General features: G+C 48.1%; 56 protein-coding genes and 1 tRNA gene (1 of these 57 running past the window's edge). 46 read left to right on the forward strand and 11 right to left on the reverse strand.

The features are described 5' to 3' along the window. Positions 1-212: hypothetical protein (locus AC3WT9_RS21180; RefSeq protein ID WP_492407942.1), on the forward strand; the 212-nt coding region annotated here is incomplete at its 5' end. On the opposite strand, the gene AC3WT9_RS21185 is transcribed toward AC3WT9_RS21180, so the two are convergent. Together AC3WT9_RS21185 and gyrA are read right to left on the reverse strand one after the other, a co-directional pair. Next, positions 202-1,302 carry an HD-GYP domain-containing protein gene (locus AC3WT9_RS21185; protein WP_341376977.1) on the reverse strand — a complete coding sequence of 367 codons (1,101 nt, stop codon included), beginning with the start codon at positions 1,300-1,302 and terminating at the stop codon, positions 202-204. The two genes, AC3WT9_RS21180 and AC3WT9_RS21185, sit on opposite strands and share 11 nt — an antisense overlap. Positions 1,303-1,538: 236 nt before the next feature. Then, entirely contained in the window at positions 1,539-4,091 is a 2,553-nt protein-coding gene (gene gyrA, locus AC3WT9_RS21190; RefSeq protein WP_341376976.1) for a DNA gyrase subunit A, read from the reverse strand. A 388-nt stretch (positions 4,092-4,479) separates the two neighbouring features. On the opposite strand from gyrA, the gene AC3WT9_RS21195 reads away from it, so the two are divergent. Beyond that, a complete protein-coding gene (locus AC3WT9_RS21195) occupies positions 4,480-5,334 on the forward strand; it encodes a YheC/YheD family protein (protein WP_341097489.1) in 855 nt (284 codons plus the stop codon). 132 nt (positions 5,335-5,466) lie between these two features. Here the strand turns inward: AC3WT9_RS21195 and gyrB are convergent, their stop codons facing one another. The 6 genes from gyrB to dnaA form a co-directional block, all read right to left on the reverse strand. Beyond that, the gene (gene gyrB, locus AC3WT9_RS21200) at positions 5,467-7,377 is read right to left on the reverse strand and encodes a DNA topoisomerase (ATP-hydrolyzing) subunit B (RefSeq protein ID WP_341097488.1); all 1,911 of its coding nucleotides are present in this window, start codon (positions 7,375-7,377) and stop codon (positions 5,467-5,469) included. A 45-nt stretch (positions 7,378-7,422) separates the two neighbouring features. Continuing rightward, entirely contained in the window at positions 7,423-7,671 is a 249-nt protein-coding gene (gene remB, locus AC3WT9_RS21205) for an extracellular matrix regulator RemB (RefSeq protein ID WP_076114400.1), read from the reverse strand. Positions 7,672-7,687: 16 nt separating this feature from the next. Then, positions 7,688-8,806 carry a DNA replication/repair protein RecF gene (gene recF / locus AC3WT9_RS21210; protein WP_341097486.1) on the reverse strand — a complete coding sequence of 373 codons (1,119 nt, stop codon included), beginning with the start codon at positions 8,804-8,806 and terminating at the stop codon, positions 7,688-7,690. 23 nt (positions 8,807-8,829) lie between these two features. Continuing rightward, the gene (gene yaaA / locus AC3WT9_RS21215; RefSeq protein ID WP_038584289.1) at positions 8,830-9,057 is read right to left on the reverse strand and encodes a S4 domain-containing protein YaaA; all 228 of its coding nucleotides are present in this window, start codon (positions 9,055-9,057) and stop codon (positions 8,830-8,832) included. Positions 9,058-9,106: 49 nt separating this feature from the next. Next, on the reverse strand, positions 9,107-10,249 hold the full coding sequence (dnaN, locus tag AC3WT9_RS21220) for a DNA polymerase III subunit beta (RefSeq protein WP_038584286.1): 1,143 nt from the start codon (positions 10,247-10,249) through the stop codon (positions 9,107-9,109). 196 nt (positions 10,250-10,445) lie between these two features. Next, positions 10,446-11,792 (reverse strand): chromosomal replication initiator protein DnaA, encoded by a 1,347-nt coding sequence (gene dnaA, locus AC3WT9_RS21225; protein WP_038584283.1) that lies wholly within the window; start codon positions 11,790-11,792, stop codon positions 10,446-10,448. A 675-nt stretch (positions 11,793-12,467) separates the two neighbouring features. On the opposite strand from dnaA, the gene rpmH reads away from it, so the two are divergent. From rpmH to AC3WT9_RS21285, 12 genes are all read left to right on the forward strand, one after another. Continuing rightward, on the forward strand, positions 12,468-12,602 hold the full coding sequence (gene rpmH / locus AC3WT9_RS21230; RefSeq protein WP_019914530.1) for a 50S ribosomal protein L34: 135 nt from the start codon (positions 12,468-12,470) through the stop codon (positions 12,600-12,602). A gap of 336 nt (positions 12,603-12,938) precedes the next feature. Beyond that, the gene (gene rnpA, locus AC3WT9_RS21235; protein WP_038598273.1) at positions 12,939-13,289 is read left to right on the forward strand and encodes a ribonuclease P protein component; all 351 of its coding nucleotides are present in this window, start codon (positions 12,939-12,941) and stop codon (positions 13,287-13,289) included. Between the two features lie 75 nt (positions 13,290-13,364). After that, the gene (locus tag AC3WT9_RS21240) at positions 13,365-14,252 is read left to right on the forward strand and encodes a YidC/Oxa1 family membrane protein insertase (RefSeq protein WP_492407943.1); all 888 of its coding nucleotides are present in this window, start codon (positions 13,365-13,367) and stop codon (positions 14,250-14,252) included. Continuing rightward, complete coding sequence (jag, locus tag AC3WT9_RS21245; RefSeq protein WP_038598268.1) at positions 14,249-14,983, forward strand: RNA-binding cell elongation regulator Jag/EloR; 735 nt, start codon at positions 14,249-14,251, stop codon at positions 14,981-14,983. The genes AC3WT9_RS21240 and jag overlap by 4 nt, the downstream gene beginning before the upstream one ends. Before the next feature lie 98 nt (positions 14,984-15,081). Beyond that, on the forward strand, positions 15,082-16,458 hold the full coding sequence (gene mnmE, locus AC3WT9_RS21250; RefSeq protein ID WP_341097481.1) for a tRNA uridine-5-carboxymethylaminomethyl(34) synthesis GTPase MnmE: 1,377 nt from the start codon (positions 15,082-15,084) through the stop codon (positions 16,456-16,458). Positions 16,459-16,552: 94 nt separating this feature from the next. Then, positions 16,553-18,439, forward strand: coding sequence for a tRNA uridine-5-carboxymethylaminomethyl(34) synthesis enzyme MnmG (mnmG, locus tag AC3WT9_RS21255; RefSeq protein WP_341097479.1), 1,887 nt, complete (start codon positions 16,553-16,555; stop codon positions 18,437-18,439). Between the two features lie 3 nt (positions 18,440-18,442). Beyond that, positions 18,443-19,165 carry a 16S rRNA (guanine(527)-N(7))-methyltransferase RsmG gene (rsmG, locus tag AC3WT9_RS21260; protein WP_341097478.1) on the forward strand — a complete coding sequence of 241 codons (723 nt, stop codon included), beginning with the start codon at positions 18,443-18,445 and terminating at the stop codon, positions 19,163-19,165. Positions 19,166-19,483: 318 nt separating this feature from the next. Further along, positions 19,484-20,299 carry a nucleoid occlusion protein gene (noc, locus tag AC3WT9_RS21265; protein ID WP_341097476.1) on the forward strand — a complete coding sequence of 272 codons (816 nt, stop codon included), beginning with the start codon at positions 19,484-19,486 and terminating at the stop codon, positions 20,297-20,299. A 212-nt stretch (positions 20,300-20,511) separates the two neighbouring features. Then, positions 20,512-21,273, forward strand: a complete 762-nt coding sequence (locus tag AC3WT9_RS21270; RefSeq protein ID WP_038598260.1) for a ParA family protein — start codon at positions 20,512-20,514, stop codon at positions 21,271-21,273. Further along, positions 21,266-22,108: a ParB/RepB/Spo0J family partition protein gene (locus AC3WT9_RS21275; protein WP_340895750.1), complete on the forward strand. Its 843-nt coding sequence runs from the start codon at positions 21,266-21,268 to the stop codon at positions 22,106-22,108. Before AC3WT9_RS21270 ends, AC3WT9_RS21275 begins: the two co-directional genes overlap by 8 nt. Positions 22,109-22,202: 94 nt before the next feature. Next, on the forward strand, positions 22,203-23,366 hold the full coding sequence (locus tag AC3WT9_RS21280) for an aminotransferase class V-fold PLP-dependent enzyme (protein ID WP_341097830.1): 1,164 nt from the start codon (positions 22,203-22,205) through the stop codon (positions 23,364-23,366). Between the two features lie 20 nt (positions 23,367-23,386). Continuing rightward, positions 23,387-23,887: a DUF4446 family protein gene (locus AC3WT9_RS21285; RefSeq protein WP_341097473.1), complete on the forward strand. Its 501-nt coding sequence runs from the start codon at positions 23,387-23,389 to the stop codon at positions 23,885-23,887. Here AC3WT9_RS21285 and yyaC read toward each other — a convergent pair. Further along, positions 23,859-24,467: a spore protease YyaC gene (gene yyaC, locus AC3WT9_RS21290; protein ID WP_341097472.1), complete on the reverse strand. Its 609-nt coding sequence runs from the start codon at positions 24,465-24,467 to the stop codon at positions 23,859-23,861. The genes AC3WT9_RS21285 and yyaC overlap by 29 nt on opposite strands. A 153-nt stretch (positions 24,468-24,620) precedes the next feature. Between yyaC and AC3WT9_RS21295 the strand changes: the two genes are divergently transcribed. The 4 genes from AC3WT9_RS21295 (at position 24,621) to AC3WT9_RS21310 (ending at position 26,266) form a co-directional block, all read left to right on the forward strand. After that, entirely contained in the window at positions 24,621-24,887 is a 267-nt protein-coding gene (locus tag AC3WT9_RS21295) for a putative Se/S carrier protein (protein ID WP_341097470.1), read from the forward strand. After that, positions 24,888-25,922 carry a mechanosensitive ion channel family protein gene (locus AC3WT9_RS21300; protein WP_445935374.1) on the forward strand — a complete coding sequence of 345 codons (1,035 nt, stop codon included), beginning with the start codon at positions 24,888-24,890 and terminating at the stop codon, positions 25,920-25,922. It abuts the gene before it with no gap. Further along, positions 25,922-26,128 carry a DUF951 domain-containing protein gene (locus AC3WT9_RS21305; RefSeq protein ID WP_341380303.1) on the forward strand — a complete coding sequence of 69 codons (207 nt, stop codon included), beginning with the start codon at positions 25,922-25,924 and terminating at the stop codon, positions 26,126-26,128. Before AC3WT9_RS21300 ends, AC3WT9_RS21305 begins: the two co-directional genes overlap by 1 nt. Before the next feature lie 47 nt (positions 26,129-26,175). Further along, positions 26,176-26,266: transfer RNA gene (locus AC3WT9_RS21310), tRNA-Ser, on the forward strand. A 350-nt stretch (positions 26,267-26,616) separates the two neighbouring features. Here the strand turns inward: AC3WT9_RS21310 and AC3WT9_RS21315 are convergent. Beyond that, positions 26,617-26,814: a YjzC family protein gene (locus AC3WT9_RS21315; RefSeq protein ID WP_341097468.1), complete on the reverse strand. Its 198-nt coding sequence runs from the start codon at positions 26,812-26,814 to the stop codon at positions 26,617-26,619. 215 nt (positions 26,815-27,029) lie between these two features. Between AC3WT9_RS21315 and rpsF the strand changes: the two genes are divergently transcribed. The 21 genes from rpsF to AC3WT9_RS21420 all read left to right on the forward strand — a co-directional run bounded on the left by rpsF (position 27,030) and on the right by AC3WT9_RS21420 (position 50,426). Then, positions 27,030-27,314 carry a 30S ribosomal protein S6 gene (gene rpsF, locus AC3WT9_RS21320; RefSeq protein WP_038598251.1) on the forward strand — a complete coding sequence of 95 codons (285 nt, stop codon included), beginning with the start codon at positions 27,030-27,032 and terminating at the stop codon, positions 27,312-27,314. 47 nt (positions 27,315-27,361) lie between these two features. Continuing rightward, the gene (ssb, locus tag AC3WT9_RS21325; RefSeq protein ID WP_341097467.1) at positions 27,362-27,868 is read left to right on the forward strand and encodes a single-stranded DNA-binding protein; all 507 of its coding nucleotides are present in this window, start codon (positions 27,362-27,364) and stop codon (positions 27,866-27,868) included. 21 nt (positions 27,869-27,889) lie between these two features. Beyond that, the gene (gene rpsR / locus AC3WT9_RS21330; protein WP_019914552.1) at positions 27,890-28,162 is read left to right on the forward strand and encodes a 30S ribosomal protein S18; all 273 of its coding nucleotides are present in this window, start codon (positions 27,890-27,892) and stop codon (positions 28,160-28,162) included. 231 nt (positions 28,163-28,393) lie between these two features. Next, on the forward strand, positions 28,394-28,768 hold the full coding sequence (locus tag AC3WT9_RS21335) for a VOC family protein (RefSeq protein WP_341380439.1): 375 nt from the start codon (positions 28,394-28,396) through the stop codon (positions 28,766-28,768). A 405-nt stretch (positions 28,769-29,173) separates the two neighbouring features. Next, positions 29,174-31,156: an endonuclease MutS2 gene (locus AC3WT9_RS21340; RefSeq protein ID WP_341380302.1), complete on the forward strand. Its 1,983-nt coding sequence runs from the start codon at positions 29,174-29,176 to the stop codon at positions 31,154-31,156. 270 nt (positions 31,157-31,426) lie between these two features. Then, on the forward strand, positions 31,427-33,142 hold the full coding sequence (gene opp4A / locus AC3WT9_RS21345) for an oligopeptide ABC transporter substrate-binding protein (protein ID WP_341097463.1): 1,716 nt from the start codon (positions 31,427-31,429) through the stop codon (positions 33,140-33,142). Positions 33,143-33,577: 435 nt separating this feature from the next. Next, positions 33,578-34,603 (forward strand): LCP family protein, encoded by a 1,026-nt coding sequence (locus AC3WT9_RS21350; RefSeq protein WP_445745008.1) that lies wholly within the window; start codon positions 33,578-33,580, stop codon positions 34,601-34,603. A 190-nt stretch (positions 34,604-34,793) separates the two neighbouring features. Beyond that, positions 34,794-35,219 carry a CBS domain-containing protein gene (locus AC3WT9_RS21355; RefSeq protein ID WP_020425709.1) on the forward strand — a complete coding sequence of 142 codons (426 nt, stop codon included), beginning with the start codon at positions 34,794-34,796 and terminating at the stop codon, positions 35,217-35,219. Between the two features lie 219 nt (positions 35,220-35,438). Then, positions 35,439-35,750, forward strand: a complete 312-nt coding sequence (locus AC3WT9_RS21360) for a MazG-like family protein (RefSeq protein ID WP_036706324.1) — start codon at positions 35,439-35,441, stop codon at positions 35,748-35,750. Positions 35,751-35,756: 6 nt separating this feature from the next. Continuing rightward, entirely contained in the window at positions 35,757-36,674 is a 918-nt protein-coding gene (locus AC3WT9_RS21365) for a DUF2232 domain-containing protein (RefSeq protein ID WP_341097460.1), read from the forward strand. An 11-nt stretch (positions 36,675-36,685) separates the two neighbouring features. Then, entirely contained in the window at positions 36,686-38,692 is a 2,007-nt protein-coding gene (locus AC3WT9_RS21370) for a DHH family phosphoesterase (RefSeq protein WP_341097459.1), read from the forward strand. Beyond that, positions 38,689-39,135 carry a 50S ribosomal protein L9 gene (gene rplI / locus AC3WT9_RS21375; protein WP_038598236.1) on the forward strand — a complete coding sequence of 149 codons (447 nt, stop codon included), beginning with the start codon at positions 38,689-38,691 and terminating at the stop codon, positions 39,133-39,135. The genes AC3WT9_RS21370 and rplI overlap by 4 nt, the downstream gene beginning before the upstream one ends. Position 39,136: 1 nt before the next feature. Next, positions 39,137-40,498, forward strand: a complete 1,362-nt coding sequence (gene dnaB, locus AC3WT9_RS21380) for a replicative DNA helicase (RefSeq protein ID WP_341097458.1) — start codon at positions 39,137-39,139, stop codon at positions 40,496-40,498. 213 nt (positions 40,499-40,711) lie between these two features. Then, entirely contained in the window at positions 40,712-41,998 is a 1,287-nt protein-coding gene (locus AC3WT9_RS21385) for an adenylosuccinate synthase (RefSeq protein ID WP_341097456.1), read from the forward strand. Between the two features lie 171 nt (positions 41,999-42,169). Continuing rightward, positions 42,170-42,814, forward strand: coding sequence for a hypothetical protein (locus tag AC3WT9_RS21390; protein WP_341097454.1), 645 nt, complete (start codon positions 42,170-42,172; stop codon positions 42,812-42,814). A 329-nt stretch (positions 42,815-43,143) separates the two neighbouring features. Further along, positions 43,144-44,697 carry a peptidoglycan DD-metalloendopeptidase family protein gene (locus tag AC3WT9_RS21395; protein ID WP_341380301.1) on the forward strand — a complete coding sequence of 518 codons (1,554 nt, stop codon included), beginning with the start codon at positions 43,144-43,146 and terminating at the stop codon, positions 44,695-44,697. 182 nt (positions 44,698-44,879) lie between these two features. Next, positions 44,880-45,611: a response regulator YycF gene (yycF, locus tag AC3WT9_RS21400; RefSeq protein ID WP_038598226.1), complete on the forward strand. Its 732-nt coding sequence runs from the start codon at positions 44,880-44,882 to the stop codon at positions 45,609-45,611. Then, on the forward strand, positions 45,611-47,443 hold the full coding sequence (gene walK / locus AC3WT9_RS21405) for a cell wall metabolism sensor histidine kinase WalK (protein WP_341380300.1): 1,833 nt from the start codon (positions 45,611-45,613) through the stop codon (positions 47,441-47,443). Before yycF ends, walK begins: the two co-directional genes overlap by 1 nt. Continuing rightward, the gene (locus tag AC3WT9_RS21410; protein ID WP_341380299.1) at positions 47,440-48,717 is read left to right on the forward strand and encodes a YycH family regulatory protein; all 1,278 of its coding nucleotides are present in this window, start codon (positions 47,440-47,442) and stop codon (positions 48,715-48,717) included. The genes walK and AC3WT9_RS21410 overlap by 4 nt, the downstream gene beginning before the upstream one ends. 140 nt (positions 48,718-48,857) lie before the next feature. Then, positions 48,858-49,601 carry a two-component system regulatory protein YycI gene (gene yycI, locus AC3WT9_RS21415; RefSeq protein WP_341380298.1) on the forward strand — a complete coding sequence of 248 codons (744 nt, stop codon included), beginning with the start codon at positions 48,858-48,860 and terminating at the stop codon, positions 49,599-49,601. Between the two features lie 18 nt (positions 49,602-49,619). Further along, on the forward strand, positions 49,620-50,426 hold the full coding sequence (locus AC3WT9_RS21420; protein WP_038598218.1) for an MBL fold metallo-hydrolase: 807 nt from the start codon (positions 49,620-49,622) through the stop codon (positions 50,424-50,426). Here the strand turns inward: AC3WT9_RS21420 and AC3WT9_RS21425 are convergent. Further along, entirely contained in the window at positions 50,395-50,601 is a 207-nt protein-coding gene (locus AC3WT9_RS21425; protein ID WP_038598216.1) for a hypothetical protein, read from the reverse strand. The two genes, AC3WT9_RS21420 and AC3WT9_RS21425, sit on opposite strands and share 32 nt — an antisense overlap. A 376-nt stretch (positions 50,602-50,977) precedes the next feature. Between AC3WT9_RS21425 and AC3WT9_RS21430 the strand changes: the two genes are divergently transcribed. The 7 genes from AC3WT9_RS21430 to cydC form a co-directional block, all read left to right on the forward strand. Then, the gene (locus AC3WT9_RS21430) at positions 50,978-52,225 is read left to right on the forward strand and encodes a S1C family serine protease (RefSeq protein WP_341097443.1); all 1,248 of its coding nucleotides are present in this window, start codon (positions 50,978-50,980) and stop codon (positions 52,223-52,225) included. Positions 52,226-52,613: 388 nt separating this feature from the next. Continuing rightward, positions 52,614-52,814 (forward strand): cold-shock protein, encoded by a 201-nt coding sequence (locus AC3WT9_RS21435; protein ID WP_019914582.1) that lies wholly within the window; start codon positions 52,614-52,616, stop codon positions 52,812-52,814. A gap of 201 nt (positions 52,815-53,015) precedes the next feature. Next, complete coding sequence (locus AC3WT9_RS21440; protein WP_038598212.1) at positions 53,016-53,246, forward strand: cold-shock protein; 231 nt, start codon at positions 53,016-53,018, stop codon at positions 53,244-53,246. Between the two features lie 224 nt (positions 53,247-53,470). Further along, positions 53,471-54,880 (forward strand): cytochrome ubiquinol oxidase subunit I, encoded by a 1,410-nt coding sequence (locus tag AC3WT9_RS21445; RefSeq protein WP_341097442.1) that lies wholly within the window; start codon positions 53,471-53,473, stop codon positions 54,878-54,880. Further along, on the forward strand, positions 54,867-55,883 hold the full coding sequence (gene cydB / locus AC3WT9_RS21450; RefSeq protein ID WP_341097441.1) for a cytochrome d ubiquinol oxidase subunit II: 1,017 nt from the start codon (positions 54,867-54,869) through the stop codon (positions 55,881-55,883). The genes AC3WT9_RS21445 and cydB overlap by 14 nt, the downstream gene beginning before the upstream one ends. After that, positions 55,883-57,646, forward strand: coding sequence for a thiol reductant ABC exporter subunit CydD (gene cydD, locus AC3WT9_RS21455; RefSeq protein WP_341380297.1), 1,764 nt, complete (start codon positions 55,883-55,885; stop codon positions 57,644-57,646). The genes cydB and cydD overlap by 1 nt, the downstream gene beginning before the upstream one ends. Beyond that, positions 57,643-57,671, forward strand: partial view of a thiol reductant ABC exporter subunit CydC gene (gene cydC, locus AC3WT9_RS21460; RefSeq protein WP_341380296.1) — the start only. Its footprint extends 1,771 nt past the window's final position; only the first 29 of its 1,800 coding nucleotides appear in the window; the start codon lies at positions 57,643-57,645; its stop codon lies off the right edge, out of view. The genes cydD and cydC overlap by 4 nt, the downstream gene beginning before the upstream one ends.

Below are 57,671 nucleotides of genomic sequence, written 5' to 3' on the forward strand. Positions count from 1 at the left end.
ATGCAAGCTCTTTTTTTAACTTCTTTTCCGAGCCAGGCGTTGATGTTTCGCGGCCAGAAATAGAATATATCATGTATAGGTCTGCATTGCAAGCATTATTTATAAAATTCTTTCTGGAGTATACAGCTTGTACCGCCCCCTACTGCAAAGGCACCAGCTTAAAGGGCGATAACAAAGCTTTCGTTGGACTCATCCCTTGGGTTAGGCAATGATCTCCTGAATGTATAGCTCACGTTCCATCATCAGGTTGACGATCTTTCCCTCCACCTGGATCATAGGGCGTGTAGGGTTGCTGCGGTCTGTAAAGATAATCTCTCCATGACGTCCGTCGCTTAATCGTATTCTTGTGCCATTGTAGAGATCTGTTGTTTTCTGAATAAAGGTTTGAACGATAACCGGATCCAGCTTACCGAAGCTTTCGGTCTGTAGCTGCTCCAATACCAGATAAGGCGATTGAGCCTTTCTGTATGCCTTCTCCAGGGTCATAGCATGAAAGATATCAGCCACAGCAACGATCTTGGCGTAGATATGAATCTGGCTGCCCTCCAGATGGAGCGGATAACCAGTACCGTCTATTTTTTCGTGATGCTGAAGTGCTGCAAGTCTAACCCCTTCGTTAATAGCTGTAACATTTCTCAGCAGCTGGTATCCATAAGTGGTATGCCTGCGGACTTCTTCTAATTCAGCTCCGTTCAGCGGAGTCGGCTTGTGCAGCAGTGCCCCATCTACTTTAACGTTACCGATATCATGCAGCAAACCGGCAAATGCGGCCTGCATCCAGTCTTTCTGCGGATATCCGCACCACTGGGCTATTTTATAACAGGTTAATGCCGACAGCACTGCATTGTGATAGTTATAATCTTCATCCTGCAGAATCCGTGGAGCAAACTTCAAGACATGATAATCTTTTAAATTGTCGATCAATGCTTCCAACTGACTCCGTAATTCAAAAATGGGTATCGAGGCAGCAGCAACAGAACGGTAGCTCTGCTTAATCAAAATCAGCATCTTCTCATATTCATCATGTAAAGAGGAATTGCTCTTGGCCAGCACTGACTCATTAATGAGTGTTCCTGCCTTGACTGGCAACGTCTTCGCGGCTGCTTTAACATTTTCAGCAGGTACAGCCTCTCCCTGGTTGCCTTCAATCTCCACCTGTTGAATTAAAAAAGCCTGCAGAATCTCAATGTCGCGTGGCAGTATTATTTTTCCCTTGGGAAATAATACTCCTCCTAAAGGGGTAACTACATCTTTGATAATTTTTGAACCTGGTTTAACTTCTGCTACGGATATATTTGGCATCCACTCAGCCCCTCTACTTCATGACACTTGCGCTCAGGAATGCTGCTCTATATAGAGACTGAACATTACCGGCTAACTGGTGTGCCGCCAGGCAGCACCGGAGTACTTGATTCTCTAATTATAGTATGGATAGTTGCAAGCGGCTAGATAGTGTATCGGCAATCCATAAAAATTATATTTAAAAGCAAAAAGAGCACGGGCTTCTTATAAGAAGCCTGTGCTCTCTTTATGGAGTGCTATTCGAGAATATCCTCGTCATTGCCGGCGTCCATTTCAGGCTCAGCGGCTTCAGCAGTTTCAGCAGTTTCATCTATTGCTGTAACCTGGCTCTCTTCGCCGTCCTCGAGTTCGGACAATTCGTCTTCCTCATTCTTATCGGCTCTGCAAAGGGTGGCTACTGCATCATCCTCACGGATATTAATCAGCTTAACGCCCTGCGCATAACGGCCCATGGTAGAAATCCCATCCATACTCGTACGAATCAAGGTTCCGCTCGTTGTAATGATCATCAGGTCTTCGTCTTTCTTAACAACCTTCAAGCCAACAACCGGTCCATTCTTATCCGTAAGATTAATGGTCTTGATTCCCTTACCGCCACGGGTTTGTGAACGATAGTCGCTGGCAGGTGTACGTTTGCCGTAACCCTTAGTCGTTACGATCAACACCTCAAGCTCCTTGTCCACGCAGTCCATTCCGATCACATGGTCATTGTCGTCCAAGTTAATCCCTTTGACCCCTGTTGCACTGCGGCCCATAGAACGTACATCGTTCTCGGAGAAGGTAATCGACATGCCGCGGGCAGTACCGATAATCAGATTCTGCTCTCCGTCTGTCAGCTTAACTTCGATCAAGGAGTCTTCCTCACGAAGATTAATGGCAATCAATCCGCCTTTGCGGATGTTGTTATAATCTTCAAGCGGCGTTTTCTTCACGATCCCTTCACGGGTAGCAAAGAACAGGTATTTGTCGCTATCCGCTTCCTCTACCTGAATGACTGCACTGATCTTCTCACCCTGTTCAATTTGAATCAGGTTGATAATCGGCGTCCCCCGTGCAGTACGTCCAAGCTCAGGAATCTCATAAGCCTTGATCCGGTACACTTTGCCCTTATCGGTAAAGAACATGAGGTAATTATGGGAATTACTCACGAAGAGATGCTCCACGAAATCCTCATCCTTGGTATCCATCCCGATCACACCGCGGCCTCCACGCTTCTGGCTGCGATACGTGCTGACCGGCAGACGTTTGATATAACCGGTATGCGTAATCGTAATGACAACCTCTTCACGCGGGATCAGATCCTCGTCAAGAATGCTTTCTTCGCCGACAGTGATTTCGGTGCGGCGGTCATCCGAAAATTTATCACGGATTTCCTGAAGCTCGCTGCTGATGATATCAAGCACGAGATGCTCATTGGCCAGAATTTCCTTATACTCGGCAATCTTGACTAGCAATTCATTATACTCGTTCTCAATTTTCTCCCGTTCTAATCCGGTCAGGCGCTGCATCCGCATATCGAGAATTGCTTGAGCCTGCTCAATACTGAGGCTGAATGTTTCCATCAAGCCTTCACGGGCGATATCCGTCGTACGGGAAGCCCTGATCAGTGCAATAACCTCATCCAGATGATCCAGTGCAACACGCAGACCTTCCAGAATATGCGCCCGTGCCTCAGCCTTCTTCAGATCAAAGATCGTCCGCCGGCGGATAACTTCGATTTGATGCTGTAAGTAGTGATACAGCACGTCGCGAAGATTCAGGATCTTCGGCTCGTTGCCTACAATAGCCAACATATTGATACCGAATGTAGATTGCATGGCAGTATGTTTGTACAAGTTATTGAGTACGACACTTGGATTGACATCACGCCGCATCTCAATTACAACGCGCATACCGTTACGGTCGGATTCATCACGAAGATCAGTTATTCCCTCGATCCGTTTCTCACGTACCAATTCTGCAATCTTTTCAACCAATCTCGCTTTGTTGACCTGATAAGGCAGTTCATGCACAATGATCCGCGCTTTACCATTGTTCTCCTCAATGGTTGCTTTAGCACGCATCGTAACTGATCCGCGTCCTGTACGGTAAGCTTGGCGAATACCTTCACGGCCCAAAATATAGCCCGCTGTAGGGAAATCCGGCCCTTGAATATATTCCATAAGCTCCATAGGTGTGATCTCTGGATTCCTGATCATCGCCTGTACGCCATCAATGACTTCACCCAGATTATGCGGAGGAATGTTGGTAGCCATCCCTACAGCGATCCCGGATACCCCGTTAACGAGCAGGTTAGGATAACGCGCAGGCAAAACTACAGGTTCATTCTCTTCACCGTCATAGTTAGGTGCGAAATCAACTGTTTCCTTGTTGAGATCGCGAAGCATTTCTCCGGCGATTTTGGACAGGCGTGCCTCGGTATACCGCATTGCTGCCGCCATATCTCCGTCAATGGAACCGAAGTTCCCATGACCGTCTACGAGCATGTAGCGCATGGAGAAATCCTGCGCCATCCGTACCATCGTCTCATAAACAGCGGAGTCCCCGTGAGGATGATACTTACCGATAACCTCACCGACGATTCTCGCTGACTTCTTGTGAGGTTTATCCGGAGACATTCCAAGTTCCGACATCGCAAACAAAATGCGTCGGTGAACAGGCTTGAGTCCGTCCCGCACATCTGGCAAAGCCCGGCTTACAATGATGCTCATTGCGTAATCCATAAAGGATTCGCGCATTTCCTCACCAATGTCCCGATCTTTGATTTGCGGGTTATTTTGTTCAGCCATGAGTTGCTGGACCTCCTTCAGTTAAAAACCGCTACCCTTTATTATATTACTTTCACAAAAGCAGCACAATTAAACACTATAGATTTATATCTTCTATATTCATTTCTTTTGGCACAGTCAGGGGTAAATGCCCTTTCCGCCAATGTCTTCGTTACATAGACTGTAAAGACAAGAAGATTGGTTATATGGCCCTGGTTTTGTCCAAAAAGACATAACCCCATATCCTAATATTATAACATTGTTTAGTTAGCTTGTCCTAAAATTTCAGCTTTCCAGATTCATCATTCAGATCAACCCACAAAACTTTAAGTTTATGCTTTCGGAGCAAGTTTTGTACGAGGAGAATTCAATGCTGTTACGCTCACAAAACTTTTAAAGGAGGAAGATAATGAGGATTCAACGGGTCTCCAGCAAATGGGCAAAAACTAAAGTTATCCTGCAAAACCGCCTACTGGCAATCTTCATCCCGGAAACACGAAAGTACAGTTTGGCCGCTCTTAACGAATTGCTCGGAACCTACGGGACGGTATATATAAAACCTGACCGCGGGACTTATGGGAATGGTGTGATGCGAGCCGAGCAGCGTATGGTGAATTTAAGTCCCAGCGGACAGCAGCCGGTCAACGGGGATTACGGTACTGGAAGCAGTGAAGCCGCGGTTGAACAAAAAATAATGTATATCTTGCGTCATGGTTTGGAGGCAGAAGCATTCTCCACAACGGAGGAACTGCATAATGCTTTGAAGCCCAAGATTAGAGGACGTTCCTACTTAATCCAACAGGGAATTGATTTGCTCCGGCATGCTGACCGCCCGTTTGATTTGCGCGTACTAACGCAAAAAAGACCGGATGGAGGGTGGGAAACAACCGGAATGCTGGGCAGAGTCGCCGCTCCGCAAAAGATTGTGACCAATTATCATAATGGGGGCAGTGTCTTTACCGTCAATGCGTTGTTTAAAGAACATATGAGCCCGGCAGAGATGGCATCCACTCTTCAGTCGTTAAAATCCCTGGGTGTAAAAATTGCCATGCAGCTTGAAACAGCCTACCCTGGGCTTAAAGAAATCGGGCTTGATATCGCCCTGGATCAGCATCATGATGTATGGCTGCTTGAAGTGAACACCCTTCCCTCCATCATTGCCTTTAAATTAATTCACGACAAATCTGTTTACCGCAAAATTCATCGTTATGCTGTGGCGTATGGACGGTTAAAGAGAAGAAAAACAGCCGTCTCCCGCCGGTAACCCCTCTCCTGAGCAAAAGACTACCTAACCAAAAGAACCTCCGGCTTCTATTCGCCAAGGAATAGGAAACTGGAGGTTCTTTGCTAAGAACATATGCTTCAGCCCTGTATGAGGACCGGTGTGCGCATATGATTAAATATCAAGGTTCCGAACAGATTGGGCATGTTCCTGAATGAACTCGCGACGCGGCTCAACGTTATCGCCCATCAGCGTATCGAAAATTCCGTCAGCCAAGATGGCATCATCAATCGTTACCTGCAGCATCATGCGGCTCTCAGGATCCATGGTGGTATCCCAAAGCTGAGTGGCGTTCATTTCTCCCAGACCTTTGTAGCGCTGAACATTTACCTTAACATTCTCACCAAAGGTAGCAATGATCTCATCGCGTTCTCTCTCACTTTGAGCATAGCGGATGACTTTGTTGCGCTCAATTTTGAACAGCGGCGGCTGGGCGATATAAATATAGCCAGCTTCGATAATCTTCCGCATGTAGCGGTAGAAGAAGGTCAACAGCAGAGTCCGGATATGGGCTCCGTCGACGTCCGCATCAGTCATAATAACAACCTTGTGATAACGCGCCTTGGACAGATCGAAGTCCTCGCTGATCCCGGTTCCCAGAGCAGTAATAATCGCCCGGATTTCGGCATTGGATAGGATACGGTCAAGCCGTGCTTTCTCTACGTTCAGGATTTTACCGCGCAATGGCAGAATCGCCTGGAAGTGACGGTCCCGGCCCTGCTTGGCTGATCCACCGGCAGAGTCACCTTCGACGATATACAGCTCACTGATCGAAGCGTCCTTGGATGAGCAGTCTGCCAGCTTACCCGGCAAGGCACTGACTTCAAGAGCGCTCTTGCGGCGGGTCAGTTCACGGGCTTTGCGGGCAGCCTCACGGGCACGTGAAGCCTGCAGTGACTTCTCCAGCACCCGCCGGGAAACTGCAGGGTTCTCTTCCAGGAATTCCTGCAGCTTCTCACCGAACAGGGATTCTACAATCCCGCGGACTTCACTGTTGCCGAGCTTGGTCTTCGTTTGCCCTTCGAATTGCGGCTCAGGAATTTTCACGGAAATAATCGCCGTCAATCCTTCACGAACGTCATCTCCGGTCAGATTGTTGCTGCTGTCCTTGATCACGCCGGTCTTGCGGGCATAATCATTGATGATCCGTGTCAATGCACTCTTAAAGCCAGATTCATGTGTTCCGCCTTCATGTGTATTGATATTGTTGGCAAAAGAGTAAATGTTCTCTGTGTACGAATCGTTATATTGCAGAGCTACTTCAACCGCAATCATATCCCGTGAGCCTTCCACGTAGATCGGATCTTCATGAAGCGCCTCTTTTTTCTCGTTCAAATATTTCACATATTCTACGATACCGCCATCGTATTTGAAGGTATTGGAAACCCCCGTCCGCTCATCCAGCAGTGAAAGCTCGATTCCCTTGTTAAGGAACGCCAGCTCGCGGATACGGGTAAGGAGCGTGTTGTATTCGAAGACTGTCGTTTCGGTGAAAATCTCCGAGTCTGGATGAAAGGTTGTAGTGGTACCCGTCTCGTCGGAATCTCCGATAATCTTGATATCATATTGCGGTGCACCGCGTCTGTATTCCTGCTGGTAGACGTGGCCGTCACGTTTGACGGTTACAACTACCTTCTCGGATAATGCGTTCACAACCGATATCCCTACACCGTGAAGACCGCCCGAAACCTTATATCCGCCACCGCCGAATTTACCACCTGCATGCAGGACAGTCATTACAACCTCAAGTGTCGATTTCTTCAGCTTCACGTTCTCACCGACAGGGATACCCCGTCCGTTATCAATAACGGTCACACTGTTATCTTCATGAATCATCACTTGAATCCGGTCGCAAAAACCTGCCAGCGCCTCATCGATACTGTTATCGACGACCTCCCAAACCAAATGATGCAGACCTTTAGCGCTAGTGGAGCCAATGTACATGCCGGGACGTTTCCGAACAGCTTCCAGCCCTTCCAGTACCTGAATCTGGCTCTCATCATATGTCGGTTGATTCATTGACATGCCTTCACCTACTTCTTTCTGATTATCTCTTGTAACCTGAAAAGATTATATTTCCAACAAGATTTTGGCTCTTTTTTTGAGAGTGGAGGAGGAAATAGGGGAGTAGTACACAGTATTTTTGGTCACGACAATGGACTTCGCTTCCTCTTCACCGATTCGTTCCAGTTTTTTATCCTGCTGGGAATGAACAATGAACTGCTTCGACACCTTCGAGGACTTCTCAATTGATATATCAAATATAGCAATCAGCTCTGAGGATCGAATAATCTTTTCTCCGCCCAAATGAATATACATTCTCTTCCTCCGCTCTTTATAACTCCACTTTTCCATCATGAACATGGTATAGGCTTGCGCCTTTTAATTTATCGGCACTTAAACTTTCCACACCGGTGGCAGTGATGAAGGTTTGTACCTTGCTTTGAAAGGTTTCTATAAGCTGAGTCTGGCGGTAAGGATCAAGCTCGGACAAAACATCATCAAGAAGCAGCACAGGGTACTCCCCGATTTCTTCATGGATCAGTTCGATTTCCGCCAGCTTGAGCGATAAAGCTGCCGTGCGCTGCTGCCCCTGAGAACCGTAGACCTGAGCTTCTCTTCCGTTGATAAAAAAGGACAGGTCATCCCGATGGGGACCCGTCAGCGTCATGCCGCGCCTAATTTCCTGATCTCTTGTTTGTGATAACTTTAACATAAATTTGTCTAATAAGACAGCTTCATCTTCCTCGTCCCGCTCGCCGAAAGAGGGGACGTACAGCAATTTCAGCTCTTCCCCGCCGTTCGTAATGCCCCGGTGAATGCTCTCTGCCCAGATTTGCAGCTTCTTTATGAATTGTTTCCTTTTTTTGACGATTTTAACACCATGCTCTATAAGTTGGGCATCCCATATGTCCAACAGCTCCTTGCCTGCTGCTTCTTTACCCCATAGCTGCTTCAGCAGATTGCCTCTTTGCAGAAGCACCTTCTGGTATTGCTGCAGATGGAAAAGATAACTTGGCTGCACCTGGCCAATCTCCATATCAAGAAACCGGCGCCGTATTCCAGGTGTCCCTTTGACGATCTCCAGATCTTCCGGAGCGAACATCACCACGTTGAGCGAGCCGACGAATTCACTGAGCCTGCGCTGTTCCAGCCCGTTGATTCTGGCTTTTTTGCCTTGGGCGGACAAGGTTAGCTCCAGCTTCAAATCGCCATATTTACGTTCCACCTCGGCAACAATTTGCGCGGATCCTCCGGGAGCATCAAAAGAAATGAGTTCCCGGTCCTTCGAGGTACGGTGGCTCTTGGTCATCGCCAGGACGAACAGAGCCTCCATGAGGTTTGTTTTGCCCTGGGCATTCTGACCGAGAATCAGGTTCACATCGCCCAGGTTCTCCAGACGCAGCAGCCCGTAGTTACGGTAATGCTGCAGACCGATATTTTTAACAAACACGAACCTCTGCCTCCTTGGGTGAACTACTCTTTTATTCCGCCGCCTTCAATCTCGAATGCGCCGTTGTCCTGAACCTCTATTGTATCACCCGGATAAAGCTTTCTGCCACGTCGTTCTTCTTTTTCCCCGTTAACCTTCACGTAGCCTTCCTGCAGCAGCGCCTTCGCCATGCCGCCTGTGGATACGCAATCCGAAAGCTTCAAGAACTGGTCCAGCTTAATATATCCACTGTGGATAAGTATTTTTTTCATGTTTTTTATCCTTTCCGCCACTTATCCACAGGTCCGTGAACAGCGGCGTTTAATTTGTTGTGCGGTACGGCAGAATGACATACAGACTGCGGCTGTCATCCAGCGGTCTAAGAATAATCGGACTCATCATACCGGTGAAGGCGATGACGAGCTGCTCGCTTTCGACAACTTTCAGGACATCGAGCATATATTTGGAGTTGAAGGAGATTTTGAGCGGCTCGCCTTTGAAATCAAGCACTTCCAGTTCTTCACGGACCTTCCCCAGCTCTGACGAGCTGGAAGAGATCTCAACGTCGCCGTTTTCCAGTGTCTGCATACGGACAATGTTTGTTTTTTCTTCACGGGACAGCAAATAAGCGCGGTCAATTGATTCGCTGAGTTTTTTTGTATCCAAAGTTAGTTCTGTTTTGTAGTTGGTCGGAATAATTCTAGAAGTATCCGGATAAATTCCATCCAAAATCCGCGAATAGAACAGCACCTTGTCGATTTTGAAGAGCACCTGATTATCGGCCACGACAATATCCACCAGCATATTCTGGTCCGGAATGATTTTGCTTAACTCATTCAGCGTTTTGCCGGCAATGACGATGTTGGCGAATTGGACATTCTCGGTCCCTTCCAGATGCGCAGCTCTTGTGGCCAGACGGTGGCGGTCGGTAGCTGTAAATTTAAATTCATTCTCACTCAGATTCCACAGAATCCCTGTCAGAATAGGCGTTGTCTCTTGGGTGGAGATGGAGAACGCTGTTTGTTTAATCATATTTTTCAGCAAATCACCTGGAATTGAGATCGTTTCGTTCTCCTCGATGCTGGGCAGTACCGGGAATTCCTCGGGGTCAAGACCGACGATCTGAATCTCCGTGGAACCGGAAGAGATATAGGTTTGAAAGCCCTCTTTGACTTCCATGTGAATTTCTTTGGAGGGAAGCTTCTTGATGATCTCGACGAAAAATTTGGCTGGAAGCACAACGCTTCCTGGCTGTTCCACTTTTACGATGGTATGGCTATCGTTCTCTGCAGGTATGAAGGACTGAATGGAAATGTCCGTATCACTTGCAGTCAGGGTAACGCCTTGATGGCTTACCTCCAGCTTAATGCCGGTCAGAATGGGGATCGTGGTTCTGCTGGAGATGGCCTTGGATACGTGCCCGATTGATTCGTTGAGTTCATTTTTAAGAATGCTGATTTTCATGATTTCACTCCTAGCTGAAAAATTGGGAAATAGGTGTACGTAAGTCCTCTTCGAAACCTGCTCTTAGAAGATGAATTATTATAGTTATTTAATAGTATTAGTAGTAGGGGCGCCGTTTATGTGGATAACCCCAGAAACAGCATAAAATTAAGCCTATCCACATGTGTATAGATTGTGCATAGGCTCTTTGTTCCTCTTAGGAAGGATTTTTAATTTTCTCCGCAAGATTATTTACCACTTTGTACAACTCCTGGTCTACCTTTAATTGCTGCGTAATCTTCTCATGGGCATGTATAACTGTCGTATGGTCACGTCCCCCGAAAGCTTCTCCGATTTTGGGAAGCGAATAATCCGTTAATTCACGGGAGAGATACATAGCGATTTGACGTGGAAAAGCTACGGCTTTGGTGCGTTTGCGCGCCTTGAAATCTTCCATGCGCAAATTGTAATATTCGCCGACCTTTTGCTGAATATCGTTCATGGTGATCATCTTCGGCCGGCTGGAAGGAATGATATCCTTCAGTGCTTCGGCTGCCAGATGAGTGGTCACGTCCTGGTTGGTAAGCGATGAATAGGCAACAACACGGATCAATGCGCCCTCAAGCTCGCGAATGTTCGTATCGATCTGGTTGGCGATGTACATCATGGCCTCATTGGGGATATCCAGGTTCTCCGCTTTGGCTTTCTTGCGCAAAATGGCAATCCGCGTCTCCAGATCAGGCGGTTGAATATCGGTTATGAGTCCCCATTCAAAACGGGAACGAAGCCGTTCTTCCAGAGTGGGAATTTCCTTTGGGGGACGGTCGCTGGAGATAATAATTTGCTTGCGTTCTTCATGAAGAGCGTTAAACGTATGGAAAAATTCCTCCTGCGTTGACTCTTTGCCGGCCAGGAATTGAATATCGTCAATCAGCAGAATGTCAACGTTGCGGTATTTGTTACGGAAGCTTTCACCGCGGTTGTCACGGATGGAGTTGATGAATTCATTCGTGAATTTCTCGGACGAGATGTAGATAACCTTATTGTTAGGGTTATGTTCCAGGACGTAGTGTCCGATGGCATGCATTAGATGAGTCTTCCCGAGACCCACCCCGCCGTACAAAAACAAGGGGTTATACGCTTTGGCAGGCGCTTCCGCTACAGCCAGAGAGGCTGCATGCGCAAACCGGTTGCCGGAGCCGATAACGAACGTATCGAAAGTGTATTTGGGATTAAGCAAATGAGTCTGCGCTTCTTCACGCGATACTGCGGGAGAAGGCGTCATTTGCTGGATTACAGGCTCTACGGGCTTGTTCTCCTCAATCACAAATTTGACGTCAACCTGTTGTCCGGTAACTTCATAAACCGTAGCTCCTACCAATTTGGTGTAGCGACTTTCCAGCCATTCTACGGCAAACGTTGTAGGTGCCGAGATGATAATGGCGTGCTGGCTAAGAGTTAATGCCTTCGTAGCCTTAAACCATGTATCGAAGCTCGGTTTGCTTAATTTGGTTTGAATAATCGATAATATTTGCTGCCATAATTCGGAAGTATGGCTGTCCACAGACTGTCACTCCTTTAAATCTTCCAAATGTGGCATCAGCCATGAAGTGGAAATGTCGAAGAAAATGGGTTAGTGCTGAATCTTATCCCCAATATGCAATATCAAGAGACAAAAAAATATGGATAAATTTGAATTGTTCACAACTTTATCCACAGCTTGTTGATAATATATAGAACAAACAAATCTATTCACATTCAAAAGTAATACCATCATAGCAAATGCCCCCTTATTTTTCAATGAGCGACGCCATTTTATCCACAAATTCAAGCACTTGTGTATAATTTTTAAGAACAACACTACATATTGTTGATAATTTGTTTACCGTTCGACAGTTTCCGTCATGACTTCGATTTTTTTATACACAGGTTGTGCGCATGTGTGATTAGTCGACTTCATTCTTTGCACACAGGTGGATAACTGTAAAACGCTGTGGATTAAATTTTTCGATCGGTGGATTGTGGATAAGCCGATTTAAATGTGGGGGAGTAAGGTTGGAGAGACAAGGTTGACTTTTTCGCACATTATGTGTTTAAATATATAAAGGTGTTTTCTGTGAGGATATGTCTTCAAATTATAATGACAATACTTGTAGATACTGTCCCTACTCAAAAGAGCGGCTTAGTCCGTTTCTGCTAATATGACAGTAATTAAGTTCCTGTAAGGGAGGTGCAATACATGAGACCGACGTTCAAACCGAATGTGAGCAAACGCAAGAAGGTGCATGGTTTCCGCAAAAGAATGAGCACGAAAAACGGCCGCAAAGTGCTGGCAGCCCGCCGCTTGAAAGGCAGAAAAGTTTTGAGTGCGTAAGTTAGGCCACTTAAGGACCACTGCGGTGGTCCTTTTTTAAATATAAGGGGGCTGGACAGGTGGATCATCTGATTCGCTTCCTTATATAGCCCGAGAAACGGATATCGGCCTTTATAATGAAGGAGGTTCCCTTTTTCACGAGTGCATGAATAATTGTTAAGCTCTGCAGAGGATGTTGGCTACACTTTGCGGGGCTTTTTAATGTATGCGGATGTAAATGAAGGAATAAGCCATATGTCCGGACTTAACCGTTTATGGCGGCAGCCGGATGACTATACTAATTTAGAAGAAAAATTCCGGAGCTCCTCGTGTCCGGTCTTTGAATAGGAGATTCCCGTGCACAAAAGATTACGATTACGAAACCGTGCTGACTTCAGTCGCGTATATCGCCATGGGAAGTCATTTGCGAATCATCAATTTGTAGTGTATTGGTTCAGCAGAAAAGAGGTGGAGCGGTTCCGGTTGGGTGTGTCGGTTAGCAAAAAGGTCGGAAACGCCGTCGTCCGAAACCGGATGAGACGACTGGTGAAGGAAATCATCCGCCATCATGAACCGGAAATTGCCGGCGGGCTGGACATGGTCTTCATCGTTCGTAAAGGAGCACTTTCTATGGATTACGCCGAGCTGGAGAAAAGTGCGCTTCATGTACTGCGCAAAGCCAAGCTGCTCAAGGCTTCACGCAAGTAAGGGGCTTGTTTATTTGTATTCATAATTATGGTATGATTTACGGTGCAATGGAATGTTTATGAGAGGGGTTTTGAAGTGTCTCTATTGAAGACTAGACGAGGAAAACAATTTCTTCTCCTCGGCCTAATGGTACTGATGATTGCTGTTCTGTCAGGGTGCGCTCCATCATCAGCGGTTACGCACACTACGGAGGATTTGAAGAACGGAAGCTTTTGGCAAAGTAATGTCGTTTATTATTTCGCCATAGCGCTCGATACTTTCGCAAAATGGTTTGATGGACAGTATGGACTAGCCGTACTTGTAATGGTTTTGATCGTCCGCACTTTAATTTTGCCGCTTACCATGAAGCAGGTAAGGAGCTCGCGTGCGATGCAGGCCATTCAACCGGAACTCCAAAAGATCCAGAAAAAATATAAAGATCAGCCTGAAAAAGTACAGCAAGAAACGATGCGCCTGTTCCAGGAAAATAAGGTGAATCCGATTTCCGGCTGTCTGCCGCTGATTGTGCAAATGCCAATTTTTATCGCTCTATATAACTCGATCTATTACAACCCTGCTCTGCGGGAGCATTCGTTCTTGTGGCTCCAGCTCGGCAAACCCGATCATCTGTTCATCCTGCCGTTGCTGGCTGCCGCTACTACATTCCTGCAGACCAGAATGATGACAAAGATGAATCCGGTTCAACAGCAGGGCCCTATGCAGTTCATGATGATGGTATATCCGGTTTTGATTTTCATCATGTCCTACAATTTCCCTTCAGCACTTCCACTGTACTGGTTCTACAGTAACCTTTACACCATTATTCAGAACTACTTCTTATACCGCAACAACGATAAGACCAAATTGGCTGTTGCAGGTGCCGGTAGCAGCAGTGAAGTTAACCTTGTGAAGAGCAAGAATCCTGCTTCCGCTACGAAAGGCAATGGAAGCAAAGGATCGAAGGGGGCCAAAAAGTCAAAATGAGCAAAATCGTCGCAACAGGGAAAACCATTGAAGAAGCTGTAGAACGGGGACTTAACCAGCTTGGAGTTCAAAAGGACCGGGTCACGGTCAACGTACTTGAACAGCCGTCAAGAGGATTCCTTGGATTGATCGGTGCGAAGGATGCCAAGGTTGAATTAACCTTAATTGCCGAGGCCGCACCGGCATCAGCGGCGAGTGCTCCGTCAATGCCTCAGCAGTCATCTAGAGAGAGCAAACAGGAGGCTGTCGGCGGCGTGCCGCGCCAAGATTCCGGACAACCGGTGGAGGAAGCATACCAAGAAGCCGTTCATTTCATCGTGGATGTCGCCAAGAGTATGGGGCTAGAGGTAGAAGTGGAAATCGTTCATACGAAGGAATCGACCATTCTGCAAATTTCCGGTCCGGATCTGGGGCTGCTGATCGGCAGAAGAGGACAAACTCTCGATGCTTTGCAGTATTTGGCTAATATTGTGGCCAACCGTTATTCTGACAGTTTCATCCGGCTGGTGCTGGATGCGGAGAATTTCCGCGAACGCCGCAAAAAGACATTGGAAGAGCTGGCTGACCGGCTTGCGGGACGGGTAGTTCGAACCCGTAAAGAGGTCGTGCTGGAGCCGATGTCACCGCAGGAACGGAAGATTATACATGCCAGGCTGCAGGATCACCGGCAGGTCAACACCCTTAGTAAGGGTGAGGAACCGAATCGCCGTGTCGTTATAACATTGAAGTAGAGACTAATATTGCCGCAATGACTCCTTGACCAATGTAAGGGGTCATTGCTTTTTTTAAAATAGAGGAAAGTATAGATTATATTGAGGTGAATAACAGCATGCTTAGTGACACCATCGCTGCCGTATCAACGGCATTAGGCGAAGGGGGAATTGCGATCATCCGGGTGAGCGGCCCACAGGCCATCTCCCAGGTTGCACCCTTATTCCGCAGCCGGGTTCCGCTGACCGAAGCGGAATCACATACCGTTCATTACGGCCATATTATAAGTCCGGCTGACGGAGAACGAATGGAAGAAGTGCTGGTAACTGTGATGAAGGGACCACGTTCTTTTACAACAGAGGATGTAGTGGAAATCAGTGCCCATGGCGGGGTGATTTCGGTCAGAAGAGTGATGGATCTGCTGTTGCAGCAGGATATCCGATTGGCTGAGCCGGGTGAATTCACCAAGCGTGCTTTTTTGGGCGGACGAATTGACCTTTCCCAGGCAGAAGCGGTGATTGATTTGATCCGTTCCAAGTCGGACCGGGCTTTTTCCGTTGCGCTGAAGCAGGTTAGCGGTTCATTGTCCCAGCGTATCCACTCCCTGCGCCATACCCTTATCGAGACGCTGGCGCATATTGAAGTGAATATTGATTATCCCGAACATGATGTGGAAGCCTTAACCGCCGAGTTTATTAAAGACAAGAGCAGTGAAGTAATGGACGGCATTAATAAGCTGCTCAAGACTGCTAATGAAGGTAAAATTTTGCGCGAAGGCATTACGACAGCTATTGTGGGCCGTCCCAATGTCGGTAAATCATCCCTGCTGAACGCATTGGCTCGCGATAACAAAGCGATTGTAACGGATATTCCAGGAACAACGCGTGATGTCATAGAGGAATTTGTAACGATTAATAATATACCGTTGAAGCTCCTCGATACAGCAGGTATTCGTGAAACCATGGATGTCGTGGAAAAAATCGGGGTAGAGCGTTCCAAAGCAGCTTTTAGTGATGCTGACCTGATTCTACTGGTGCTGAACGCAAATGAAGAGCTGCATGAAGATGAGCTGGAACTTATGGAACAAATCCACGGTAGACAAGCCTTAGTCATCATGAATAAAATGGACTTACCGGCACGCCTGGATAAAGCCAAGCTGCACGAATATTTTAGCGAGGCCAGCATTGTCCCAATGTCGGTACTGGAAGAGGAAGGCCTGGATAAACTGGAAGAAGCTATTTCGGAGCTCTTTTTTGGCGGCAAGCTGGAATCGGGAGATTTGACCTATGTAAGTAATGTACGCCATATCGCACTGCTCAAAAAAGCGCATAGGTCGCTACAGGATGCGTACGAGGCTGCGGAGATGCATATTCCAATTGATATGATCCAGATCGATGTAAGGTTGGCTTGGGAGCAGCTTGGAGAAATTATCGGGGATACTGCTGCCGATTCTCTGCTGGATCAAATTTTCTCACAATTCTGTTTAGGCAAATAACATGCTTCTTGCGAATGATTCATTACTGAGTTATTGCAGATCATGTTCATTATATTACTGCGATTGAAACGCAGCCTTTGGGGAGGAACAAGACATGAGTTATGAAGGAGGCAGCTATGACGTTGTTGTCATAGGCGCCGGACATGCCGGTTGCGAGGCTGCTCTGGCGGCTGCACGCATGGGCTGCAATACGTTGATGATTACGATAAACCTGGATATGGTGGCATTTATGCCCTGCAATCCGTCCATTGGCGGACCAGCCAAGGGCCATGTAGTGCGCGAAATTGATGCACTCGGCGGTGAAATGGGCCGCAACATCGATAAGACATACATTCAATTGCGTATGCTTAACACAGGCAAAGGACCCGCCGTCCATGCCTTGCGTGCGCAAGCGGATAAATTTCTGTATCAGCATGCGATGAAAGAAACGATGGAGAAAACCCCTAACCTAACGCTGCGCCAGGGTATGGTGGAGGAGCTTATCGTTGAAGACGGCCGCTGTGTCGGCGTAATTACGAAGACAGGTACAGTCTACCGCAGCAAGACGGTTATTCTGACGACTGGAACTTATTTGCGGGGCAAAGTGATTATGGGTGAGCTGACATATGAGAGCGGGCCGAATAATCAGCAGCCTTCAGTACGGTTGTCCGAAAATTTGCGTGAGCTTGGTTTTGATCTGGTGCGCTTTAAGACAGGAACACCCCCACGTGTGCATAAGGACACGATTGATTTTTCCAAAACAGAAATTCAGCCGGGTGACGACAAACCGAAGTTCTTCTCATTTGAAACGAAGTCGTCGCAGAATGAGCAGCTTCCTTGCTGGCTCACCTATACCTCTGAAGTGACTCATCAGATCATTAATGACAATCTTCATCGGGCGCCGATGTTTACTGGAATAATTGAAGGAACAGGACCCCGTTATTGCCCTTCTATAGAAGATAAAGTTGTCCGTTTCAGCGATAAATCCAAACACCAGATATTCCTTGAACCGGAAGGGAAAAACACATCGGAATACTATGTACAAGGACTTTCCACCAGTCTTCCTGAAGATGTTCAGCTGGCGGTTCTGCGTTCGATTCCAGGGATGGAAAAGGTCGAAATGATGCGTAATGGTTACGCGATTGAATATGATGCCATGGTTCCTACACAGTTATGGCCTTCGCTGGAAACCAAACGTTTGCCTGGGCTGTTCACTGCCGGTCAAATCAATGGCACCTCCGGCTATGAAGAAGCAGCAGGGCAAGGGGTTATGGCAGGCATTAATGCAGCGCGGAAAGTTCAGGATAAAGAACCGGTAGTACTTGATCGGTCCCAAGGTTATATTGGCGTACTGATTGATGATTTGGTGACCAAAGGAACTAATGAACCTTATCGTCTGCTCACCTCGCGTGCTGAATATCGTCTGCTGCTTCGCCATGATAATGCTGACCTGCGTCTGACGCCTATCGGACATGATATTGGTCTGATCCCAGAGCAGCGGTATACGGCTTTCCTGGATAAAAAAGAGCGTGTTGAACGTGAAATCGTCCGGCTCCAGGAAACTAAGGTAAAACCAGTGGAGGTCAATGATGCGCTTGCGGGTTATGAGTCTGCCCCAATCGCAGATGGAAGCAACATGCTTACACTGATGCGCCGCCCTGAGCTTACGTATAGTTTCGTGGACCAGGTTTCTCCTTCTCCTGAAGCACTGGACGAAGAGATGAAGGAGCAGGTTGAAATTCAGATTAAATATGCCGGATATATCGAGAAACAGCTGCAGCATGTGGAAAAGCTGCAAAAGATGGAGAAGAAGAAGATTCCTGACACTATCAACTATAACGAAATTCATGGATTGGCAATGGAAGCACGGCAGAAGCTGACTAAAATTGCTCCAATCTCAATCGGGCAGGCTTCGCGGATAGCTGGAGTAACACCAGCAGATATTTCGATTCTTCTTGTACATTTGGAGCATTTCAATCGTGTGACGGCAGCGAAAGGATAATCTATGGATAATACTGTAGCACAGTTTACGGCTCTACTTCAGGAACAGGGAATCAAGCTGAACCCGGAGCAGCTTAAGCAATTTGAGCTTTATTATCAGGAACTGGTTTCCTGGAATGAAAAAATGAATCTCACCGGAATTACCGAACGGGATCAGGTATATACTAAGCATTTCTATGATTCCCTTTCACTTGCTTTCTATTTAAAGATGGATGATGCGAAAAGCTTGGCTGATATCGGATCAGGAGCCGGCTTCCCAGGGATTCCGCTAAAGATTTGTTTCCCTCATTTGAAGCTGACAATTGTTGATTCCCTAAGCAAACGAATTTCCTTTCTCCAGCATGTATGCGATACACTTGGATTAGAAAATGTTCAACTGATTCATGGCCGGGCAGAGGATGTATCCCGACAATTTGTTCATCGCGATGCCTATGATATAGTTACGGCCCGGGCGGTTGCCCGTTTATCCTTGTTGAATGAATTCTGTCTTCCGTTTACAAAAAAAGAGGGTGTGTTTGCAGCAATGAAGGGTAGTGATCCTGCTGAGGAACTAAAGGAGGCGAAGTTCAGTTTCAAGGAGCTTCGCGCTGAACTGCAAAAAGTTGAATCCTTCAGTTTACCCGTAGAGGAATCTGGCAGACATATCGTTATTATTCGCAAGACAGGAGCTACTCCAGCAAAATATCCGCGTAAAGCGGGAATTCCGGCCAAATCTCCTTTGATCTGATTGTTTCACGTGAAACATCGTTTAAGCGAATAAATGCTGTAAAGATCAAGTCCTTATTCCTTAGGGCTTGATCTTTTTTTATTTCTCCATCGCTTTATTCGTAGCATGCATTGCAGGAAAAATAGGTCCATATGGAGAATAGGATTATGAGCGGAAAAGTGATAGAATAATATAGTAAGACTTTTCACCAACAAAACTGCAATATCTTTTGAAACAAAATCAATAGAAGCTTTCTTTTTGCTGTACGATACGATAAGCTTTTCGCTAGGCAGGGTCAAGGCGATCGTACTATAACGAAATTAGGTGGTAATGAACGGAATGAAAGAACAATTCACCAAGCTTTTTGGATTTACCGAGCGGAGCAGCGGAGAAGAGATCAAACAAATCCCGGTTCATGAGGTCATCAGCAGTCCTTATCAGCCACGGACTATTTTTGATGACGATAAGATAGACGAGCTCTGTCAGACTATCAAAACTCACGGTGTGATCCAGCCTATTGTCGTGCGGATGCGCGATTCCCAGTATGAGATTATCGCGGGTGAACGGCGCTGGCGGGCTGTGAAGAAGCTTGGTCTGGGGACAATTCCGGCTATTGTTCGTGAGTTCAATGATTCACAGGCTGCATCTATTGCCTTAATCGAGAATTTGCAGCGTGAAGGGTTGACCTCAATTGAAGAAGCTATCGCCTATCAGAAATTGATTGATCTTCATCAATTGACTCAAGAAAGCTTGGCACAGCGTCTCGGTAAAAGCCAGTCAACAATCGCGAATAAAATCCGCTTGCTGCAATTACCTGAACAGGTTAAAACTTCACTTATGGAACGCCAAATCACAGAACGGCATGCCCGTTCCTTATTATCTCTAGACAGTGTGGAAATGCAGTTGAAGGTGCTTGCGGAGATTATTTCTAAAGGCTTAAATGTTAAGCAGACAGAGGCAAGAATCGCATTTTATAAAGCTGTGAATCAGACCAAAAAATCCAAACGGGTTTCCTATACAAAGGATGTCCGGCTCGCTCTAAATACAATTCGTCAATCCATAGATATGGTATCAGGTTCTGGAATGGAGATTAAAACCTCGGAAAATGACCGCGGTGACCATTACGAGATCGTAATCCAAATCCCAAAAAGATAATTCGTTTTAAAAGCTGAAGGCGGCCCTGAGGTGATTGGCCGCCTTTTCTGTGACTTGAACCGGAGTATATCACATAAGACAGAAATGAAATGATACTTGTATATTTGTCTATATTTCTCGCAAAAAGTGATGCCGTATTCAATTTACGATTGCGCCGTAAAACAACTCACGACCTACAAGATGATTCTTCCTAACAATTCGAGGTGAAATAAGTGTCCAAGATTATTGCCATAGCAAATCAAAAAGGTGGAGTCGGTAAAACGACAACCTCTGTGAACCTTGGTGCCGGTATGGCTACTTTAGGGAAAAGAGTGCTTCTTGTCGATATTGATCCGCAAGGCAACACTACAAGCGGCGTTGGCGTCAACAAAGCGGATGTAGCAAATTGCATTTATGATATTCTTATTAATGAAGTGAATCCTCAGGAAACGATATTGGAAACACAAATTGAGGGGCTTCATATTATCCCGGCAACGATTCAATTGGCGGGTGCGGAGATTGAATTGGTATCTACAATTTCCAGAGAGCTGAAGCTGAAGAAGGCGCTTAATGCAGTGAAGAGCAATTATGATTATATTATCATTGATTGTCCTCCATCATTGGGTATCCTTACCATTAATTCACTGACGGCTGCGGATTCAGTGATTATTCCTATCCAGTGTGAATATTATGCCCTTGAGGGATTAAGCCAGTTGCTTAATACTGTAAGGCTTGTACAAAAGAACCTCAACCCGCATTTAAAGATTGAAGGGGTATTGTTAACCATGCTTGATGCCCGGACTAATCTGGGGATTCAAGTGATTGAAGAAGTGAAAAAGTATTTTCAGGAAAAGGTTTACAAAACTATTATCCCACGCAATGTACGGCTAAGTGAAGCGCCTTCCCATGGGCAATCCATTATTACTTATGATACCCGTTCCAAAGGAGCGGAAGTTTACTTAGAGTTGGCAAAGGAAGTGATCTCTTATGAGTAAGCGTTTAGGGAAAGGTCTCGATGCGTTAATTCCGTCCTTGTCTATCAATGAAGACGATAAGGTTGTGGAGATACCTTTAGGACAATTGCGCGCTAACCCTTATCAGCCCCGTAAGGACTTTAATGAGGAAGCCATACAAGAGTTGGCTGAATCCATAAGACAACATGGTGTAATTCAACCGATTATTGTTCGCGCAGTGCTGAAAGGTTATGAAATCATCGCTGGTGAACGCAGATTCCGTGCTTCACAGTATTGTGGAAAGGCAACCATTCCTGCTGTTGTGCGAAGTCTTAGCGACCAGCAAGTCATGGAAATTGCCCTGATTGAAAATCTACAGCGGGAAAATTTGAATGCGATGGAAATTGCAGTTGCTTATCAAGGGCTAATGGATCAATTTTCGCTTACCCAAGAGGAGCTTTCACTGAAGGTTGGTAAATCAAGATCGCATATCGCTAACTTTTTACGACTGCTGACTTTGCCGGAAGAAGTGAAGGAATATGTTTCACGTGGAACAATTTCCATGGGACATGCTCGGGCAATCGTTGCCTTGAAAGATCCGGAGACGGTGAAACAGTTGGCGGATCAATGTGTGGAACAGCAGTGGAATGTCAGACAGTTAGAAGAGGTCGTAAAGAATCTGGACCGTAAACCTGCCAATGGCATAAAAGCGAAAGTTGTTAAACGTGATCCATACATTGATAATGTTGAAGAAGGATTGCGCGAGCGATTCAAAACAACAGTGAAGATTAAACAAGGTAAAGAAAAAGGGAAAATTGAAATCAATTATTACAGTGCCCAAGACCTGGAAAGATTACTGGAACTATTGGGAAACTGATTTGGATATCTGTGCCCGAAAACATATCCTGAGATATCCTTTAGCGGATATGGAAGGGTGTGTTTTTTAAATGAAAAAAAGTGAGGGTGGAGAGATGGGAGAATTGATTTATTTAGATCATGCGGCAACTTCATGGCCTAAGCCCCCAGAGGTGGCTGCTGCGATGCTGGATGCCCTGCAACACTCCGGCGCGAATGCCGGCCGTGGTAATCACTCGCTCGCCATTGGGACAGGCAGGGTGCTGGTGAGAGCGCGAAGCATGCTTGCTGAACTTTTTTCTATCTCCAACGCTCAGGATATTGCCTTTACCCACAATACAACAATGGGGCTAAATATGGCCATTAAGGGTACACTGCAACGGGGGGATCATGTCATCTCAACGATGACAGAACATAATTCCGTTCGTAGGCCGCTGGAGTATTTACGCCGGACTTTAGAAGTGGAAGTAGATTATTTGCGCGTCGATGCTAAAGGCCAGGTCGATTTGCTGGAGCTTCAAAAAACATTAAGACGAAATACTAAAATGGTGATCTGCAATCATAGTTCCAATCTGCTGGGCAGTATTCTGCCAATCGGAGAAATTGGCGATATCGCAAAGTCTCACGGGGCGGTGTTTCTGGTGGATGCTGCGCAAAGTGCCGGGACGCTGGAAATAGATGTAGCCCAAATGAATATTGATTTACTTGCATTTCCTGGTCATAAAGGGCTGCTTGGACCGCAGGGGACAGGGGGGCTATATATTGCTCCAAACCTTGATTTAGAGCCACTGATGCATGGAGGGACAGGCAGCCAGTCTGAAAACAGTGAACAGCCTACTGTTCGGCCTGACCGGTATGAAGCGGGGACACAGAACGCTGTGGGGATAGCCGGGCTGCTTGCAGGCTTGAAAAGGATTAAGTCTTTAGGCCCGGTGAATATTCACCGGCAGGAATGGCTGCTGACACAGAAACTAATGGAAGGTTTGTCCGGCATTCCTGGTATGAGGTTGCTTGGGCCTGAAATTGGTGTTTCGCGCAGCGGAATTGTTTCGTTTACAATAGAAGGGCAGGAGTCGGCAGAGATTGCACATCGGCTGGACCGGGAGTATAACATTGCTGTGCGTGCCGGGATGCACTGTACCCCGTTGGCCCATAAAGCGGCGGAGACACTGGAAAGCGGTGCTGTACGGGCAAGTGTAGGAGTCAGCTCCACAGAAGATGATATAAACAGAATGCTGGTCGCCATGGAGGAACTATATGGCTTTGCCCGCAGCAGATAAATACGAAGGATGGTCCATATATGTCAGAATTGAATCAGTTAATAAATGAACAATTATCCTGGTTTGTTATTGCGTTCACCGTTGTGGTTATAATAATGGCTATAGTGTTGATTCTTCAGAGCAACAAGCTTGGCAAGATGCGGCGCAGATATGAAACGATGATGAGCGGTAGCGGTGTGGAAGATCTGGAAAGCTTGTTAATTGATCTTAAGAATCAAGGCGATATGCTGGAAGAGGAGCAGAAGGAACATAAGGCTTTGATTGAAGCTGCTCAGGCTAAAATGCGCGGCATGAAGTCAAAAATGGCTCTGAAGCGATATAATGCCTTCGGTGAACGCGGAAATGACCTGAGCTTTTCGCTGGCAATAGTGGATGACAATCGCAGCGGAATTGTGCTCACCAGTCTTCATAATCGTGAGAACTCCTATATCTATTCCAAACCGCTTGAAGCGGGAGAATCCCAATATCCTTTGTCTCCAGAAGAGAAGGAAGTTATTGCTCTCGCGTTGCAGCAGATTTAGCGTGAAGATTCCACTGTTTCAAGGCGGAATGGAGGCTGACAGCAATAATATCAGATAACCGCATTACAAGACTCAATCTTGTATTTTGTAATACGAAATACTCCATAAATCCGCCTACGTTAACGATGCCAGTCAGATGGATATCGCCAACAGGGGGAAGTTGCTTGTTAACGCCGGCTCCGGGCTTTAAAGGTCCATCTACGACCTGAATACAGCCGACACTCGTAGAATGTCCCAGGCAGGCATCAATACCAATGATAAAAGGGTTATTATATTTCTCTCGGATGAGGGTAAGTGTTTCTTCCAGATTAACGGCATGCACAGGCTCGTCCAGTGTTCCATACAGCTGGAACAGAGGGCTGTGGAACCGCGCCAAGGCTGTTCCAACCAGCGGTCCGAGTGAATCTCCGGTTGAACGGTCCGTGCCTATACAGACGATTATAATCGGTGTATCGGGACGGGTGCGGGAAAAGTGAAAAAGCAGACGGTGAGTAATAGCAGAATAGATATTGGGATCGTCATGTGATATTTTTAAACAGGATGGTTCTTGCAGTGGTGCAGCTTTAGAAGAAGAATTCATAAAATCTTCCTTTCTGAAGGGGACTCTACCAAAATATCAGCAGGCTTGTCTTTCCATTGAAAGGTTGCTGATGATCCTAGTATATGGATGAAAGAGATTTTTTATACTACAGGGGCAAGAGATAGGACGTTTAACCCAGAGGGAGGCGTGGAGATGGAGGAAGAGCTGCTGATTGCTTTTGATTCTACGCAGCAGGCGCTGCGCGCCGAAATGCTGCTGGAATACGCGGAAATCGAAATTGATATCTTCCCGACTCCCAAAGAAATTACAGCAGGCTGTGCAATGTCTATTCAGTTCTTTCGGGGGGCCATCGGGGAAGTCCGGAAGATTATAGCGGAGCAGGACGTTGAAATCCGCGGGATCTATGGCAAGGACAATGAAGGAAGAGGTTATACACTTATCGCGGAAGGGGAGGAGTAGATGAATAAGTGGATGTTGAATGCAGAAGAACATACAGATCCATTGAAAGCCGCATATACTCTTAGTGATAAGGTGTGGGAGTTTTTCACCAACACGGAGATGTGGGCAAATGTGCTGTTTTCGGGCTTGCGGATTCTTATCATCTTTATCCTGACACGGGTCATTATAAAAGTGGTATCCAAGATCATTGACCGTTCAATGGAGCGGGAGACCCGTGGAAGAATGTTAGTGAACAGCCGCCGGTTCTCAACCGTTGGGGGACTGCTGAAGAATGTGGTTACGTTTATCTGTAATTTTGTAATGATCATGATAATTCTCGCTGAATTTAATTTCAATTTGGGACCACTGCTGGCAGGAGCCGGGGTAGTGGGGCTTGCTATTGGTTTTGGAGCGCAGAGTTTGGTCAAAGATGTAATTACCGGATTCTTTATCATTTTTGAGGATCAGTTCGCGGTAGGCGATGTAATCCAGACCGGTACTTATAAAGGGACTGTAGAGATGATTGGTCTCAGAACGACAAGACTGCTGAGTACTACCGGTGAGGTTCATATCATCCCGAATGGCACCATTATCAATGTGACCAACTATTCACTTGCCAATGCTTTGGCAGTGGTGGATGTTCCGGTGAAAATAGAGCGGGGGCTTGAAGCCACTCTTTCATTGATTGGTGAAGCGCTTGTGGGGATTGAGGAACGTAATTCAAATGTACTCGCGTACCCGAATATACTGGGTATTCAGTCCATGAGCACTTCAGAATATGTGATTCGTGTAGCGGCGAATTGTCTCCCTAACGCCAGAGACTCGGCAGAACGGCAGATCCAGAGCGATATCAAACAGGCGCTGGAGAAGCAGACTAGTCTGGAGGCGGCTAAGGCCGAGCAGGAAGCGCGTGAGTTGGCGGGACGCGTAGCAATGGCGGAAGCGGAAGCCGAGGCGCTTGAAGCGGCACGGAGAGCCCGGGAAACCGAGGGGAATAACCCTAGAAGGCAAATCGCTGCGGCTCAGGAAAGAGAAGGCGAAGAGGGGGAAGAGTGATGGAACGGAAGGTTTTCCAGTTGGGTGATGTTGTGCAGATGAAGAAGCCGCATCCTTGCGGCACTAATGAAATGGAGATTATCCGCATGGGTATGGACATCCGCATTAAGTGCACCGGCTGCCAGCATAGTGTCCTGATTCCCCGTGCAAAGTTCGAAAAGAACATGAAAAAGGTTCTGCGTGCAGCGCAATGCGGACTTGAATAATTAAGCTTGCAAAGCAAGCTGCATCATGATACAATAATTCTTGCTGCGGAGAGGTACCCAAGAGGCCCAAGGGGGCTGACTCGAAATCAGTTAGGCGTGTCACAGCGTGCGTGGGTTCGAATCCCACCCTCTCCGCCACTACAGCACTTTATAATCGTTAATCCAACCTTCGCTGATCGGCGGAGGTTTTTTTATTTGTACTTGATCAACAACAAAAAAGAGGAACCCTATCGGGTCCCTCTCCAGAGGCAGTACATCAATGATGTTCGGAATTTCTCTGTGTAAAGCCGCTAAAGTGATTGGGTTGTGCTGAGACTGTGCTTTTTTTAGGAGCCCAGCCCTTACTCTTCCCGGGTTACAATAGTTGCTGAATCAGAATCCCAGTGATTGTGTTCGTCTACGACGTCCAACGGAACCACACCTCTCTTTTGTACTGCCTGAGTTTATTATGGGACAGGATCGACTCTTTTATACATGATGCTCAAAAATTAATGGACCCGCGCTTTCTCGACCTTTTTCCATTTGCGGTTTTTGTTGGTGGTTTCGGGGAAGGTATCACCCTTTTCCATTTCGATCCGTTTCGGATTATTGATCTGTGTGTGGAAGCTGCGTGCTTCGCCTACTTCCATGTAGACACCGGGGTTAGGTGCTTTGTCGCCTTTTTCATATTCCGTCTGTTCGCCCATGATATCCCTCCTTCTCTAGAGTGGTGAATACAGTTATATTGTGCGCACTCATGAGGTTGTTCATGTAGCTAAAAAGTACCTGGAAATGGTATTGATTAATATTGCTTGCACTCGTCAGAACTATTTGGTATATTAATATGGTGCGAGTCTATGTTTGTGCTCGTTCCTTGCTCCTGACGTGATTAGGGGCCGCAGACCATAAGGAGGTGAAAATTATGCGCAAATATGAAGTCATGTACATTATTCGTCCTGACATTGAACAAGAAGCCGTTCAAGCAGCAGTCGAAAAATTCCAAGGCATCATCTCCAACGGCGGAGAAATTACAAAGCACGATGTGCAAGGTAAACGCCGTCTTGCGTATGAGATCAAGAAATTCCGTGATGGCGTTTATGTTTTGGTTAACTTCAATGCAGAACCTGCAGTAGTTACCGAATTGGAACGTCTCATGAAGATTTCCGACGAAGTAATTCGTTATCTCATTACGAACGACGTTGCCTAAGATGTTGACAAGCTTTGTAATTGATCGCGTTAAAGGAGGGGATTGAATTGTTGAACCGTATCATTCTGATCGGTCGGTTGACCCGTGACCCGGAACTTCGTTATACTCCCGCTGGTGTAGCCGTAACGCAGTTTACACTTGCTGTAGACCGCAACTTTACGGGCCAGAACGGTGAACGCGAGGCGGACTTCATCCCGGTAGTAACCTGGAGACAGCTGGCTGAGACCTGTGCCAATTACTTGCGCAAAGGACGTCTGACAGCCGTGGAAGGACGCATCCAAGTACGGAATTACGAGAATAACGAAGGTAAACGTGTATACGTAACCGAAGTCATTGCCGATAATGTCCGTTTCCTGGAATCTTCGCAAAACCGTGAAGGCGGAAATACACCAAGTGATGCAAGTGTTCCTGAAGAACCAGCCTATGGTGGTAGCGGTGGTAACAGTGGGCGCGGAAACAGCAATAATTTTTCGCGTAACAACAACAATAATCAAGATCCTTTTTCGGGCGATGGAAAACCGATCGATATATCGGACGATGATTTGCCATTTTAATAAGGAAGGACTGAACTGAACATGGCTTTCAAACAAAGAGAAGGCGGAGACAACGACAAAAGACCGGCACGTCGTGGTGGACGCAACAAGCGCAAAAAAGTGTGCTACTTCACTGTGAACAAAATTACTCACATTGATTATAAAGACACTGAGCTTCTTAAGAAGTTCATCAGCGAACGCGGAAAGATTTTGCCGCGTCGTGTAACAGGTACAAGTGCAAAATACCAACGCGCTCTGACCATTGCTGTAAAACGCTCGCGTCAAATCGCGCTGCTGCCTTACACAACGGAATAGGACGTTTTATACAAAGCAGCCGGGCAACCGGCTGCTTTTTTATTTGCCCCTAAACGACACCCTCCCGCATTAATCAGCTTCAGCTAAGAAGAAAGACGGATAAAACCAAATGATAGCAGGACGGCTGCGCTCAAAGTATGCCCGCTTGGTCATAAATACTAAATTGTATATAATGAGTAAGAAATGACGGAAGCTAAACAGCCGCATAATTTAATTCTTGGAGGCATGATGATGGTCAGTGCAAGCCCCTATGTAGTCATTGAGAATGTACAAGATTCGGTAGAATATTATCAGAGCGTGTTTGGCGGGGGAATTAAGATTTTGAATGAGCATAAAGGCAAGTGGCTGCATGCAGAGCTGCATCTGGGCCAGAGTCTGATCCATTTCTCCGATGATTACGGGAAAGGCGCCAAGACGGAAAATGTCAGCATTATTATGGGGCTGGACAGTGAGGAACAGCTGCGCGGCATTTATGACAAACTGATTACTGATGGCGGTCAAGTCCTGGTTGAGCTGCAAAAGACTTTCTTCGGCGCTCTTCATGGACAAGTTGCAGATAGTAAGAATAGAATTAGTTGGGTATTGAACTGTTTTGTTGCCAATTGACGGATGTCACAGAATGTAGTAAATTACAGTTATCCTAAACTAAAGGGGAAATTTTGATGTTGGTGAGCGTTCTTAACTAAGCAATTTCATATTACCTAAACAATTAGCTGCGCCAGGTATCGGATTAGGCGATACGTGTGCTCTGTTTGAGTCTGTCCCGCGACATGCTCTGGTTGTTGAAGGTGAATGATTTAGTTAAGAACACACGAAGCGTCACGATGGCCTCTTTACGGCTGTTGTTCTCTTTGTAATTAACCGTGCTCTTGCAGCACGGTTTTTTCTATTTTCAGAGACAACAGCCTATAAATGAGGGCAAGGACTGCCGTAGTGGCAGTCTTTGCCCTTTTTTGCGTTAGGAACAATCACGCCTGACACATTCAGGCCGACAATAGAGGAGGAGAAACATTGAATCTGCAAAGTTTGAATACCCTTGAATACGAAGAGATCAAACAGGATTTGGCACGGCATGCAGTATCCTATGAAGGAAGAAGATATGTAAATGAGCTGGCACCGATGACTTACCTGCCGGCAATCCACCGGGCAATGGATGAAACGGATGAAGCCTATGAGCTGTTGGGAAGAGGGGCAAGTGTTCCGCTGCCTTCTCTGGAGGGAATCGAGTCGATCATGTCACTGCTGGGTACGGGATATATGTATAACGAGCAGGATCTTATGTCGGTATGCACCTTTCTGAACAGCTGCAGCCAGCTGCGCAAGTATATGGCCTCCAAGGAGCAAAGTGCGCCGCGGATCGCCGCCTACGGGGCTTCTTTGCAGGAATTGAGGCATGTCAGAGAGGAAATAGAACGTTGTATCCGGTTTGGGGTCATAGAAGACCAGGCGAGTAAAGGGCTGGAGAGAGTGCGCAAGCGCCTGGCAGTGGCTAAAGAGCGGCTAAACAGGAAGCTGGAGAGTATTATGTCCAAGCACCAGTCTATCCTCCAGGAGAATCTGGTCAGCATGCGCGGCGGGCGTTATGTTATTCCTGTAAAACGCGAATATCACAAGCAGGTGAAAGGCTCAGTGCTGGATCAATCCACCAGCGGACAGACCGTCTTCGTCGAGCCTTATGATATAGCCGCCCTACAGGGAGAGCTGGAGCTGCTGGCTGCTGACGAGGCACGGGAAGAGGGAATGATTCTAAGCATGCTCAGCGGCATGGTGGAACAGGAGCAGGAAGCCTTGCGGGTCAATACCGATGTGACGGGCACGTATGATTTCATCTTTGCCAAAGCTAAGTACGCCCGCACACTTGGGGCGAGGAGAGTAGCTTTGAATGACCGTGGTTACTTGAGGATGAATGGCGGCAGGCATCCGAAGCTGAAGGATATGGTGCCGGTCAGCCTGGAGTTAGGCAAGGGCTATAAGTCTTTGATTGTAACAGGCCCCAATACTGGAGGGAAAACAGTTGTGCTCAAAACACTGGGCCTACTGACCTTAATGGTGCATTCCGGAATGCTGGTTCCTGTAGAGGAGGACTGTGACTTTGCTGTATTCAGCGATGTAATCAGTGTTATTGGAGACGGACAGAGCCTGACGCAGTCGCTGAGCACCTTTTCTGCCCAGATGAAGAGCATTGAGGGAATGCTGCAGGAAGCCGGAAAAGGGGTACTGCTGCTGATTGATGAACTGGCGGCAGGGACAGATCCCGGTGAAGGTTTTGCTCTCTCGATAGCTATTCTTGAGGAATTGAACCGCAAAGGGGCGAATATCATTGTCACTACCCATTTTAATGAGCTAAAAGTGTTTGCTGCTTCAACCCCGGGATTCCAGAATGCGCGGATGGAGTTCGATAAAGAGACACTCCGGCCGCTCTACAAGCTGACCATTGGCGAGGCGGGTGAAAGCTACGCGCTGCAAATCGCCGAGAAGCTGGGTATCCCGGCCAATGTCATCCAGCGCTCGCAGCAGCTTGTAGCCCAGCAGCGGGAACAGCAGGGCGGGAGAGTGAACTGGAGCAGCCCTTATTACGGGCACACAGGGCACAAGACTGATGAATTGAGAGTGTCCGTTGAATCGAATGAAGAGGACAAAGAGCGGACTCAAGAAGGCGGAGAGCAGAATGACTCTGCGGAGGAAGCAGGCAGCAAGAAGCAGGCCATGAGTTTTGAGGTAGGCGATGCGGTGTATGTTAGCTCCCTTGGAAGAACAGGAATTGTGTATGAGAAGCGAAATGACTTGGGAATGGTTGGGATTATGATTCAAAAGCAAAAAATGCAAATAAATCATAAACGCCTGAAACCCTACCTCTCCAAAGCGGAGCTGTACCCTGACGATTATGATTTTGATATTATTTTCGAGAGTAAGGATACCCGTAAAAAGCGCAAGCTGATGCGAAAAAGACATGTTGAAGGCGTGACGATCATCCATACGGATGAGGAGCAATAGGCATAAATTCTGAACGGAGGTCTGCCCCGAAAAGGTAGGCCTTTTTGTGTCCGACGCACAAAGGTTACAAATATGGTCTTTTCTTTACGGAGAATATTGTATATCCTCTATAATGTGGTTTATCAAAACCGTGTTTTAAAAATTTTACGTAAACTGATATATATAGCTTAAATTGGAATAACAACTAAATTTTAATAATAAATTCAGTAAAATAAACATTAGAAAACGCTTCCATATAGGGTTATAGGAACAGAAGAAAGGAAGGAATACATGCATAAACGTAAACTTGGCGGAATGCTGATGCTCATGGCTTTCCTACTTTCAGCATGCAGCGGTTTAGGCTTAAGCAATAATTTAAATACAATATCCTTCAGCAAAACGGCTGATGAAGCGAAGGCAGGAGGTACCGTTACCTATGGCTACACCTCTCCGTTCCAGGGACTGTTTGAACCCGCTTTTTTTGAAGGAGATGATGATTCCAATGTTCTTGATTTCATTACGGAGGCTATGTTTACCGTCGAGGATGACCTGACAACCGTACCGAATATTGCTTCCTGGCAGGAATCCGAAGATCATACCGTGTTCACATTCAGCATTAAACCTGGTGTCCGCTGGCATAACGGCGATGAGCTGACGGTGGAAGACTGGAAATTTGCACTTGAGACAATTGCCAGCCCTGACTACACAGGTTCAAGGTATTACAGCGTGGAAATGATTAAGGGAGTAGAAGATTATCATAGCGGTAAAGCGAAGGAAATCTCCGGAATCAAAGTCATTGATCCTTATCGGCTGAGAATTACGGTAAATGCTGCACGCGTGAATACTATTGACAATTTGTGGCCTTATCCGATGAACAAGAAATATTATAGCGGAGTGGCTGTTAAAGATATGCCGGAAAGTGATCAGGTGCGGAAAAACCCAATTGGCATTGGCCCCTTCGAGGTAACTCAAATTCAGCCGGGGCAGCTTGTGGAAATGAAGCGGTTTGACCATTATCACCGGGGAAAGGCTTTGCTTGACGCTGTTGTATATAAGGTAGTGGATCCTGAGAGCCTTTCTCCCCAGTTCAAGGAAGGTATGATCGATATTGGAACGGTTCCGCGGGATAATTTTGCAGCCATAAAGGACTTGGATAACATTGAGGTTCTGCAATCGCCAGAGCTGTCCTACGAATATATAGGCTTCAAATTTGGACATTGGGATGATGTAACACAGCAAAATATCATGGATAACCCCAAGTTTGCAGACAAGCGCTTGCGCAAAGCTATGTATTACGCACTGGACCGTCAAGGTATTATCAATAAATTCTCCAATGGGCTGGGAACGCTGATTGAAACTCCGGTCCCCAGTACAAGCTGGGCCAAAATTGCCGGTTCAGAGATTAATACCTATCCCTATCACCCTGAACTTGCCAGGTCATTGCTTGATGAAGCGGGATATGTGGATATGGATGGCGACGGCTTGCGCGAGGACCCCAAGGGAGCTAAATTCATCATTCACTATGATGCCATGAACGGCAGCAAGACCTCAGCGCCGCGCACGCAGGCGATTCTGCAGAATTGGCGGGAGGTCGGACTGGATGTACAGCTAAACGGTGGAAGTCTGAAAGAACTGAATACGTTCTACGAAGCGGTAGAGAACGATGATCCTTCGGTCGAGCTGTTTAACGGGGTATGGGGACTAGCCAGTGACCCGGATCCGTCAGGCTTGTGGCGCTCATCGGATCTGTGGAATTATTCGCGCTGGTATTCAACCCGCAGCGAAGAACTGATCCGTGAGGGTGTGGGCACCAAATCGTATGATAAGGAGCATCGCAAGCAGGTGTATTATGAGTGGCAGAAGCTGATTAACGAGGAGGTTCCAATGATCTTTTTTGCCGAACGGGCCAATATTACTGCTGTTAATCATCGACTGCAGGGGGTAAGAGTGAATGCTATAAGCAATATTGTAGAGCCGCAGAAGTGGTGGATTAAGGATATCGATTAGACATTTGAGACCGCAAAAACCGCATCCCAAAAGATCGCGGGGGTTGCGGTCTTTATGTGTTAAAGCCTAAGCTGTCAGCAGGTTTTTAAATATTTATTTGTCAAGCTGCATAACAAAATAGAGTTTTGCTCGTCATATACTTTATGGAATACAAGTGGCTGCAGCACAAATGATGTCGGTATTTGTTGTTTCTTTTTATGCGTCAAGTGATTACAATAGAAATATTGTTTCTGTGTCAAAGTTGTTTTCCAGGTTTATTCAACAATTAGAATGACCCTAATTCCTGAAAGGGGGAATACTAAAACTGAATAGGGGCAGAGAGCATGTTCAACAAAAGAAACCCAGTCATGACTGTCTGGTAAGCAGCAGGCAAGCATTGTAAATAGATCTTCAAGCAATCCTGTGTATATTCCACCATAAAGAAGGAATCCAATGATGAAGAAGAAAAAAATGAAAAAAAGGTATATTGCCCTTATAGCACTTGTAGTCATTCTCGCCGGGGGCTTTCTGTTTCAGAAACAGCTGGCCGTCGTGGCCTTTGATCTTTTCCTGTCAGACCGGGTCGAAAAAACATTGGCGGAAGAATCTTATCAGCCGCTGAACGACAAAGTCAAACCGGAGCCGGTTGTTTATAAAAGCGACCCGTTCTCTCTCATGCTTCTGGGTACAGACCAGCGTGACAATGAAACGGCGCGTTCCGATACGATGATCTATGCGGTCATTCGTCCAGAGGATTACAAAATGCTGCTCATTTCCATACCGCGTGATACGTATACCGAAATCATCGGGCATAATGACAACAAGAAAGACAAAATCACACATGCTTACGCATTTGGCGGCCAGCAAATGGCTAAGGATACGCTGGAGGCACTGCTGGGGCACGATATTCAATATTATGCCACAATTAATTTCCAAGGCCTCAAGGATGCGGTGAATGCCATTGGAGGCGTACCGCTGCCGATTAAGAAGGATATCGTAAACAAAGGCAAGGATCACGAGAAATTTACGATTGAGGGCGGCAAGCCGAACTACGATGGTGAAGAGGCGCTCAATTACACCCGTTACCGGGAGGACAGTGATTTTAACCGGACCAAACGGCAGCAGGTCTTTATTGATGTGGTTGCGAATAAAATGTTATCAATCAGTCAAATCGGCAAGATCCCTGAGCTGCTGGACATTATGGGTGAAAATTTCAAGACCGATATCGAGCCGTCCACCATTATTAGCCTGGCCAAGAAATTCATGAGCGGCAAAGACATGGATATTTCCAGCTTTACCGTGATGGGTGAAGGGGAGCGCATCAACGGATTGTATTACGATATCATAGATGAAGAAGACTTGAAGGAAGCGAAGGCCTTGATCGACAATTGGATGAGTGCCAGCACACCGGTTGATCAGCTGATTGAGCCGGGCAAAGCGGAGAACGCGCTGGAGCCCAAGGCTACAGCTCAAGCACAATAGAACGGTCGGGACCAATATCATATCCTAAAAAAAGCAGCAGCCATGTGCAAGGTTAGTGGCTGCTGCTTACTGTCTTCATGGTATAATGAGATGGAACTTATTGCTCGCTGAGGCGTATAACTACAATGGCCCTGTAACAAGGGGAAGGTAAGTGTTAATTCCTTCGGAACTCTTTGAGGAGGATCAAGAGATGAATATTGCGTTTTTTTTACTTCCGAAGCAGGAGGTCGCGTGCGTGACACTGGATTCAACGCTGCGGCAGACTTTGGAACGGATGGAATTTCACCGCTATACTGCTGTACCGATCCTGAACCGCAACGGGGAATATGCCGGAACCGTAACAGAAGGCGATTTGCTCTGGTACATGAAGGACTCGGGCGGGGCGGTTACGTTTGAAAATGCTTCGAAATATTTGCTTAAGGATGTGCCGCTGCGGATGAACAATCTGCCGGTATCGATCGACGCCGATATGGAGGATTTGATTAATCTGGCCAAGGTGCAGAACTTTGTGCCGGTGGTCGACGATATGAACCGATTTATCGGTATTGTCCGCCGGAGTCAAATTATTGAATATTGTGAGAAGGTTGTTTCGCGGCAATCGCAGGAATCGTTATAATTTATTGATGCATCAGATGCAAATGCAGCAAGGCCTGTATTTCCGGCAACAAACGGAATGCGGGCCTTTTTTGAAGAGGGATGGCCCGTAGAAGCGGTGTTAACCGGCCTATTGTCTGAAGACAAACTTGGCTCTTTCCGGGGGGCTGACCGTCCCGTGTGGCTGGGAAATATTTATGCTATAATGGAGAATAATGCTTTTTGCCGGAGGTTAAGAGACATGCCCAATGTGCCGAAGGATTTGGATGTGGCCAAACGCGCCAAGGTAATTGAGTGGTTAAAAACCGAAGTAATTGATCAAGTCTCAAGGCTGTTCAAGGCATTGTGGGAAGGCAGCACCGCCCGTGTGGGCGACAGTCTGGCCAGCCTGATTATGAGCTCATATATTCTGGGGCGCAGACTGGGTATTCCCTATCGGGAGCTGGATGATTTATTAATCGAAAAGCTTAGAAAGCACAGGCAGGAAGGGCATCAGCTTGAAGAATGGTACCAGGATATATCTGCGTTAGAAGAACATATGCGTAAGAGGTGAATACTGTTGAAATTTCGCTGGACATCTGTGGCATGGAGCATCGTCTACTTGCTGCTGCTGCTATCCTTATCAACCCCGCTGCTCATTATCACTACCCTTTTCTTGATTATTCCGGCTGTAGTGCTATTCACTACTCTGAGTACTAAACAGTTTATTGTACATCTACTGCCAGTACTGCTGATTGTAGGCCTGATTACGCCTGTTTACGTAGTGTTAGCGCTCTATTTCTTAATCCCGGCAATAGTTATGGGACGATGGTACAAGAAACGCGCTTCGGCGCTGTCGACCATCCTTGCGGGAACCGTTACGATTTTAGGCGAGTTTCTGCTGCTGCTGGTGATCGGTACGGCGCTGTTCAATTTTGATCTCTCCAGTTATGTCAATGATATGATGCAGATGGTTACGTCCCCGCTCTCTGATCTGGGCACGGGCAATCCGCTGATGACCGAGTTCAATCTTACATCTGAGGATGTAAATACAATCAGTCATATGACCATACAGGTTATTCCTATGACGCTGATTCTGAGCTCGTTTATGATGGCTGTAATCACCCACTCCATTGTCCGCCCCATCCTTAACAGCATGGACTATGCGGTTCCCAAGCTGAAGCCCGCGCGTGAATGGAGACTTTCAAGATCATTTATCTGGTACTATCTGTTGGGAGTCGTAATTAACCTGCTGTTTGGCAATTCTGACAACAGCTTTATGCTGATGATCTCGGCCAATCTGTTGCCATTGCTGCAAATCGTATTTAAAATCCAGACTATCGGATTCCTGTTCTTCGTGGTCTATGAGCGTAAATGGAGCAAGATTGTGGCGATACTGCTGGCACTGCCGGTTATTTGGCTGCCGGGATTATGGATTATCGGTATTATCGATATGGCGTTCCCACTGCGAGAGCTAGTGAAGAAATCGAAACGATAGGGTGAGAGCTCATGCCTAAATTTCTGCAAAGACGCTGGCACGGCTATCATACCGTATGGGCGTTCCTGCTGCTGCTGGTCCTTATTATAGTCGTCAGTATCTATAACTGGGCTCTGGGGATTGCCAGCCTGTTCCTGGCCGGCACTTTATGTTTCTCCATGCTGCAAGCGGAGATCTCATTCCGGCGCAACCTGGTGGAATATATCAACGGGCTTTCTTTCCGCATCAAGCGGGTGGAGGGTGAAGCTGTCAGCATGCTTCCGCTCGGCATTATCCTGTATAGCGAAGACCGGACGGTGGAGTGGAACAACCGCAATGCCGGTGACATCTTTTCCCGGAAGTCCCTGGTAGGTGAAGCGCTGCAGGAGCTGCTGCCTGAGGTGATGTCCTCTCTGACGGTAAATGTGCCGGTTAAGCGGGACCCTGCCAAAGAGGGCGTGCTCAAGGACATCAGACAGGAAATTTCAGTGGATGACCGGTATTATCAGGTTGTGGCCATACCCAGCGAGCGTCTGCTCTATTTGTATGACATTACCGAGCTTGTGGTTCTGCGGGAAAGGTATGAGGAAGAGAAGCTGGCCATTGGTATTGTGATGATGGACAATCTGGATGAAGCAGCTCAAGGCATGGATGATCAGCAGCGCACTTCGCTGATCGCCAAGGTAGCCAGTGAGATTACGGAGTGGAGCAAGCAGTTTGAAGTATACTTGCGGCGGTTGTCCTCAGAGCGCTACTTGATGCTGCTGAATCACCGCAGCCTGCAGGCGCTGGAAGAGAGCCGGTTCGTTGTACTCGACGAAGTGCGTGAAATGACGGCAGACCTCAAGGTGCCGATGACCCTGAGCATAGGCCTTGCCTATGGTTCAGAGTCCGCCAGTGAGCTCGGAGCGCTGGCGCAATCCAGTCTGGATATGGCGCTGGGCCGCGGCGGGGATCAGGCAGCCGTTAAGGCGGGCCAGAGGCTCTCCTTCTATGGAGGCAAGAGTAACGCGGCGGAGAAGCGCACGAGAGTCCGGGCGCGGGTCATTGCGCATGCGCTGCGTGACCTGATGCAGGAGAGCGACAGGGTGCTGATTATGGGTCACCGGGTCCCCGATATCGATGCCGTAGGGGCTGCTATTGGGCTGCTTAAGGCGGCACAGATGTACAATGTGGAGGCAAACATCGTGATGGAGACGCCTAATCCGTCCATCACTAGGATGATGGAGCAGATCCGCCGCGATGATGAGCTGTACAAAACCTTTGTTACTACAGAGCAGGCACTCCAGATGATGACTGAACATACGCTGCTGATTGTCGTGGATACGCACAAGGCCTCCATGACGATGGAGCCGCGCCTCGTGCAGTACGCCAGCCGCATTGTTGTTGTTGACCATCATCGCCGGGGTGAGGAGTTCATTAATGATGCGGTGCTGGTATATCTGGAGCCCTATGCCTCTTCCACCTGCGAGCTGGTAACAGAACTGCTGCAGTACATTCATGACAAGATTAAGCTCAGTCCGCTGGAGGCTACCATGCTGCTCGCGGGAATTACGGTCGACACGAAGCATTTCGCGTTGCATACCGGCTCGCGAACCTTTGAAGCGGCAGGGTTTCTGCGGCGGATCGGCGCGGACACGATCCTTATCCAGCGTATGCTGAAAGAGGATTTGCAGGAGTACATTTCCAAAGCAGAAATTATCAAACATGCCCGGATGGTGTATGATCATATTGCACTCGTTGTAACCTCACCGGGAATGAAAATTCCACAGCTCTTAATTGCCCAGACAGCGGATACGCTGCTGGGAATGACGAATGTGGTGGCTTCATTCGTGATCAGTGAGCGGCCTGACGGCCTCATCGGCATCAGTGCCCGGTCACTCGGACGAATGAATGTGCAGGTGGTCATGGAGAAGCTCGGCGGCGGAGGGCATTTGTCCAACGCAGCGGTGCAGCTCGAGGGAACATGCAAGCAAGCAGAAGCCAGACTAATGGAAGTTCTGGCTGAAATTGAAGCGAAAGAGGGGCTATTCGAATGAAGGTCATTTTTATAAAGGATGTTAAAGGTCAAGGCAAGAAGGGGCAAGTGAAAGAGGTGTCGGAAGGCTATGCAGCGAACTTTCTGCTGCCGCGCGGCTTGGTCCGCCCGGCCACAGACGGCAATGTGAAAACTTTGGAGAATCAGGCAGCAGCTGAGCAGCGCCGCAAGGACCAGGAGAAAGAGGAAGCGCAGCAGCTGGGTAAGAAGCTGGACGAGCTGACGCTGACCCTGAAAGCAAAATCGGGTGAAGGCGGCCGTCTCTTCGGCGCTATAACAAGCAAGCAGATCGCCGAAACTTTGGTGGAAACACAAGGGATCGTAATCGACAAGCGCAAAATTGAGCTGAGTGATCCCATTCGCCATGTAGGTACGTTTCAGGTAAGTGTGAAGCTGCATACTGAAGTAAAGGCTAACCTTACGGTTCAGGTAACGGAGGAGTAAGATGGGTGGAGATCTCTTTTTCGATCGGATTCCCCCGCAGAACCTGGAGGCAGAGCAGGCTGTAATCGGTGCTGTTCTGCTGCAGGATGAAGCGCTGGTTACCGCGATGGAGCGGGTGAATACCGAAGACTTCTACGATAAACCGCATCAAATGATTTTTGAGGCGATGGTGCAGCTCGGAGAAGAGAGCCAGCCGATTGATCTGGTTACGCTGACGTCCAGACTGCAGGATAAGGGGCAGCTTGAGGATATCGGCGGTGTCAGCTATTTAGCTAAGCTGGCGCATGCAGTGCCGACTGCGGCCAACGTGGAGTATTATGCGCAGATCATTGAGGAGAAGGCGATGCTGCGGCGGCTGATCCGTACAGCGACGCAGATCGTCAGTGAAGGGTACACCGGCGGTGAGGATGTCGCCGATATGCTGAGCGATGCCGAGCGGCGGATTCTGGAGATCTCCAACCGCCGGAGCGGCAGCGGCTTCATCGCCATCCGCGATGTGCTCATGCAGGTCTTCGACCGCGTGGAGCTGCTTCATCAGAATAAGGGGGGAACCTCCGGGATTCCGACCGGCTTTGCCGATCTTGATCATATGACTAACGGCTTCCAGCGTAATGACCTGATTATTGTAGCGGCCCGTCCATCCGTAGGGAAGACGGCATTCGCGCTGAATATTGCCCAGAATGTAGCAGTCCGTGCCAAAGAGACCGTAGCCATCTTCAGTCTGGAAATGTCGGCGCCGCAGCTGGTACAGCGTATGATCTGCGCGGAAGCCAACCTCGATGCCAACATTATGCGTACCGGTGATTTCAAAAGTGATGATGATTGGTCGAAGCTTACGATGGGGATTCAGTCCTTATCGGAAGCAGAAATCTATATTGATGATACTCCTGGGATCACGGTTACAGATATCCGGGCGAAATGCCGTAGGCTCAAGAAGGAAAAAGGCCTCGGCATGATCGTCATCGACTACTTGCAGCTGATTCAGGGACGCGGCAAGGGCGGGGAGAACCGCCAGCAGGAGGTCTCCGAGATTTCCCGTACCCTGAAGCAGATTGCCCGTGAGCTTGATGTTCCGGTCATTGCCCTTTCCCAGCTCAGCCGGGGTGTGGAGCAGCGGCAGGACAAGCGCCCGATGATGAGTGACCTTCGGGAATCCGGTTCCATCGAGCAGGATGCCGATATCGTAGCCTTCCTGTATCGTGATGACTACTATAACCAGGATACCGAAAAGAAAAATATCATTGAAATTATTATTGCCAAACAGCGTAACGGCCCTGTCGGCACTGTAGAGCTTGTGTTCCTGAAAAATTTCAACAAGTTCGTCAACTACGAGCGGGCACACGCTGAACCTTTTGCAGGGTAGATCATTTATTCGCAATTTCCGAACGATTGCACATTTCCTTGTGTGATCGTTCGTTTTTATTTGACTTTAAAAAGTACCGCTGTTACACTGGTTATTGTGCTTTAGCAGGTTAAAACTGCTTTGGCGTCCGGAGGGCTGCGTACATAAGAACGCTGTACAGAGCCCATATTATGAAAAATAATGGTGCTAGCTTGCACCTACGGAGGAATGAATATGTCAACGGTAGTCGTCGTGGGAACACAATGGGGAGACGAAGGCAAAGGGAAGATCACGGATTTTCTGGCAGAGAGCGCAGATGTGGTCGCCCGGTATCAGGGGGGTAACAATGCCGGTCACACGATTCTGATTGACGGAAAGAAATTCAAGCTGAGCTTGATTCCATCAGGTGTATTTTATAAAGAAAAGACTTGTGTAATCGGTAACGGAATGGTTATTAATCCGGAAGCCCTGATCCAAGAAATTAATTATATTCATGAGAACGGATTCGACACCAAAAATCTGGTGATCAGTGATCGTGCCCATGTCATTATGCCATATCATATGCTGCTTGATGCCTTGGAAGAAGACCGTAAAGGCCCGAACAAAATCGGTACTACACGCAAGGGAATTGGCCCGGCGTATATGGATAAAGCGGCACGCAACGGAATCCGGATCGCCGATCTGATGGATGCCGAGGAATTTGAGCTGAGACTGCGCCAATTAATGGAGGAAAAGAATCAGGTCATTACCCAGGTTTATGGAGCGGAAGCTTTGAACGTGGAAGAAATTCTAGTCAAATATCTGGAGTATGCAGAAGTGCTTCGCGGTTATGTGACGGATACTTCAGTGGTTCTGAATGATGCTATAGATGCTGATTCCAGAGTACTGTTTGAAGGTGCACAAGGTGTAATGCTGGATATCGATCAAGGGACTTATCCGTTTGTTACATCGTCGAACCCTTCGGCTGGCGGTGTGTGCATCGGGTCTGGCGTGGGCCCTTCGAAGATCAAGCAGGTTATCGGGGTTGCTAAGGCCTACACTACCCGTGTTGGCGACGGTCCGTTCCCTACCGAGCTGAACGATGCTACAGGTGATTACATCCGTGAAACAGGCCATGAATATGGTACTGTAACCGGACGTGCCCGCCGTGTGGGCTGGTTCGACAGTGTGGTTGTCCGTCATGCCCGCCGGGTCAGCGGAATTACCGGTCTGTCGCTCAACTCGCTGGATGTGCTTAGCGGCCTTGAGACGGTGAAGATTTGCACCGGCTATAAATTCCGCGGCGAGGTGATTACTCACTATCCGGCCAGCCTCAAAATGCTGGCTGAATGCGAAGCCGTCTATGAGGAGCTTCCAGGCTGGAGCGAAGACATCACCGGAGCGAAGACACTGGACGATCTGCCGGCCAATACACGCAGATATGTGGAGCGGGTATCGGAGCTTACGGGTATTCCGATTGCCATCTTCTCCGTAGGACGCAACCGTGAGCAGACCAATCAGGTTCTGCCTATCTATATCTAAGATTCCTGTAAGTAAAGGGGCCCTATGTGGGTCTCTTTTTTTTGTGCTTCAACAATTATGTAATATTTTGGTTTCCCGGAGCCGGTTCTAGTCAATACTGGGAGGATGAAAGCAATAACGCACTGATCCTCCAGAGATTGAATATGAACAGGGCGCAAGGGAGTGATGAAGATGAAGATAGTAAGACGTGCACTTGGAGTCTGCCTGATTGTCGTACTGGCCAGCGCACTTTCGGTTCTGACCACGGCATTCGTCGTCAATACGTATATACAGTCGGTGTTGGCCAGTTTTGATATAGAGCTGGAGGGCCCGTCACCGGGAATTGGCGGTTTTATTAAGAGCCTCACGGGAATGGGAGCCACAGATAACGCCAAAAATGTAGCTGAGGATGATAAAGGTGCTTCCGGTGCAAAGAAAGACAGCAAAAGTGAAACGGTGGATACACCAGAACAAAAAACGGAGAAGTCCGTGGAGGAAAAGGCGCCTGAGGATGCTTTGGCTGTAATGGGAGAGGCTTCCGGAGAGGAAGAACAAAGTGACAGTGCACTGGACCAGCAGCTGGTAATGACACCGGAAGCGATGGGTGAGCTCAAGGACAGTCTGCCCATGGATGAGAAATCCAATATTTTCAATATCCTGATGACCAAACTTCCGCAGGAGGAGATGCAGAAAATCTCAACGGCGATGGAGGATGGGTTGACGGAGAATGAAGTGAGGGAACTGCAGCAAGTCATTGCCAAGTATGTGAATCCTGATGAATATGACACTTTAATGAAAATGCTTACACCAAATTCAACTGAGGGTACCACAAACTAAAAATTGTCATTTTTTGGACACGTACTTGATGTTAAAATGTCAAAATCATGGAAGAAACCCGCGATTATCGCGGGTTTTGTCTTTGGGGTAAAGTTGAAATTTTTCTGCCGTCTATGGTACAGTAAAAAAGGACTATAAGGGGTTAATTTTTTGTAACCTTTTTAAATATAAGAAAAGTACGAATTTCACCTCATACTTTATGCTTATATTTTGGACGGAAACGAAATGCAGTTACACTAACGCACATAGTAAATAGATGCAGCAGCATATATAAAAGGGGTCGAATAACAAGGTTGGCCGCTTCTAAGCGGACTGAAAGGGAGAGTTTCATGAAAGGATTTAAGTTCATGCGCGGGATGGGGAAACTGCGGGACAAAGCAGAGACATCCGCAGAATTCAGCGCAGAAAGTCAAAAGGGCAGTTCTGCCTCTAGCGAAACTAACGTCTTTTATCAAGAAACCAAACCTCGGAGATTCCGGCGGTCCTGGATAGCAGCTTCTGCCGGTCTGGTGCTTCTGGCGGCCTTTTCAATCACGGCAGAGAAGAAATATGTGACCGCGAACACGGTAACCTATTATAAGGTGCTGGTTAAGGGTGAGGAAATCGGAAAGATCAGCGAGGAAACGGAGCTGGATCGGCTGTTCGAAGAGAAGCAGCAGGAATATCAGCTCAAGTATCCGGATTCAGTGATGGTGCTGCAAACAAGCGGCATTACGACAGAGGCGGAAAAAGCGTATAAACCGGAGATAGACAGTGCCGCTACGCTGGACAAGCTGGATGGCATGCTTAAAGCTTATGCAGTGGGAGTGCAGCTGACGGTGGATGGCAAAGCTGTGGGGATTGTCAAGGATCAGGAGACAGCGAATGCCGTCCTGCAGGGCGTGAAAGAACACTACGTTCCGGCTGCCGCAGTTTCAATGGGCACCCAGCTCAAGAAGACAGCAGCTACGCGTTCCGCGAAGGCGGCTGCACCGGCAAATGCAGACAAGGTAGAATCGGTTGCCATTCAGGAGGACGTTTCCGTTGTTCCTGTCAAGGCGGACCCCACCCAGGTGCTGAGCGTCCAGGAAGCGGTCGAGGTGCTCACCGAGGGGAAAGAGGAGCCGCTTGTTTATGCGGTTCAGGAAGGGGATACCGTCTCTGGGATTGCCAAACGTTTTGAGATTACGCAGGCTGATATTTTCCGCAACAATCCGTCGGTGAAAGAGCTGACCCTGCAAATTGGAGACGAGCTGCAATTGACCGTACCACAGCCAGAGCTTACTGTAGTAACCGTAGAGCAGGTATCGGAGCAGCTTGTCACTGAGCCGGAAGTGATTGTCCGCAAGAGCGATGAGCTGGCAGCAGGCAAGAGCAAGGTTGTCCGGGCAGGACAGACCGGCCTGAAACAGATGAAGTACAGGGTGACCAAGGAAAATGGTCTCGTAGTGAAGGAAGAATGGATGGGCCAGGCGGTTCTGAAGGCTTCCTTGCCTGAGGTGGTCTATCGCGGCACGAAGGTAGTCGGCGAAGGAACGGGCATGTTTGCCTGGCCGGTCAGTGGGGCGAGCCTCTCCAGCAGCTTTGGCCAGCGCTGGGGACGAAGCCATAAAGGAGTCGATCTCGTATCCGGTAACCGGACCATCACAGCTGCAGATGCCGGGACAGTTACTTTTGCAGGCGTACAGAGCGGCTACGGCAATGTGGTCATTGTGGATCACAAAAACGGATATGTCACCTACTACGGCCATCTGAGAAGCATCTCAGTATCTGTCGGCCAGCGGCTGGAGCAGGGAGCCAGCATTGGTGTTATGGGCAACACGGGGCGTTCAACCGGTACCCACCTGCATTTTGAGATCCGCAAGAACGGCACAGCGGTCAATCCGCTGAGATATCTGAAATAATCCATAGGTTATAATCAGCCGTCCGAGTTTTCGGGCGGCTTTATCTTTTAAAGCTAAAAATATATTGATGAGCAGGATGAAAGTACAGTGCTATCCCCACTTCGTAGGATGTGACGCCAGTGCAGGTATGTTAAAATAAGAGAATGAGTGATTAGTACGCTTAGAAAGGTGAAGCTGAGCATATGCAGATGGGAACGATTCTGGTAGTAGACGATGAACAGCCTATTGCTGATATATTAAAGTTTAATCTCGAAAAAGAGGGCTATGAGGTAATCTGTGCCTTTGACGGCAACAGTGCTGTGGAGCTGGCTCTGTCCAGACGGCCCGATCTGATGCTGCTTGATCTGATGCTTCCCGGCAAGGATGGCATGGATGTCTGCCGTGAAGTGCGCTCTGCGCATTTGGACATCCCGATCATTATGCTGACAGCTAAAGACGGTGAGATCGACAAAGTGCTGGGTCTGGAATTGGGTGCGGATGATTATGTAACCAAGCCTTTCAGCACGCGAGAGCTGCTGGCCAGAGTCAAAGCTCAAATGAGGCGCCAGCATAAGCCATCGCCGTCGGAAATGCTTAGTGAAAGAGCGGAGAGCAAACAGGGCGTCAATCATTTCGGCCTGTTCGTTGATACCGACATGTACATGGTTTATAAAGACGGAGAGCCGCTCGATTTAACACATCGTGAGTATGAGCTGCTCTATTATATGATTCGCCACGCCGGCAAAGTAATGACCCGGGAGCATCTGCTGCAGGCGGTATGGGGCTTCGAATACTTCGGGGATGTGCGGACCGTGGATGTCACGATCCGCCGGCTGAGAGAAAAAATTGAGGAGAATCCCAGCAAGCCGGAATATATCTTCACCCGGCGCGGACTCGGTTATTTGATGCATAGCCCCAAAAGCGGGGGGCTGTGATGAAAGGGCGGTCCTTTTTCCGGACGATTCAGGCCAAGCTTATCATTATTTACGTGCTGCTGATTCTGATCGCGATGCAGCTGATCGGTGTATATTTTGTCAGCTCGATGAAGAATTCACTGACTGATAACTTCACCAAAGATTTAAAGGCACGGGCAGAAATGTTGTCGATCCTTACGGCAGATAAACTGGGCAGCGAAGCCGGAACAGCCGGTGAAGAGACTGCGGTGGAGAGTCTGCGCGGAATGGTCAATAATCTGTATATCAGCGGAGCTGAAATTCAGGTACTGGATGCCAGCGGTAAAATTATTACGACATCTGTCCCTTCGCAAAACGATTATGTCGGGCAGCGGAACACACAAACCGTGGTCAGCCGTGCCCTGCAAGGCATCAGCGATAATGAGGAATATATCATTGCCGATGATAATGTGCGCAAGAAGGTGGTCGCCAAGCCGGTTCTCTCCGGCGACAAAGTGGTAGGGGCGATTTATATTGCTGCCGATATGAAAGATTTATACGCCACGATGAGCCGGATTAATAGCGTGTTCCTCTCCGGTCTGCTGCTGGCGCTCGCCCTGACGGCCGTTCTGTGTGTCATTCTCGCCCATACAATCACCCATCCTATCAAGGAGATGACCCGGCATGCCACAGCGGTTGCTGAGGGCCGGTTCAACCGTAAGATGCCTGTGTTCGGCAATGATGAAATTGGGCAGCTCAGTCAGGCGTTCAACTACATGACAGGAAGGCTCCGCGAAGCGCTGTCGCAGAATGAAGAGGAGAAGGAGAAGCTTGCTTCCATCCTGACCAACATGAGTGACGGCGTGGTTGCTACAGATGAAAGCGGCGTGGTAATTCTGATGAATACCCGGGCAGCAGATATGCTGGGAGCGGAAGGCCCGCTTCCGGAAGGGGCACCGCTTGATGAGCTGCTTGGTCTCGATCATGAGCAGTCGGGGTCGCTGGCGCAAGGCAACGCCCAATCAGCAATGCTTCATCTCTCGCCAATGGGCGGAGGCGAGCCCAATATCGTCCGGGTCACCTTCACCCCCATTCACCGACGTGAAGGCGGAGGGATTGCCGGAACCATTGCGGTGCTGCAGGATGTTACCGAGCAGGAGAATCTGGAGGAATCGCGGCGGGAGTTCGTGGCGAATGTCTCGCATGAGCTGCGGACTCCACTGACGACGATCAAGAGCTATGTTGAAGCGCTTGATGATGGTGCGCTTGATGATCCGCAGCTTGCTGCGCGGTTTGTCGGAGTCATCCGCAATGAGACAGAACGGATGATCCGGCTTGTTACGGATCTGCTGCATCTCTCGCGGCTGGATTCGAGGGAATCGAGCCTGCGCATTCAGCAAACGGATATCTCCGAGATGCTGGAGGATGTGGCTGACCGCTTCTCCTTCCAGATTCGCCAGAAACGAATTCATATCAGTACAAGAGTGCGCAAGGAAGTCGCCACGGCCTGGCTGGACCGCGATCAAATTGATCAGGTGCTGGGCAATTTGGTCTCCAATGCGCTGAAATATACGCCAGAAGGCGGAACCATTCAATTGGAGGCACTGAAAACCGAAGATGGAATGCTGGCCGTTTCTGTACGTGATTCCGGGATTGGGATTCCCAAGAAGGATATCGAACGGATTTTTGAACGTTTTTACCGGGTTGATAAAGCCCGCTCGCGCAATATGGGCGGCACCGGACTCGGGCTGTCCATTGCCCGGGAAATTGTCAAGGCGCATGGAGGGTCAATTTCCCTGCAGTCAGAGCTTAATGAAGGCTCGCTGGTAACCTTCACACTGCCTCTGAAAGAGCAAAGGGGGAGTGTATTGTGAAGGAAACAATCAAGTCATGGATACTTGCCCTGCTCGTTTGCGGAAGTCTTGTAGAGAGCTATTATCTGATCTACCGGCTGCCGGGGAGCGACTCAGCGGTGATGTCAGAGAACTTGTATGTGAAGACAGATAATATGGGGCCCAAAGAAAAAGTTGAGAATCTGCTCTACCCTGATAAAATGATCATTCATATGGGGGAGGACAAGCATACGCTGTTTTATCCCGGCTCCACCTTCTATGACCTGATCATGAACCGGCTGAAAGGACGCGGGTTTGAGAGCTTTCAGCGGCGCTCGGTGCAGGATTTCGATTGGGACAAGATCCGCCGTGAGAATTCGGGCATTGAGCTGTCCTTTGGTGCCGGCATTCCGGTAACCTTGCTGCAGCGGGTAATGCAGCTCGCTCCCGATTCGCTGTTCCAGGGAGAGAGCATTGACCGGATATGGATTTACAATATTAAAAATGATTCCAAGGCACATGCCGTCTTTTTCAGTACTAGAGGCGATATCGTATATGAAGCGGCTAAGGCCGATTTGACCGTTCAGGACGTGCAGCAGCATGTAGATTTCGGTACGAATTGGACGCCATACACCGCAGTAAATGGCGATTATTATGTGCCGGAAGAAAAAATATCGCTGGTTGAGGTGGAAATGCCCTCCGGCATGTACACCATTGAACAAATGCAGAACAATCTATTCTTTGATGCCGGTAGCACCAGATATATTCCAGAGAAGGATGGCTCAAAGATTTATACAGACAGCAAACGCAGCCTGCAGGTTGATCAGGAACAGAACTGGATGAGCTATAGCGATCCGGCTGCGCTTCCTGCGGGTGAGAGTACACCTGCGAAGGATGCCCTGGAAGCGGTGGATTTTGTCAACAAGCATGGTGGATGGAACGGTACATACCGTCTGGCATCAACGGAGGAGGGCAACCAGGAGCTGACCGTTTCCTTCCAGCAGTACTACGGTTCTTATCCGATTATGAGCAAGCCAAAGCTGCAGTATGGTGTTATTAACCTGGAGCTGCAGCAGGGCACAGTATCCTCCTATGAGCGATCGCTGATGTATACAGAAGAGGGAAAAGCCGTTAAACAGGTTGTGGAGCTTCCCGGTGGCGATGAGCTGCGGGCTAAGCTGGCCCAATTCAGCGAAGCTTCGCCTGTGAAGGATTTGACCCCGGCCTATGTTGCTTCAGTAAACGGGGAGAAGCTGAAGCTCCTGCCGGTATGGCGGGTAACGCTCCGTGACGGCACTTTCCTTACACTGAACTAGAGTAATAGATGCGCGGGAAGGCACACGACGAAGCAGAATCACGAAGTGAATGCTCACAAACGAAGCGGATGCTTCCGAAGCTAGTTTGTTCGAAGCAAATTCAATGAAGTAAATGCTCACAAACTTTAAGGAGGAGCGGTATGGACTGGGGAAGAGCCAAAAATGTGCTGATTTACGCCTTTCTGGTATTGAATCTGCTGCTTTGTTATCAGCTCTGGATGGACTTGCGCGATCAGGCCAGTGCCAATCTGGATTTCACTTCCCTGTCCGCAGAAACGCAGGCGGTGATGGAACAGAAGGGGATTCGTGTGTTGTGTCCCATTCCGGCTGCCACTCCGCAGCTGCCCGATATCACTTACCGCTACTCCGGGGAAGAGCAGAATGAGGAGCCGGTTGAACTGAAGGTGCCGATAGACAGCAAGCTGATTTATTCATCATTTGCCGAACTGAGCAGTTCACTGGCAGACCAGATCACAGACATCGCCAATTATCGCTTTGATTCGCAGGAGAGCGAGGTCGGCAAATTTGTACTTCATCCACTGGTTGACCATAAATGGTCTTTATTCAGAGTGCGGCTTGAGTTGATAAACAGCGATCAAAAAATTGTGGCTTACCGTTGGCCGAAGATTGAAATCGGAGCTACAAACAGTGACGAAGATATCCAGAAGGTGCTTCCGGCCTCACAGGCACTCAGCAGCCTGATTGAGAAATATTTTCCGGCGGATTCGGTAGTTAAAGAGATTGAGCTTGGCTATTATGGGGAATTGTTCAACTCTGAAAGCCAGGTGGCTTCGCCAATGTGGCGCTTTATGCTGGAGAACGGCAACGCCTATTACGTCGATGCCATCAGTGCGGACATCATCAGTCCGAAGACAACAGAGTAGAAGGAGCAGGAGAGAGATATGGGGATTTCATTTACGGTACTGTCCAGCGGTTCTACCGGCAACGTAACAGTGGTGCGAAACGGGGAAACGGCGCTTATGATCGACGCGGGCCTCAGCGCCAAACGAATCGACGAGCTGCTCGCGATGCGTGAGATGACAGGCAAGGAGATAGACGGAATACTGGTTACGCATGAGCACTCGGACCATATCAAGGGACTTGGAGCGATGGCCCGCAAATACGATCTTCCGATCTACGCCAACTCCAATACCTGGGGGGCGATTGAGAAGGGCATAGGCACTATTGCCGAGCATAACCGGATTATTATGGAGACCGGACAGCACAGGGATTTCGGCAGTCTGCGGGTAGAGTCATTTGCAATCTCCCATGATGCGGCTGAACCGGTAGGGTACAATTTTTATGACGGCAAGGAGAAGCTTTGTGTTGCTACGGATCTTGGGTATGTTAGTGATAAAGTGCGGACGGCGATTGCCGATTCGGATGTGCTGGTACTGGAGGCCAACCACGATATAGAGATGCTGAGAATGGGGCGTTATCCGTGGAATACGAAACGGCGGATTCTTGGCGATTTAGGCCATCTCTCCAATGAGGCGGCGGGAGCGGCACTAAGCGAGATTCTTACCGGACGGACCAAACGGACCTATCTGGCTCACTTAAGCCGGGATCACAATATGATGGATTTAGCCAAAATGTCGGTGCGCGGGGCAATGGAAGACCGGGGCTGCTTTTTCAGAGACAGTGAGTTCAGATTGTGTGATACCTATTATGACCAGCCTACGCCGTGGGATAAGGTGAGCCAGTCATAAGCTGGTCTACCTCCGTAATTTTACGTTCCAACTCTTGGCGTGAGAAAAGCCCTTTATCAATCAACAGCTCGATCATAGCGCTTTGAACCAGGATCAGATGATAGTGTTCATCCTTAAGGTCACCCAGTTTGCCGATAAATTGCACCAGATCCATACTTGTTGAAAAAGATTCCATATTTATTCCTCCTTTTGAGCTAAACGAATGCTGATCTGTAAAAAATTTGTAGGGTTTTTGCGTCAGAAAAAACGTGGGTGCTAGCCCTGCCTGTGATACAATCATAAAGAGCAGAATTTAGCCTGAGTTTAAATAGTACTTCTATTATTGTAGTCTTTTAAGTTGGAAAATATTCCGGATTGAAGCTTATCCTTTTTTAATATGTTGCAAGAATAGGAGACCCCTTGCGCTTATAACACACACATTTGTGGTGAATGAATGAAGTGAAACCTTTTAGAGCTTTCAGGAGTCTAAGAGATAAAGCGGAAAGCTCGGGCGTGGTTGCTTGGCGTTCAGGTTATGGATGCAGTGGCAATAGAGGGGAGAGGATGTAACGGTGGGACTGTTTGATGATGATTTTTATTCAACCAAGGTACCTCGGCGCGAAGGCAGAGGGCAGGAACCCTCTAAGGTCTTAACGAGCCGGAATTGGTCTGCCCGCAAATCACGGCGGAGCCTGGCAACTTGGCAGGTGTCTGTCATTAGCTCAGTGATCAGTGCGGTGGTTGCAGTGCTTCTGTTCAGTCTGGCTACAGGCCAGTTGACACAGGAGAAGGCGGAGCAGCCGAAAGTGATTGAGAAGGTGACTGCAAGCAGCGGTGACCCGTATGAACGGATTGTTCAGGCTGCGGCTCTTGTCCGGCCGGCCGTTGTGAGCATAATTAATCATAAAGAAGATAATAAGGAACTTAACATTCTCGATGAGTCGGCACTTGGCTCGGGAGTGATCTATAAGAAGGACGATAACAAGGCCTTTATTATTACCAATAATCATGTGATTGAGGGCTTCGGCAAGCTGGAAGTGGTTACGGTGGATGGTGAGACACGCAAGGCAACACTTGTGGGTACGGATAAAGTAAGTGATATCGCAGTGCTCTCCATTGATGCCAAAGGCATTACCACAGTCGCCCAGATTGGTGATTCCTCCAAGCTGCGGTTTGGGGAGACGGTCATTGCTATCGGCAATCCGCTGGGACTCGGCGATAGCCTGACCTCGGGGATTGTCAGCTACACAGAACGGACCATTCCCGTATCATTGAACCAGGACGGTGTCTATGACTGGGAGCAGGAAGTCATTCAGACAGATGCTGCAATTAACGAGGGCAACAGCGGAGGCGCGCTGGTCGATCTGGACGGCAAGGTGATTGGTATTAATACAATGAAGATTTCCGATACAGGCGTGGAGGGACTTGGTTTTGCCATCCCGGCCAATCATGTTATGGAAACGGCGGGTGAGCTTGAGGCAAACGGGAAGATTTCCCGCTCTTATCTGGGAGTGTATTCCGTGGATTTGAATAACCCTTATGTGCCGCTCGCGGAAGACCAGCGCAAGGAGCTTAATCTGCCAACCACCGTTAAAGACGGAGTAGTTGTGCTGGATGTAGTAGGGCCGGCCAAGGATGCAGGACTGCAGTTCAATGATGTGATTACCAAGTTTGACAATGAACCGATCACATCGACCCTTTCGCTGCGCAAGTATCTGTATGATCACACCAAAATCGGAGATGATCTGAAGATTACTTATTACCGTAACGGAGAGGTAAAACAGGTGACGGTGAAACTTCTTGAAAAACAAAAGGAATAAAAGCGGCATCAGCCGTATATAATAATGTGGCAGTCAAGATCAGCGAGACGGCCCAGCCGTCCTTATTATAAAATTAAGGACGGCATCCGTTTCGAAGTCAAGTCATCTGGGTATATTACTTAATATGGATGCAAATCGCCCTTTTTATAAAGACTGGTAGCCCTTACATTGGGAACAACACCTTATAAGGGGAAATACGGATATATTCGGATGTTGGCTTGCCTTTGTAACTCCGGTGTGGTAACATGAGATTAATCATACATTTGATACCTAATTCTCGTATTGAAAAGGGCTGTCAATGGTAATACAACCTTTTTCAATGTGTGAATTTTTTCTTTGTTTGAAGATAAAAAGAACATATTAATTTAAATTTGTGGAGGTAACACACATGCAAACAGGTACAGTTAAATGGTTCAACGCAGAAAAAGGATTCGGTTTCATCGAAGTTGAAGGCGGAAGCGACGTATTCGTTCACTTCAGCGCAATCACTGGCGACGGCTTCAAAACTTTGGACGAAGGCCAACGCGTTGAATTCAACGTTGTTCAAGGCAACCGCGGACCACAAGCCGAAAACGTTGTAAAACTGTAATAATAGAAGCACCGTCCCCGCTTTTGCAAGTTGGGACGGTCTTTTTTTATAAGATCAACTGCTATATCATCATGAAACCACAACATGATCTTGAAGTAGAGCAACTGCAAATGAAGGATTGTAAGCATCTTAGAAAGAGTATAATTGGATGCTTTTTTACTTGTTTCTCAACTTGTAACATAAAGGAAGGGAGGAACGGCAATGAACTACCGGAAGAAGCCTTTAGAGGAAGTACCGGAAGAAAATACCGCAATTTGGGCCTGTACCAATGATGGATGCAACGGATGGATGAGGGATAATTTCGCATTTGAACATGCGCCTTCTTGCCGTCTCTGTCATGCCCCAATGGTTCGCAGCATGAAGATGCTGCCGCAATTGCTTAATTCTAATGGCGATCTCAAATCGCTGAAGAAGGGTATTTCGATTACCTAACCAATGCCTTTATGAGTCAAGCTTTCTATAGAACGACGAACAAATCCAAGACGGTAAAACCGTCTTATTTTTTTTGCTTTCTGAACGTAATATTGTGATATTTGTCACAAATTTATTGTTTTTTAGGCTGAATCCGGGTGTATAATGTGATAATTATCACACTTTAAGCCTTAAATTTTTGACAGAATAGACATAACGAATGGGGAGAAGAAAGGGGAAGAAACATGGATACAGTTATGCTGTCGCGTATACAATTTGCGTCGACGACGATCTTTCATTACTTCTTTGTACCGGTATCTATTGGACTTGCACTCTTGATTGCGATCATGGAGACGATGTATGTCCGAAAAGGCAACGATGAGTACAAAAGAATGGCGCAGTTTTGGGGAAAGCTATTTCTCATTAACTTCGCAGTAGGGGTAGTAACAGGGATATTGCAGGAATTCCAGTTCGGAATGAACTGGTCCGATTATTCCCGCTTTGTCGGGGATGTATTTGGGGCTCCACTTGCCATTGAAGCGCTGCTGGCGTTTTTCCTGGAGTCTACATTTATCGGCCTATGGATTTTCGGCTGGGACAAAGTCTCCAAGAAGATTCATTTACTGTCCATCTGGATGGTAGCGCTGGGAACGATGTTATCGGCATTCTGGATTCTCGCAGCCAATTCCTTTATGCAGCACCCTGTTGGTTTTGCGATGAATAATGGCCGGGCCGAAATGAATGATTTCCTGGCTTTGATGACAAACGGACAATTGCTGGTGGAATTCCCGCATACGGTGCTCGCGGCTTACGCTACAGGGGCATTTCTGGTTACGGGCATCAGTGCCTATAAAATGCTCAAGAAGCAGGATGTGCCTTTCTTTAGAAAATCGTTCGAAATTGCGGCGATTGTCGGCATTGTCTCCTCCATGGGGGTAGCCGTTGCAGGTCATGCCCAAGCGCAGTATCTGGTAGAGACGCAGCCGATGAAGATGGCAGCTACGGAAGCCCTTTGGGAGGACAGTGGTGACCCTGCGGCTTGGACAGCCAGTGCTTTTATCGATCCTGACAATAAATCAAACTCTGGGGAAATCAAGATTCCTTATATGCTGAGTTTCCTGTCCTACAGTAAGTTCTCCGGTGAAGTTAAAGGGATGAATACGCTGCAGGCTGAATACGAACAAAAATACGGCCCGGGGGATTATATCCCGCCTGTGCGTACGACGTTCTGGAGCTTCCGGATCATGGTGGTTGCAGGCACGCTGATGATTGTGCTCGGCATGTATGCGATGTATCTGATGTGGCGCAAAAAGATGGAACGTCCGAACACCTGGTTTATGCGGTTCATGTTCTGGGGGCTGCTGCTTCCGCCAATTGCTAATACTGCAGGCTGGATCATGACAGAGATCGGACGTCAGCCTTGGACGGTATTCGGATTAATGACGACAGAAGACAGTGTGTCTCCTAATATATCGGCTGGACAGGTGCTGTTCTCGGTGATCTCCTTTACGGCGATCTACGCTATTCTGGGAGCGGTGCTGATCGGATTGTTCATCAAAGTTATTAAAAAAGGCCCTTATGCCATGGATAACGATCACGATCACGGTCAGTCGCATGATCCATATAATAAGGAGGGATCGCATGCTTTCTCTTAATGAATTGTGGTTTGTGCTGATTGCGGTATTATTTATCGGATTTTTCTTCCTGGAAGGCTTCGACTTTGGCGTAGGAATGGAAACACAGTTCCTGGCCAAGAATGATACGGAACGCCGGGTGCTGATCAACTCGATCGGGCCGTTCTGGGATGCGAATGAGGTATGGCTGCTGACGGGCGCTGGCGCGATGTTCGCTGCTTTCCCCAACTGGTACGCAACGCTGTTCAGCGGATTCTATATTCCGTTCGTCTTTGCCCTGCTGGCGCTGATTGCCCGCGGTGTCGCCTTTGAATTCAGAGGCAAGCGTGATTCACTGGCCTGGAAAAGAACCTGGGACGCCTGCATCTTCTTCGGCAGCTTCCTTCCGCCGTTCCTGCTGGCAGTAGTGTTCGCGAGCTTCATTAAAGGACTTCCGATTGACGGTGACATGCAGATGTATGCCGGATTCTTCGACATCGTGAATGTGTATACCGTAGTCGCAGGGATTACTGTAGTGCTGCTTTGCCTGGTGCATGGCCTGATGTTCACTACGCTCCGTACGGTTGGTGATCTGCAGGTTCGTGCGCGCAAGCTGGCGCAGAAGCTATTGTTCCCGCTGGCTGCGCTGCTGGTTGCTTTTGTAATTATGACTTACTATATGACAGATGTATTTGAACAACGTGGTGCAATGCTGCTGGTATTAGTGATTCTAGGCATTGCCGCCTTCGTTCTGTCCGGCTATTTCATGACCAAGAAGAAAGACAGCTGGGCGTTCGGGATGACCGGAGCGGTTATGGCTTTGTCGGTGATGTCGATATTTGTGGGCCTGTTCCCACGGGTTATGATCAGCTCTATTGATGAGGCGTTTAACCTGACGATCACCAATGCGGCTTCGGGCCATTATTCACTGAAGGTGATGTCGATTGTAGCGCTGACGCTGCTGCCGTTCGTGCTCGGTTATCAGATCTGGAGTTATTTCATCTTCCATAAACGGGTTCACGAGAAGGAGCATCTTGAATACTAATGGATAAAAATTTGCTTGGGTACAAAGGAGTTAAGCCGGTCTTTCTGATCGTAGGCTTCCTTACCCTGGTGCAAAGCCTGTCCATTCTTCTGCTGGCCAAGTCACTGGCAGAAGTAGTCTCTGCGCTATTTGCGGGAGAACCGCTGAAGGAACAAGGGGCGACAATGCTCTTGTTCCTTCTTGCGTTTCTTGCACGCCATGCCTGCGCCATGCTGATGAGCCGTGTCTCTTACCGCTTCGCGGAGAACACCGGCAGCAGTATGCGGAGACAAATGATGGACAAGCTGTTCCAGCTGGGACCGAGGCTGGCGGGCGACCGGGGAACGGGAAATCTGGTTACGCTTGTGCTTGAAGGAGTAACGAAGTTCCGCACCTATATAGAGCTTATTATTCCGCGGATGGTAGGGATGGCAGTAACACCTGCCTTGCTTCTGGTATACATCTATACTCTGGATGCGTCGAGCGGTGTTATTCTTACCCTGACGATGCCGATTATTATCGTCTTTATGATTCTGATCGGAATGACCGCCCGCAAGCAAATGGACCGCCAGCTGAAGTCCTACCGGACGCTGTCCAATCATTTTGTTGATTCGCTGCGCGGGCTGGAGACACTGAAGTTTCTCGGGCGCAGCCGCAGTCATAGTGACAGTATTGCCGAGGTCAGTGACCGCTACCGTTCGGCTACAATGCGTACGCTGCGTGTAGCATTTTTGTCTTCCTTCGCGATGGACTTCTTCACGATGTTATCTGTGGCCTCAGTAGCTGTAAGCCTTGGCCTGCGGCTGGTCAATGAGCAGATGACCCTGGTTACCGGGTTAACCATTCTAATCCTGGCGCCGGAATATTTCCTGCCAGTCCGGCTGGTCGGTGCGGATTTCCATGCTACGCTGGATGGCAAGGAAGCCGGTGAAGCAATGAAGGACATTATCGACCGGGATACGGTAACAGCGGAGGTATTGAAGCCTGAGGGAATGGAAGCTATTACAGCCGCGCCGTCTCCTGCCGCTGTATTTTCTTGGCGGCAGGATAGTGTGCTGAAGCTGGAGCAGGTTGGCATTAAATATGAAGCAGACGGGATCGCCTCACTGGAGGGCGTTAACCTGGAGTTCAAGGGTTCTGCGAAGATTGGAATTATCGGAGAGAGCGGCGCGGGTAAATCCACACTGGTCGATATCCTGGGCGGCTTTCTGCATCCTACCTCAGGGAGCATAAGCATTAACGGGAACCTTGTCAGTGCGCTTACCGATGAGGAGTGGCGCAAGCAGACCTCATATATTCCGCAGCGGCCGTATATTTTCAGCGGTACGCTGGCGGATAATGTGCGTTTCTATTACCCGGAAGCTTCGAAGGAAGCTGTGGCTTCGGTGATTGCCGCCGCTGGATTATCCAAGCTGGTGGAGTCGCTGCCAAGCGGACTGGATGAAATGATCGGCGGCGGCGGCCGTTCGCTCAGCGGCGGTCAGGAACAGCGCGTCGCGCTGGCCCGCGCACTGCTGAGCAGCCGCCCGGTCATGCTGCTCGACGAGCCGACCGCCCATCTCGACATAGAGACGGAATACGAGCTGAAGCAAACAATGCTGCCGCTATTTGCAGGGAAACTTGTGTTTCTCGCCACCCACCGCCTGCACTGGATGATCGATATGGATCTGATTGTCGTGATGCAGCAGGGACAGGTGGCCGAGGTTGGTACCCATCCGGAGCTAGTTGCCCGGCGAGGTGCTTATTATGAGCTTATTCAAAGTCAATTGGAGGGAATCCATTGAAACGTGAAGGATGGTTTGCTCCCTA

It is taken from the genome of Paenibacillus sp. EB106-06-01-XG199 (genome assembly GCF_058791575.1).

Bases quoted from the DNA above. Each gene is read 5' to 3' on its own strand.
- AC3WT9_RS21425 (WP_038598216.1), bottom strand. From the start codon at position 50,601: ATGGAATCTTTTTCAACAAGTATGGATCTGGTGCAATTTATCGGCAAA.
- opp4A (WP_341097463.1), top strand. From the start codon at position 31,427: ATGCATAAACGTAAACTTGGCGGAATGCTGATGCTCATGGCTTTCCTA.
- AC3WT9_RS21350 (WP_445745008.1), top strand. From the start codon at position 33,578: ATGAAGAAGAAAAAAATGAAAAAAAGGTATATTGCCCTTATAGCACTT.
- rplI (WP_038598236.1), top strand. From the start codon at position 38,689: ATGAAGGTCATTTTTATAAAGGATGTTAAAGGTCAAGGCAAGAAGGGG.
- dnaB (WP_341097458.1), top strand. From the start codon at position 39,137: ATGGGTGGAGATCTCTTTTTCGATCGGATTCCCCCGCAGAACCTGGAG.
- cydD (WP_341380297.1), top strand. From the start codon at position 55,883: ATGGATAAAAATTTGCTTGGGTACAAAGGAGTTAAGCCGGTCTTTCTG.
- AC3WT9_RS21280 (WP_341097830.1), top strand. From the start codon at position 22,203: ATGGGAGAATTGATTTATTTAGATCATGCGGCAACTTCATGGCCTAAG.
- rpsF (WP_038598251.1), top strand. From the start codon at position 27,030: ATGCGCAAATATGAAGTCATGTACATTATTCGTCCTGACATTGAACAA.
- AC3WT9_RS21355 (WP_020425709.1), top strand. From the start codon at position 34,794: ATGAATATTGCGTTTTTTTTACTTCCGAAGCAGGAGGTCGCGTGCGTG.
- yyaC (WP_341097472.1), bottom strand. From the start codon at position 24,467: ATGAATTCTTCTTCTAAAGCTGCACCACTGCAAGAACCATCCTGTTTA.
- AC3WT9_RS21305 (WP_341380303.1), top strand. From the start codon at position 25,922: ATGGAACGGAAGGTTTTCCAGTTGGGTGATGTTGTGCAGATGAAGAAG.
- yycI (WP_341380298.1), top strand. From the start codon at position 48,858: ATGGACTGGGGAAGAGCCAAAAATGTGCTGATTTACGCCTTTCTGGTA.
- AC3WT9_RS21285 (WP_341097473.1), top strand. From the start codon at position 23,387: ATGTCAGAATTGAATCAGTTAATAAATGAACAATTATCCTGGTTTGTT.
- gyrB (WP_341097488.1), bottom strand. From the start codon at position 7,377: ATGTCAATGAATCAACCGACATATGATGAGAGCCAGATTCAGGTACTG.
- cydB (WP_341097441.1), top strand. From the start codon at position 54,867: ATGCTTTCTCTTAATGAATTGTGGTTTGTGCTGATTGCGGTATTATTT.
- rsmG (WP_341097478.1), top strand. From the start codon at position 18,443: ATGGATAATACTGTAGCACAGTTTACGGCTCTACTTCAGGAACAGGGA.
- mnmE (WP_341097481.1), top strand. From the start codon at position 15,082: ATGCTTAGTGACACCATCGCTGCCGTATCAACGGCATTAGGCGAAGGG.
- AC3WT9_RS21440 (WP_038598212.1), top strand. From the start codon at position 53,016: ATGAACTACCGGAAGAAGCCTTTAGAGGAAGTACCGGAAGAAAATACC.
- AC3WT9_RS21370 (WP_341097459.1), top strand. From the start codon at position 36,686: ATGCCTAAATTTCTGCAAAGACGCTGGCACGGCTATCATACCGTATGG.
- dnaN (WP_038584286.1), bottom strand. From the start codon at position 10,249: ATGAAAATCAGCATTCTTAAAAATGAACTCAACGAATCAATCGGGCAC.
- yaaA (WP_038584289.1), bottom strand. From the start codon at position 9,057: ATGAAAAAAATACTTATCCACAGTGGATATATTAAGCTGGACCAGTTC.
- AC3WT9_RS21420 (WP_038598218.1), top strand. From the start codon at position 49,620: ATGGGGATTTCATTTACGGTACTGTCCAGCGGTTCTACCGGCAACGTA.
- gyrA (WP_341376976.1), bottom strand. From the start codon at position 4,091: ATGGCTGAACAAAATAACCCGCAAATCAAAGATCGGGACATTGGTGAG.
- yycF (WP_038598226.1), top strand. From the start codon at position 44,880: ATGCAGATGGGAACGATTCTGGTAGTAGACGATGAACAGCCTATTGCT.
- AC3WT9_RS21295 (WP_341097470.1), top strand. From the start codon at position 24,621: ATGGAGGAAGAGCTGCTGATTGCTTTTGATTCTACGCAGCAGGCGCTG.
- AC3WT9_RS21435 (WP_019914582.1), top strand. From the start codon at position 52,614: ATGCAAACAGGTACAGTTAAATGGTTCAACGCAGAAAAAGGATTCGGT.
- AC3WT9_RS21185 (WP_341376977.1), bottom strand. From the start codon at position 1,302: ATGCCAAATATATCCGTAGCAGAAGTTAAACCAGGTTCAAAAATTATC.
- mnmG (WP_341097479.1), top strand. From the start codon at position 16,553: ATGAGTTATGAAGGAGGCAGCTATGACGTTGTTGTCATAGGCGCCGGA.
- remB (WP_076114400.1), bottom strand. From the start codon at position 7,671: ATGTATATTCATTTGGGCGGAGAAAAGATTATTCGATCCTCAGAGCTG.
- AC3WT9_RS21360 (WP_036706324.1), top strand. From the start codon at position 35,439: ATGCCCAATGTGCCGAAGGATTTGGATGTGGCCAAACGCGCCAAGGTA.
- AC3WT9_RS21195 (WP_341097489.1), top strand. From the start codon at position 4,480: ATGAGGATTCAACGGGTCTCCAGCAAATGGGCAAAAACTAAAGTTATC.
- AC3WT9_RS21275 (WP_340895750.1), top strand. From the start codon at position 21,266: ATGAGTAAGCGTTTAGGGAAAGGTCTCGATGCGTTAATTCCGTCCTTG.
- AC3WT9_RS21390 (WP_341097454.1), top strand. From the start codon at position 42,170: ATGAAGATAGTAAGACGTGCACTTGGAGTCTGCCTGATTGTCGTACTG.
- AC3WT9_RS21315 (WP_341097468.1), bottom strand. From the start codon at position 26,814: ATGGGCGAACAGACGGAATATGAAAAAGGCGACAAAGCACCTAACCCC.
- AC3WT9_RS21385 (WP_341097456.1), top strand. From the start codon at position 40,712: ATGTCAACGGTAGTCGTCGTGGGAACACAATGGGGAGACGAAGGCAAA.
- AC3WT9_RS21395 (WP_341380301.1), top strand. From the start codon at position 43,144: ATGAAAGGATTTAAGTTCATGCGCGGGATGGGGAAACTGCGGGACAAA.
- rpmH (WP_019914530.1), top strand. From the start codon at position 12,468: ATGAGACCGACGTTCAAACCGAATGTGAGCAAACGCAAGAAGGTGCAT.
- AC3WT9_RS21300 (WP_445935374.1), top strand. From the start codon at position 24,888: ATGAATAAGTGGATGTTGAATGCAGAAGAACATACAGATCCATTGAAA.
- noc (WP_341097476.1), top strand. From the start codon at position 19,484: ATGAAAGAACAATTCACCAAGCTTTTTGGATTTACCGAGCGGAGCAGC.
- jag (WP_038598268.1), top strand. From the start codon at position 14,249: ATGAGCAAAATCGTCGCAACAGGGAAAACCATTGAAGAAGCTGTAGAA.
- AC3WT9_RS21335 (WP_341380439.1), top strand. From the start codon at position 28,394: ATGGTCAGTGCAAGCCCCTATGTAGTCATTGAGAATGTACAAGATTCG.
- rpsR (WP_019914552.1), top strand. From the start codon at position 27,890: ATGGCTTTCAAACAAAGAGAAGGCGGAGACAACGACAAAAGACCGGCA.
- AC3WT9_RS21445 (WP_341097442.1), top strand. From the start codon at position 53,471: ATGGATACAGTTATGCTGTCGCGTATACAATTTGCGTCGACGACGATC.
- walK (WP_341380300.1), top strand. From the start codon at position 45,611: ATGAAAGGGCGGTCCTTTTTCCGGACGATTCAGGCCAAGCTTATCATT.